The 55,886-nt window shown below is 61.4% G+C and carries 56 protein-coding genes and 2 pseudogenes (1 of these 58 running past the window's edge); 39 read left to right on the top strand and 19 right to left on the bottom strand.

Annotated elements, in window-relative coordinates; genetic code table 11:
- From AVS7_RS21230 to radC, 5 genes are all read left to right on the top strand, one after another.
- Positions 1-601, top strand: the 3' end of a protein-coding gene (locus AVS7_RS21230; RefSeq protein WP_020230058.1) for a TIGR03752 family integrating conjugative element protein. The gene continues 830 nt to the left of window position 1, outside the view; 601 of the gene's 1,431 nt are visible here — the last part of the coding sequence; its start codon lies beyond the left edge, outside the window; it ends in the stop codon at positions 599-601.
- Entirely contained in the window at positions 582-1,043 is a 462-nt protein-coding gene (locus tag AVS7_RS21225) for a TIGR03751 family conjugal transfer lipoprotein (protein ID WP_020230057.1), read from the top strand. Before AVS7_RS21230 ends, AVS7_RS21225 begins: the two co-directional genes overlap by 20 nt.
- Positions 1,043-3,952, top strand: coding sequence for a conjugative transfer ATPase (locus AVS7_RS21220; protein ID WP_024002032.1), 2,910 nt, complete (start codon positions 1,043-1,045; stop codon positions 3,950-3,952). The genes AVS7_RS21225 and AVS7_RS21220 overlap by 1 nt, the downstream gene beginning before the upstream one ends.
- A 12-nt stretch (positions 3,953-3,964) precedes the next feature.
- The gene (locus tag AVS7_RS21215; protein WP_024002031.1) at positions 3,965-4,750 is read left to right on the top strand and encodes a thioredoxin domain-containing protein; all 786 of its coding nucleotides are present in this window, start codon (positions 3,965-3,967) and stop codon (positions 4,748-4,750) included.
- 181 nt (positions 4,751-4,931) lie between these two features.
- Positions 4,932-5,426: a DNA repair protein RadC gene (gene radC, locus AVS7_RS21210; RefSeq protein ID WP_020230054.1), complete on the top strand. Its 495-nt coding sequence runs from the start codon at positions 4,932-4,934 to the stop codon at positions 5,424-5,426.
- Positions 5,427-5,606: 180 nt separating this feature from the next.
- Here the strand turns inward: radC and AVS7_RS21205 are convergent, their stop codons facing one another.
- From AVS7_RS21205 to AVS7_RS21175, 7 genes are all read right to left on the bottom strand, one after another.
- Complete coding sequence (locus AVS7_RS21205; protein WP_024002030.1) at positions 5,607-6,416, bottom strand: substrate-binding domain-containing protein; 810 nt, start codon at positions 6,414-6,416, stop codon at positions 5,607-5,609.
- Between the two features lie 43 nt (positions 6,417-6,459).
- On the bottom strand, positions 6,460-7,287 hold the full coding sequence (locus AVS7_RS21200; RefSeq protein ID WP_020230052.1) for an anti-sigma factor: 828 nt from the start codon (positions 7,285-7,287) through the stop codon (positions 6,460-6,462).
- 9 nt (positions 7,288-7,296) lie between these two features.
- Positions 7,297-7,803 carry an RNA polymerase sigma factor gene (locus AVS7_RS21195; RefSeq protein ID WP_020230051.1) on the bottom strand — a complete coding sequence of 169 codons (507 nt, stop codon included), beginning with the start codon at positions 7,801-7,803 and terminating at the stop codon, positions 7,297-7,299.
- 11 nt (positions 7,804-7,814) lie between these two features.
- Positions 7,815-8,252 (bottom strand): nuclear transport factor 2 family protein, encoded by a 438-nt coding sequence (locus AVS7_RS21190; RefSeq protein ID WP_020230050.1) that lies wholly within the window; start codon positions 8,250-8,252, stop codon positions 7,815-7,817.
- Positions 8,253-8,459: 207 nt separating this feature from the next.
- The gene (gene dsbG / locus AVS7_RS21185) at positions 8,460-8,990 is read right to left on the bottom strand and encodes a thiol:disulfide interchange protein DsbG (protein ID WP_020230049.1); all 531 of its coding nucleotides are present in this window, start codon (positions 8,988-8,990) and stop codon (positions 8,460-8,462) included.
- A 210-nt stretch (positions 8,991-9,200) separates the two neighbouring features.
- The gene (locus AVS7_RS21180; RefSeq protein ID WP_024002029.1) at positions 9,201-9,677 is read right to left on the bottom strand and encodes a DNA-binding transcriptional regulator; all 477 of its coding nucleotides are present in this window, start codon (positions 9,675-9,677) and stop codon (positions 9,201-9,203) included.
- Positions 9,678-9,771: 94 nt separating this feature from the next.
- The gene (locus AVS7_RS21175) at positions 9,772-10,083 is read right to left on the bottom strand and encodes an HU family DNA-binding protein (protein WP_020230047.1); all 312 of its coding nucleotides are present in this window, start codon (positions 10,081-10,083) and stop codon (positions 9,772-9,774) included.
- Between the two features lie 203 nt (positions 10,084-10,286).
- Here AVS7_RS21175 and AVS7_RS21170 point away from each other — a divergent pair, with 203 nt between their 5' ends.
- The 5 genes from AVS7_RS21170 to AVS7_RS21150 are packed head-to-tail and all read left to right on the top strand — an operon-like array spanning position 10,287 to position 14,982.
- Entirely contained in the window at positions 10,287-10,724 is a 438-nt protein-coding gene (locus AVS7_RS21170) for a TIGR03757 family integrating conjugative element protein (protein WP_034691377.1), read from the top strand.
- Positions 10,721-11,659 carry a TIGR03756 family integrating conjugative element protein gene (locus AVS7_RS21165; protein WP_020230045.1) on the top strand — a complete coding sequence of 313 codons (939 nt, stop codon included), beginning with the start codon at positions 10,721-10,723 and terminating at the stop codon, positions 11,657-11,659. Before AVS7_RS21170 ends, AVS7_RS21165 begins: the two co-directional genes overlap by 4 nt.
- A gap of 9 nt (positions 11,660-11,668) precedes the next feature.
- Complete coding sequence (locus AVS7_RS21160) at positions 11,669-13,063, top strand: integrating conjugative element protein (RefSeq protein ID WP_020230044.1); 1,395 nt, start codon at positions 11,669-11,671, stop codon at positions 13,061-13,063.
- Positions 13,060-13,419, top strand: a complete 360-nt coding sequence (locus AVS7_RS21155; protein WP_020230043.1) for a hypothetical protein — start codon at positions 13,060-13,062, stop codon at positions 13,417-13,419. The genes AVS7_RS21160 and AVS7_RS21155 overlap by 4 nt, the downstream gene beginning before the upstream one ends.
- 15 nt (positions 13,420-13,434) lie before the next feature.
- Positions 13,435-14,982 (top strand): conjugal transfer protein TraG N-terminal domain-containing protein, encoded by a 1,548-nt coding sequence (locus AVS7_RS21150; protein WP_020230042.1) that lies wholly within the window; start codon positions 13,435-13,437, stop codon positions 14,980-14,982.
- A 15-nt stretch (positions 14,983-14,997) separates the two neighbouring features.
- Here AVS7_RS21150 and AVS7_RS24085 read toward each other — a convergent pair whose 3' ends face one another.
- Entirely contained in the window at positions 14,998-15,867 is an 870-nt protein-coding gene (locus tag AVS7_RS24085; protein ID WP_024002027.1) for an IclR family transcriptional regulator, read from the bottom strand.
- A 168-nt stretch (positions 15,868-16,035) separates the two neighbouring features.
- Here AVS7_RS24085 and AVS7_RS21145 point away from each other — a divergent pair, with 168 nt between their 5' ends.
- The 5 genes from AVS7_RS21145 (at position 16,036) to AVS7_RS21125 (ending at position 20,878) form a co-directional block, all read left to right on the top strand.
- On the top strand, positions 16,036-17,244 hold the full coding sequence (locus tag AVS7_RS21145; protein ID WP_020230041.1) for a CaiB/BaiF CoA-transferase family protein: 1,209 nt from the start codon (positions 16,036-16,038) through the stop codon (positions 17,242-17,244).
- Between the two features lie 16 nt (positions 17,245-17,260).
- A complete protein-coding gene (locus AVS7_RS21140) occupies positions 17,261-18,382 on the top strand; it encodes a CaiB/BaiF CoA-transferase family protein (protein ID WP_024002026.1) in 1,122 nt (373 codons plus the stop codon).
- A 29-nt stretch (positions 18,383-18,411) separates the two neighbouring features.
- Positions 18,412-19,386, top strand: coding sequence for a tripartite tricarboxylate transporter substrate binding protein (locus AVS7_RS21135; protein ID WP_024002025.1), 975 nt, complete (start codon positions 18,412-18,414; stop codon positions 19,384-19,386).
- A gap of 17 nt (positions 19,387-19,403) precedes the next feature.
- Positions 19,404-20,096, top strand: coding sequence for a nitroreductase family protein (locus AVS7_RS21130; protein ID WP_082176606.1), 693 nt, complete (start codon positions 19,404-19,406; stop codon positions 20,094-20,096).
- A 128-nt stretch (positions 20,097-20,224) separates the two neighbouring features.
- Positions 20,225-20,878: a DUF599 domain-containing protein gene (locus AVS7_RS21125; protein ID WP_024002024.1), complete on the top strand. Its 654-nt coding sequence runs from the start codon at positions 20,225-20,227 to the stop codon at positions 20,876-20,878.
- Here AVS7_RS21125 and AVS7_RS24080 read toward each other — a convergent pair.
- Genes AVS7_RS24080 through AVS7_RS21115 form a run of 3 tightly spaced genes read right to left on the bottom strand, consistent with a single transcriptional unit; the run spans position 20,875 to position 22,037 of the window.
- Positions 20,875-21,234: a DUF3742 family protein gene (locus AVS7_RS24080; protein ID WP_082176617.1), complete on the bottom strand. Its 360-nt coding sequence runs from the start codon at positions 21,232-21,234 to the stop codon at positions 20,875-20,877. The genes AVS7_RS21125 and AVS7_RS24080 overlap by 4 nt on opposite strands.
- Before the next feature lie 27 nt (positions 21,235-21,261).
- On the bottom strand, positions 21,262-21,720 hold the full coding sequence (locus tag AVS7_RS21120) for a type II toxin-antitoxin system YhaV family toxin (RefSeq protein WP_020230035.1): 459 nt from the start codon (positions 21,718-21,720) through the stop codon (positions 21,262-21,264).
- Complete coding sequence (locus tag AVS7_RS21115; protein ID WP_020230034.1) at positions 21,720-22,037, bottom strand: type II toxin-antitoxin system PrlF family antitoxin; 318 nt, start codon at positions 22,035-22,037, stop codon at positions 21,720-21,722. The genes AVS7_RS21120 and AVS7_RS21115 overlap by 1 nt, the downstream gene beginning before the upstream one ends.
- A 301-nt stretch (positions 22,038-22,338) precedes the next feature.
- On the opposite strand from AVS7_RS21115, the gene mobH reads away from it, so the two are divergent.
- Positions 22,339-24,180, top strand: coding sequence for a MobH family relaxase (gene mobH, locus AVS7_RS21110; RefSeq protein ID WP_034691333.1), 1,842 nt, complete (start codon positions 22,339-22,341; stop codon positions 24,178-24,180).
- Positions 24,181-24,216: 36 nt separating this feature from the next.
- Here the strand turns inward: mobH and AVS7_RS21105 are convergent, their stop codons facing one another.
- Positions 24,217-24,951, bottom strand: coding sequence for an IclR family transcriptional regulator (locus tag AVS7_RS21105; RefSeq protein ID WP_020230032.1), 735 nt, complete (start codon positions 24,949-24,951; stop codon positions 24,217-24,219).
- A gap of 253 nt (positions 24,952-25,204) precedes the next feature.
- Here AVS7_RS21105 and AVS7_RS21100 point away from each other — a divergent pair, with 253 nt between their 5' ends.
- The 13 genes from AVS7_RS21100 (at position 25,205) to AVS7_RS24075 (ending at position 37,023) form a co-directional block, all read left to right on the top strand.
- A complete protein-coding gene (locus tag AVS7_RS21100) occupies positions 25,205-25,945 on the top strand; it encodes an enoyl-CoA hydratase/isomerase family protein (protein WP_024002022.1) in 741 nt (246 codons plus the stop codon).
- Between the two features lie 17 nt (positions 25,946-25,962).
- Entirely contained in the window at positions 25,963-26,946 is a 984-nt protein-coding gene (locus AVS7_RS21095) for a tripartite tricarboxylate transporter substrate binding protein (RefSeq protein ID WP_024002021.1), read from the top strand.
- Positions 26,947-26,968: 22 nt separating this feature from the next.
- Positions 26,969-28,192 carry a CaiB/BaiF CoA-transferase family protein gene (locus AVS7_RS21090; protein ID WP_234450046.1) on the top strand — a complete coding sequence of 408 codons (1,224 nt, stop codon included), beginning with the start codon at positions 26,969-26,971 and terminating at the stop codon, positions 28,190-28,192.
- Positions 28,189-29,289 (top strand): CaiB/BaiF CoA-transferase family protein, encoded by a 1,101-nt coding sequence (locus tag AVS7_RS21085; RefSeq protein ID WP_020230028.1) that lies wholly within the window; start codon positions 28,189-28,191, stop codon positions 29,287-29,289. The genes AVS7_RS21090 and AVS7_RS21085 overlap by 4 nt, the downstream gene beginning before the upstream one ends.
- 19 nt (positions 29,290-29,308) lie before the next feature.
- The gene (locus AVS7_RS21080) at positions 29,309-30,478 is read left to right on the top strand and encodes a CaiB/BaiF CoA-transferase family protein (RefSeq protein ID WP_020230027.1); all 1,170 of its coding nucleotides are present in this window, start codon (positions 29,309-29,311) and stop codon (positions 30,476-30,478) included.
- 67 nt (positions 30,479-30,545) lie between these two features.
- Positions 30,546-31,118: a hypothetical protein gene (locus AVS7_RS21075; protein ID WP_024002020.1), complete on the top strand. Its 573-nt coding sequence runs from the start codon at positions 30,546-30,548 to the stop codon at positions 31,116-31,118.
- Entirely contained in the window at positions 31,111-31,893 is a 783-nt protein-coding gene (locus AVS7_RS21070) for an enoyl-CoA hydratase/isomerase family protein (RefSeq protein WP_020230025.1), read from the top strand. Before AVS7_RS21075 ends, AVS7_RS21070 begins: the two co-directional genes overlap by 8 nt.
- A gap of 52 nt (positions 31,894-31,945) precedes the next feature.
- Complete coding sequence (locus tag AVS7_RS21065; protein ID WP_034691365.1) at positions 31,946-32,290, top strand: carboxymuconolactone decarboxylase family protein; 345 nt, start codon at positions 31,946-31,948, stop codon at positions 32,288-32,290.
- A gap of 23 nt (positions 32,291-32,313) precedes the next feature.
- Positions 32,314-33,297 (top strand): NADPH:quinone oxidoreductase family protein, encoded by a 984-nt coding sequence (locus tag AVS7_RS21060; protein ID WP_034691364.1) that lies wholly within the window; start codon positions 32,314-32,316, stop codon positions 33,295-33,297.
- 200 nt (positions 33,298-33,497) lie between these two features.
- Positions 33,498-34,469: a tripartite tricarboxylate transporter substrate binding protein gene (locus AVS7_RS21055; protein ID WP_020230022.1), complete on the top strand. Its 972-nt coding sequence runs from the start codon at positions 33,498-33,500 to the stop codon at positions 34,467-34,469.
- A gap of 19 nt (positions 34,470-34,488) precedes the next feature.
- Complete coding sequence (locus AVS7_RS21050) at positions 34,489-35,052, top strand: cysteine dioxygenase family protein (RefSeq protein WP_020230021.1); 564 nt, start codon at positions 34,489-34,491, stop codon at positions 35,050-35,052.
- 6 nt (positions 35,053-35,058) lie between these two features.
- On the top strand, positions 35,059-36,105 hold the full coding sequence (locus AVS7_RS21045; RefSeq protein WP_020230020.1) for a YeiH family protein: 1,047 nt from the start codon (positions 35,059-35,061) through the stop codon (positions 36,103-36,105).
- 222 nt (positions 36,106-36,327) lie between these two features.
- A complete protein-coding gene (locus AVS7_RS24075) occupies positions 36,328-37,023 on the top strand; it encodes a Crp/Fnr family transcriptional regulator (RefSeq protein WP_159402795.1) in 696 nt (231 codons plus the stop codon).
- 112 nt (positions 37,024-37,135) lie between these two features.
- Here the strand turns inward: AVS7_RS24075 and AVS7_RS24070 are convergent, their stop codons facing one another.
- From AVS7_RS24070 to AVS7_RS21030, 4 genes are read right to left on the bottom strand one after another with little or no spacing between them, the layout of a single operon-like run.
- A complete protein-coding gene (locus tag AVS7_RS24070) occupies positions 37,136-37,918 on the bottom strand; it encodes an enoyl-CoA hydratase (protein WP_024002017.1) in 783 nt (260 codons plus the stop codon).
- A 21-nt stretch (positions 37,919-37,939) separates the two neighbouring features.
- Positions 37,940-38,827, bottom strand: coding sequence for a 3-hydroxyisobutyrate dehydrogenase (gene mmsB, locus AVS7_RS21040; RefSeq protein WP_020230019.1), 888 nt, complete (start codon positions 38,825-38,827; stop codon positions 37,940-37,942).
- A gap of 42 nt (positions 38,828-38,869) precedes the next feature.
- A complete protein-coding gene (locus AVS7_RS21035) occupies positions 38,870-39,985 on the bottom strand; it encodes an enoyl-CoA hydratase/isomerase family protein (protein WP_020230018.1) in 1,116 nt (371 codons plus the stop codon).
- 12 nt (positions 39,986-39,997) lie between these two features.
- Entirely contained in the window at positions 39,998-41,509 is a 1,512-nt protein-coding gene (locus AVS7_RS21030; RefSeq protein WP_024002016.1) for a CoA-acylating methylmalonate-semialdehyde dehydrogenase, read from the bottom strand.
- A gap of 106 nt (positions 41,510-41,615) precedes the next feature.
- Between AVS7_RS21030 and AVS7_RS21025 the strand changes: the two genes are divergently transcribed.
- Positions 41,616-42,536, top strand: coding sequence for a LysR family transcriptional regulator (locus AVS7_RS21025; RefSeq protein ID WP_020230016.1), 921 nt, complete (start codon positions 41,616-41,618; stop codon positions 42,534-42,536).
- 197 nt (positions 42,537-42,733) lie between these two features.
- Here AVS7_RS21025 and AVS7_RS21020 read toward each other — a convergent pair whose 3' ends face one another.
- Positions 42,734-43,348 carry a carboxymuconolactone decarboxylase family protein gene (locus tag AVS7_RS21020; RefSeq protein ID WP_159402794.1) on the bottom strand — a complete coding sequence of 205 codons (615 nt, stop codon included), beginning with the start codon at positions 43,346-43,348 and terminating at the stop codon, positions 42,734-42,736.
- 25 nt (positions 43,349-43,373) lie between these two features.
- Entirely contained in the window at positions 43,374-44,348 is a 975-nt protein-coding gene (locus AVS7_RS24065) for a tripartite tricarboxylate transporter substrate binding protein (RefSeq protein ID WP_024002014.1), read from the bottom strand.
- A 559-nt stretch (positions 44,349-44,907) separates the two neighbouring features.
- Here AVS7_RS24065 and AVS7_RS21010 point away from each other — a divergent pair.
- The 3 genes and pseudogenes from AVS7_RS21010 to AVS7_RS21000 all read left to right on the top strand — a co-directional run.
- Positions 44,908-45,413: pseudogene (locus AVS7_RS21010) on the top strand (IS5 family transposase); the annotation flags it as partial.
- A 685-nt stretch (positions 45,414-46,098) separates the two neighbouring features.
- Complete coding sequence (gene ltrA, locus AVS7_RS21005) at positions 46,099-47,187, top strand: group II intron reverse transcriptase/maturase (protein ID WP_020230011.1); 1,089 nt, start codon at positions 46,099-46,101, stop codon at positions 47,185-47,187.
- Between the two features lie 76 nt (positions 47,188-47,263).
- A pseudogene (locus tag AVS7_RS21000) lies at positions 47,264-47,713 on the top strand (IS5 family transposase); the annotation flags it as partial.
- A gap of 490 nt (positions 47,714-48,203) precedes the next feature.
- On the opposite strand, the gene AVS7_RS20995 reads toward AVS7_RS21000, so the two are convergent.
- Positions 48,204-49,214 carry a LysR family transcriptional regulator gene (locus AVS7_RS20995; protein ID WP_369799126.1) on the bottom strand — a complete coding sequence of 337 codons (1,011 nt, stop codon included), beginning with the start codon at positions 49,212-49,214 and terminating at the stop codon, positions 48,204-48,206.
- Between the two features lie 170 nt (positions 49,215-49,384).
- Between AVS7_RS20995 and AVS7_RS20990 the strand changes: the two genes are divergently transcribed.
- From AVS7_RS20990 to AVS7_RS20965, 6 genes are all read left to right on the top strand, one after another.
- Positions 49,385-50,032 (top strand): PaaI family thioesterase, encoded by a 648-nt coding sequence (locus AVS7_RS20990; RefSeq protein ID WP_234450045.1) that lies wholly within the window; start codon positions 49,385-49,387, stop codon positions 50,030-50,032.
- A 209-nt stretch (positions 50,033-50,241) separates the two neighbouring features.
- Positions 50,242-51,255 (top strand): YeiH family protein, encoded by a 1,014-nt coding sequence (locus AVS7_RS20985; protein ID WP_020230007.1) that lies wholly within the window; start codon positions 50,242-50,244, stop codon positions 51,253-51,255.
- Positions 51,256-51,849: 594 nt separating this feature from the next.
- On the top strand, positions 51,850-53,049 hold the full coding sequence (locus tag AVS7_RS20980) for a CaiB/BaiF CoA-transferase family protein (RefSeq protein WP_024002012.1): 1,200 nt from the start codon (positions 51,850-51,852) through the stop codon (positions 53,047-53,049).
- Positions 53,050-53,058: 9 nt separating this feature from the next.
- Positions 53,059-54,258: a 3-sulfinopropanoyl-CoA desulfinase gene (gene acdA, locus AVS7_RS20975; protein ID WP_020230005.1), complete on the top strand. Its 1,200-nt coding sequence runs from the start codon at positions 53,059-53,061 to the stop codon at positions 54,256-54,258.
- Between the two features lie 41 nt (positions 54,259-54,299).
- Positions 54,300-55,262, top strand: coding sequence for a tripartite tricarboxylate transporter substrate binding protein (locus AVS7_RS20970; protein ID WP_024002011.1), 963 nt, complete (start codon positions 54,300-54,302; stop codon positions 55,260-55,262).
- A gap of 47 nt (positions 55,263-55,309) precedes the next feature.
- The gene (locus tag AVS7_RS20965) at positions 55,310-55,681 is read left to right on the top strand and encodes a tripartite tricarboxylate transporter substrate-binding protein (RefSeq protein ID WP_020230003.1); all 372 of its coding nucleotides are present in this window, start codon (positions 55,310-55,312) and stop codon (positions 55,679-55,681) included.
- The last annotated feature ends 205 nt before the right edge of the window (positions 55,682-55,886 follow it).

The following is a 55,886-nucleotide window of genomic DNA, read 5'->3' as shown; positions in this document are numbered from 1 at the left end:
CCTGACGGCCAATGGCATCGACATCCCCGACGTGGCCGGTGCGGTCTTCTCCGGCTCAGCCTCCGGCGACTGGACGCTTTCCTGCGTGCGCGGCCAGGTGCGGTCGATCACCTTTGTGTTCCACGACGGCACGATCCGCACGATCCCCGAAGACCGCAACGGCAACCAGAACCAAAGCAACCAGCGCGATGGCCTCGGCTGGATCAGCGATCCCTATGGCATCCCGTGCGTGAGCGGGGAGCGGCGCAGCAATGCGCAGCAGTACCTCGGCTCGCAGGCCCTGATCACGGCGGCGGGCGCCGGTGTGGCATCGCTCATCAAGAGCGACAGCGGCCAGATGTCCTATGTGGGCGCCGATGGCTCGATCGGCAGCGTCGGTATCTCGGGCAACGAGGCCGTGGGCCGCATCCTGGCCGGTGGCGTGCGCGACATGGCCGAATGGGTCAACAAGCTCTACGGCCAGGCGTTCGCCGCCGTCTATGTACAGCCCGGAGCCAAGGTCGCCGTCCACCTTGACAAACCCCTCGCGATTGACTTCGACCCCGAAGGCCGGCGCGTCGACCACCGTGCAGGAGAAAGCCATGTCCTCGAACTCGACTAACCCGGCCCGGGGCCTCGCACTGGCCGCGGCCATCATCGGCGCGTCTGTGCTCGCGGGCTGCTCCACGAGCAAGGAGAAGCTGCTGCCCCATGGCGACAGCACGATGATGGACATCTGGCAGCAGAACGCCGGTGACGGCTCCGGCGGCGGCGCGGGCCAGGCGGCAGGCCGCCAATTGCTGGACTCCCGCCAAAGCCTGCGCCGGCCGTTGACCGAGGCCGACGTGCAGGCCGCGCCCGCCGAGCAGACGCGCTACACGCGCACGGCGCGCAACGAGGTCTATCGCCAGTTCCAGCGCCTGCCCAATCCCGATCTCATCATGTACGTGTACCCGCACTTGGCGGGCACGGACCCCGTGCCTGTGCCGGGCTACACGACGGTCTTCCCCCTGTACCAGCGCGTCCAGTACGCGATGCCGGGTGAAAGGACGGAGGACTACTGATGCATTGGAAGCTCCCCTGGCCAAAGCCGGCAACGCCGACGCGAGCCGCATTCGGCGCTGGCGGTGATGAACAACCGGACGGCTGGCAGCGCCACGTCGAGGCCTTGCGCCGGGCCGGCATCCCCGAACCCGGCGCGGCGGTTCAGGGCCGCCGGCCAGCGACCGTGGCCGACGAGCAGGCGCTGTATGACGTCGCACCGTCGTTCGTCGAACTCCTGCCGTGGGTCGAGTTCCTGCCGCAGTCGAAGTCCATGCTGCTGGAGGATGGGCAGTCGGTCGCGGCCTTCTACGAGCTGGTGCCGCTGGGCACCGAGGGTCGGGAACCCAGCTGGCTGGCCCATGCCCGCGATGCGCTCGAAAACGCCTTGCAGGACAGCTTCGATGAACTGGACGAGAACCCGTGGGTGCTCCAGCTCTACGCCCAGGACGAACCCAGCTTCGACCAGTACATGGAGAACCTGCGCGACTACGTGCAGCCGCGCGCCCACGGCACTGCGTTCACGGAGTTCTACCTTCGCTTCTTCAGCCACCACCTGCGCGCGGTGGCCAAGCCAGGCGGGCTGTTCGAGGACACGGTGGTGACGCGATTGCCATGGCGCGGTCAGACACGGCGCGTGCGGATGGTGGTCTATCGCCGCGTGACCGGACAAGGACAGGGTCAGACGCGCCGCCGCGGCCAGACGCCCGAGCAGATGCTGGGCATCGTCTGTGACCGCCTGTGCGGTGGGCTGGCGAACGCAGGCATTCAGGCGCGGCGCATGGGCGCCGCCGATGTCCACGATTGGCTCCTGCGGTGGTTCAACCCGCGTCCTGCGTTGCTCGGGCCTGGGGCCGAGGATCGGGAGCGCTTCTACGCGCTGGCGCGCTACCCCGACGAGACCGAGGATGGCGAAATCGAACTGGCGAGCGGGCGGGATTTCAGCCAACGGCTGTTCTTCGGACAGCCGCGCTCGGACGTGGCGCATGGCACCTGGACCTTCGACGGCATGCCGCACCGCGTGCTGATCACCGATCGGCTGCGCATGCCACCTGGAACGGGGCATCTGACGGGCGAGATCCGCAAGGGCGACGCGATCAACACGCTGATGGACCAGATGCCGGAGGACACGACCATGTGTCTGACCATGGTGGCGACACCCCAGGACATCCTCGAATCACACCTGAATCACCTGGCAAAGAAGGCCGTCGGCGAGACCTTGGCGTCCGAGCAGACCCTCAAGGACGTGCATGAGGCCCGCTCCCTGATCGGCAGCGCGCACAAGCTCTACCGGGGCACCTTGGCGTTCTACTTGCGCGGGCGCGACGAAGCCGAGCTTGACCGGCGCGGCCTGGACCTGGCGAACGTGATGCTCAACGCCGGCTTGCAGCCTGTGCGCGAGGACGACGAGGTGGCGCCGCTCAACAGCTACTTGCGGTGGCTGCCGTGTTGCTACCACCCCGGCGCGGATCGGCGCCAGTGGTACACCCAGTTGATGTTCGCGCAGCACATCGCGAACGTGTCGCCGGTGTGGGGACGCGCGCGGGGTACGGGGCACCCCGGCATCACCATGTTCAACCGCGGTGGCGGCCCGATTACGTTTGACCCCTTGAGCCGGTTGGACCGCCAGATGAACGCCCATCTGCTCCTGTTCGGCCCCACCGGCTCGGGCAAGTCCGCCACGCTCAACAACCTGCTGAACCAGGTCACGGCCATCTACCGGCCGCGGCTGTTCATTGTCGAAGCCGGGAACTCCTTCGGTCTGTTCTCAGACTTCGCCCGGCGCCTGGGTCTGACCGTGAACCGGGTCAAGCTGGCCCCTGGCTCGGGCATCAGCCTCGCGCCGTTCGCCGATGCACGCCGGCTGATCGAGACGCCGAGCGCCGTGCAGACGCTCGATGCCGATGCACTGGACGAAGACCAGGCACAGGATGCCTCGGCCATGGAGGCGGACGAGCAGCGCGACGTGCTGGGCGAACTGGAGATCACGGCTCGTCTCATGATCACCGGCGGCGAGGACAAGGAAGAAGCGCGGATGACGCGGGCCGATCGCTCGTTGATCCGGCAATGCATCCTCGACGCCGCCGAGCACTGCCACGGTGGGGGTGGTAGCGAGAAGCGCACGGTGCTCACGCGCGACGTGCGCAATGCGCTGCGCACCCGCGGCCAGGACCCGACGCTGCCCGAGATGCGGCGCGTGCGGCTGCTGGAGATGGCGGACGCGATGGACATGTTCTGCCAAGGCACGGACGGCGAGATGTTCGATCGCCCAGGCACGCCCTGGCCGGAAGCCGACATCACCCTTGTGGACCTCGCAACATATGCGCGCGAAGGCTACAACGCGCAGCTCTCCATCGCCTACATCAGCCTGATGAGCACGGTGAACAACATCGCCGAGCGCGATCAGTACCTCGGCCGGCCTATCGTCAACGTCACGGACGAAGGACACATCATCACCAAAAATCCATTGCTCGCACCCTACGTGGTCAAGATCACAAAAATGTGGCGCAAGCTCGGGGCCTGGTACTGGCTGGCTACCCAAAATATCGACGATCTGCCGCGTGCCGCCGAGCCCATGCTCAACATGATCGAGTGGTGGATCTGTCTCAGCATGCCGCCTGACGAAGTCGAGAAGATCGCGCGGTTCCGCGAACTCTCGCCCGCGCAGAAGGCGCTGATGCTTTCGGCGCGCAAGGAAGCGGGGAAATTCACCGAGGGCGTCATCCTCTCCAAGTCCATGGAAGTGCTTTTCCGGGCCGTACCGCCGAGCTTGTACCTCGCGCTTGCCCAGACAGAGCCCGAGGAGAAGGCCGAACGCTACCAGCTCATGCAGCAGTACGCCTGCACCGAGCTGGAAGCGGCCTTCCGGGTCGCCGAGAAGATCGACCAGGCGCGCGGCATCGAGTCGCCGGCCCTGGATCTGCCGCAATAGCCGGAGCACACCATGGAACCGAAACATCCTTCCATCCCCCTGCAGCTGGAGGCATTCCGGCGCCCGCGCCGGTGGCGGCGCTGGTCCTGGGGTCTGGGCGCCGCACTGGTCGCCGCAGTGCTGTCCTGGATGCTTGTGCAGCCGCCGCGCGAGGCGGGGCACCCGCCAGTACCGCCGACGGAAGCCACGCGCTCGGACGGCCCCCCTTGGCGGTTGGGCAATGCCGACGCACGCTTTACGGCCACGCTCTACGCAGACCTGGAGTGCCCGTACTGCAAGGAGTATTCGCCCAAGCTGCGCCAGTGGCTCGGCACCCAGCAAGACGTGAGCCTGCAATGGCATCACTTGCCGCTCGCCGCCCACGAGCCGGCCGCATCCGCCGAAGCGCGCCTGGCCGAATGCGCGGGCGAGACCGCAGGCCATGCCGGGTTCTGGAAGGCCGCCGATTGGGTGTATGCGCACACGCGCAGCGACGGCCAGGGTGTGCCCGATGGGCTGCGCTATCCCGAGCTGACGCCCGCCATCGAGCAATGCCTCACGAGCGATCGGCCCGACACGGCCATCCGCCAGCAATCCGCCGAAGCCGCGAAATCCGGCGTCACCGCCACTCCATCGCTGCGCCTGCACGATCGTGTAACGGGGAAGTCGATCCTGCTGCAAGGCCTCGTCGAAGGTGACGCATTGCTGTCAGCGATGGACATGCTGGCGGCTGGCGAACCGGCCAGCGACCCGGCGCCCACCCCGGCCAACCCCACATCCGAAATGCCTGCCGACGTTGTCGGCGACATGCCCAGGTAGCCCTCGGTCTTGGAGGCTACGGCGCGGCTTGCCGCGCTGACCGCGACCCGTTCGCTTCGCATCCTGGCTGCGAACAATCACCGCTGCGCGGTGGTGGATGCACCTTGTTCCGCTGTTTCCATCCCCGGAAGGGCTTGCCCTCCCAGGGTGGCGCCCTCCGTTCACTTCCTGGAGGTCCGCCATGTCTCTCGTCGTCGATGACTCCTGCGTGGAGTCGCTCCCCGCCATCTCATCCCAGCACAACGACTGGATCATCCAACGAGCCATCGCGCTGCTGGAGCAGCGAATTTTCAAGGCTGGTCCGTTTCTCTCCCAGCCGCAGGCCGTGAAGGACTACCTACGCCTGAAACTCGTCGCCGAGCCGAACGAAGTGTTCGCCATCGTGTTCATGAACAGCCAGCACCGCGTGCTGGCCTATGAGCCGATGTTCAGGGGCACGCTCGATTCGAGCGCGGTCTATCCGCGTGTCGTCGTGCAGCGGGCATTGGAATTGAACGCCGGCGCGGTGATTTTTGCTCATCAGCACCCCTCGGGCTCCACTGAGCCATCCAGCGCGGACCGCCATCTGACCGAGAGGCTGAGAGCCGCACTGTCTCTCATCGACGTGCGGGTGCTGGACCACATCATCGTCGGCCAAGGCACGCCGTTTTCGTTCGCCGAAGCCGGCTTGATGTAGCGAAGTTTCGCATCGCGCTATCCGAGCGCAACCAATCATCCCCGCGCAGGATCGCTCCCGGTGCACACGCACCTGAGCGTGTCCTGCGCATTTCATACAGAGAGTCCTCCATTCATCAGCAACGGCGTGTTCTGCCACCAGCCAGCGTCTGCTGAAGCCGGAAGACACTGCACGATAGAACTACCGCGTGACTGGTTTCGTATCCCACCCCCACTTGGCGAAAACACGCCGACCATCGTCGGATTTCAGATAGGCGACGAAGCCGCGGGCCCCTTCAGCATTCTTTCCTTTGGCGGTAAGCACCACGCCGGTGTCCCGGTAGATCCGATACGGTTCCTCCACGGGCACGACCTGCGCCAAGTCGGGATTGGCGACCTGCCAGATGTTCCAGATCAACCAAGCGTCTATCTCAGGTTGCTGGGTCCACTGCTGCCGCGCCAATGCGCTGTTGGCCGCCTCCGGCAATACCAGGTTGCGCCGGAACGCCTTCACCACCTCGATGTCTCCCGTGCGCCCCGCGACGTCTTCCCACAGCCCCGTTTGACCAGCCCCCGCGACGGCCAGAACCTTGATGCCCGGTTTCAGCAGATCACGGAAGCCCTGGATGCCCTTCGGATTGCCCGGGCGCACCAGGATCGCCACCGGACGCAAGAAGAGCGGCTCCGCATCACGCAGTTCGAAGGCACCCGGTAGCGCCTTGGCGAAGTCGCTCATCATGTTCTCAGCGCCGCTGAACACGACATCGGCATCCGCCTTGGCCTTCTCCACCCACTGCGGAGTAGGTCCCGCCACCACGTTGACCTTGACCCCGCTGGCCGCACCGTACGCCTGGGCTGCTTCCTTCATGGCTGGCGCCGGGCCACCCGGGCCATAGACATTGATCGTCGCCGGCTCCTTCGCCGCCGAGGTCATCGCTGCCGAAACCAGCGCGATGGCCGCAGCCACGCGAAGGGCCTTGGAAAGGCTTGCGGAAATTCTGGAACTTTGCATGGATGTACTCTGTAAGAAGAAATAGAAAACAGGCTTCGGACCGCTACTTGCTGTGGCCGATCTGTCGATAGACCTCGGCAGAGACGCGCTCCAGTTCCGCCCGGCCTGAAAACGAGGAAAGCGCATAGCCAAATGGACCGTCGATCCAGTAGAAGACATTGACGTCGCCCTCTCGCGCGAACCGGAACGCGGTGCCGCTGTGCAGGCTCCCGCCTTCGGCCCGGCCAGCCGACGTGGCGGCGCGCACCTCATTGGAAACGTACAAGGTAAGCCGCGTTCCTGCCGAGTCGCGGTACATGAACTGCGCCACGGGGCCTGCGCCACCGGGCAGCAAGCGACCGCCTTCCAGGGTATAGCCGAGCGCTTGCAGGCGCGGCGGATTCATGGCGCTGCCCATGCGCTTGGACAACCAGGTGACGAGCTGGTCCTCATGGACCCCGTCGATTTCCACGGCCCTGCGTTGGTCCGGCACGAAGACCGCGTGGGCAACCGCGGCCCGCTGGACGAAGCCAGCCCCTTCCCCTGCGAAGCCAAGTCCTTGTCCAGGCGAGGCCGTGACTTCGCCGCGCAGCCCCCATCCGAGCATACCCCCGGCAAGTACCAAAGCCACACTGGCCGCCAAGCGCCACAGGGTCCAGCGCGCAACAGGACGCGCCTCCCGTAACAACCCGGCTGGGATCGGCTCGTCGGCCACGCCGTCAAACAACCCATGCAGTTCGCGGTTTTGCGCTCGCCAAGCCGCTACGCGGTGCGCGTCGTCCGGATGAGCGGCAAGGTAGGCCTCGACCTCGCGCGCACGGCTTTCGGTCAGTTGACCGTCTACCAACGCATGCAGGTCGGCTTCAGTGATGGGGGACTGGACGGTGTTCATGGCAGCGGTTCACTTCACGACTTTCATGCGCACGGGTGGCGTGCTCCCCTCCATCAGCGAGCGCAGACGCTCGCGTCCGCGCGCCAGGCGCGACATGACGGTACCCGTGGGAATGCCTAGCGTTTGCGCTACCTCTGCATAGGTCATGCCTTCCAGGCCGATCAGCAGCACGACTTCCCGCTGCTCGGCGCTCAGGTGGCGCAGCGCATCCTGCAGGTCGAAGAGTTCCAATCGGCTGGTGGAGGGGGTGGCAACGCTCGCGTCCTCCCCCTCTTGCCATTCGACGGTGGTGACGCCAGGCCGCCGCACCCGGTCGATGTACAGGTTGTGCATGATGCTGAAGAGCCAGGCCCGCATGTCGGTAATTTGGGACCAATGCGATGCCTTGGTCCAGGCACGCTCCAGCGTCTCCTGGACGAGGTCGTCCGCGTCTTCCCGTTGACTGGTCAGCGCGCGCGCATAGCGCCTTAGTCGTGGCAGCCAGGTCAGCAGGACTTGCTCGTCATGCACGCTCATGGCGGAGCGGCTCAGTGGGTCTGAGCCACGGACAGCTTGGGGTCGACCTGCCAGACCTCATTGACGATCCTGCCCTCGCGAAACGTCAGGACGTAGCGCACCGGGACGCGGGCCTTGCCCTCGAACAGCACGTTCGCCGATACCGTCGAGCCCTTGGGGTTCATCGACTCTTCGATCGCGCCGACCTGGAGCTTGAGGGGTCCCTGCGACCCCGCGAACTTTGCCCAGACGCCGCGGATGGCATCGCCGCCGGAATAGCTGCCGTCCAGCGGTCCACCGACCCATTGGAGCTGGGCGCCCTCGGCGTAAGCACGCATCACCGCGTCGACGTCGCCAGCGGCGATGGCCTGGAAATGGTCGCGGGCATCGTCGGCAGCTGCGGCGTGAACAGCGCCAGCCAGCAGGGAGAGGCCGCTGACCACGGAAGCAAGGAACAGGCGTTTTAGCATGGGGGCTCCAAGAAGAGATTGACCGGGAGTTCGACGGCCACCGTGGTCCGTCATCGCAGCAGACGTCCGTTGTCCCGGTTTTATTCCATGGGTCCGAAGGAAATTTCCTGCCATGTTGCGCGCGCCCACAGCAGAACTTCCTTGCGTCGATAAGGTCCGCTCACACAGGCTTGGCGTTCGCCCCGTTCTGAGGCTCGGTCAACCGCTTCAGGGTGCCGGCGAACCCATCACGGCATCGAGCCGATTGCTGCGCGGAAAACCCGCCACCCGCTCCACGCTGCCCGTGCCGTTACGGGAGATCAGCGCGGGGGTCCCACGAAAACCCAGTTCGCGCATCAGCAGCAAGTTGGCCTCCAAAACCTGCTCCACCGCTGTGGAGACAGCGAATGCGGGAGGAATGCCGCCGTGGGAGAAGGCGATCTCGTTTTGCTCGATGGCGGCTGCAGGATCCTTGGCACCGAGAATGGCCGCAGCCTTCCTGGCGCTATCGGATCGCACGATGCCGACCAGCAGATGACGCACCTGAACCTGCCCTGCCTTGACCCAAGGGCGGGATGCCTCCCAGAAGCGGTGGCACCACTGGCAGTTCGGATCCGTGATGACATAGACCACCCGCGGCGCTTTCGGGTTGCCATCCCGCACCCATTTCGCAGCCTCCAGCTTTCCCCACAACGCCTCGTCGTCGGCTGCGGTCGCCGCAAACGCTCCGAGCACGTTGGTGAAAGCGGTCACGAGCATCAAACTGCGGGCCGTGCCGAGTAGACGTCGCCGGGATGTCTCGGTTGCAAGTTCTCTCATATATCTCGTCGCCGACAAAGCCACTGTGATGGCCGATCCTCTCACCGCATGGGCGCTGCACTGGCCCCCAAGCTTTCCAACCGCCACGCCCACCTGCACTGCGCACAGGCCAGTCGTACGCAACCGTCGCCTAGTTCCGCTAGAAGCCGCTCACTCCGCAATCAGCCTGCGGGCTTCACGCACGCCCATCTTGAGCACTTTGCGCACGCTCACGAGTTGGGCCTCACGGGGCGTGACCGTGCCCTTCTCCCATTTGTAGACGCTCAGCGACGAGACACCGAGCAGGCGCGCCATCTCCTTCTGCGTCATCTGGAACGCTTGCCGCTTGGCCACCAGCGCCTCATGGCTGAAGACAAAAGCACGGCCTCTGCGCGTCGCCGGCCCCTGCTCGGAGGCGGCCTCAGTCTGCTGCGCTGGTCGCCGCTGCTCGGCCCCCACGATGGCTCTCTCCAACGCCTTGGTCAGGCTGCGCACCTGGCTCGCAAGTTCCTTGACGTCACGCTTGAGCGCTGCGATGTCTCCGCGCTGGCTCGTTACCGCTTTGCGCAAGGATGCGACCTCTCCCTTGTTTTCCTTGCGAGCAATGCGGGCGACTTCCGATCGGAACGATTCAGAAAATGCAGTCATGGTCGATGGCACCGTATCCGGTGAAGTGGATTGAGGTCACGCGATGATCCTGTGCCGCTCGGCTGCACCACCAGCGGCATGACTCAGGCCAGGCCTACTTGCCAGCCTTCTCGGCTTTGCGCTTAGCGGCCTTGGGGTCGACCACGGCCTTGAACTTCGCGCCGGCAACGAACTTAGGCACTGTCGATGCGGGAATCTTCAGGGCCGCGCCCGTGGCAGGGTTCTTGCCAGTACGCGCCGCACGCTTTGCGGACTTGAAGGTGCCGAAGCCGACCAGTTGAACGGCATCCCCCTTTTTGACGGCCGACTGGATGGTGTCGATCAACGTTTCGAGTACCGCATTGGCTGCTGCCTTGGACAGATCGTTTTTGGAAGCCAGGATTTCGACGAGTTCGACGCGATTCATGTTGCTGGTTGGAATTGAGGGTTGTGATCCCTGGTTTATATCGCATGGCTGTACACACCCGTTCAGCGGTGCTGGTGACCACTGCATGGGTAAACGCGCTATCCACAGTCACCAATAGGGGCAGGTCCCACTGCGCATTGTTTGTAGCGAGTGCCGGCGCATTGGTTTGAACTAGCGGGGCCCTACCTCTCTTGGCCCTCACCATGTCACTTCCAGCTCCGCGACACCTGCGTCAGTGCAAGTATGCATTGGCCGCCATAGCCGCCCTCGCTATGTCTTGTCCTGCCGTCGCGCAGGAAGTCTGGTTCATCTCCGACTCCACTCGGCCGCCGCTGGGCTCCTACGTGCCTGCTCGCGTGATTAACCTTGATGCCGCTCAGCGCATCGAGGCGGAACTGGCGGCACTGCTTCCCGGCGACCCATCCGAGGCCGAGCGCATCGCACGCCTGCGGCTCCGAGAGGGCGGCATGGCCCTGCAGCGCCGTCTGCAGGCCGCCTTCCAGGGCGTAACGGACGCCTGGAGCCTGGGCGTGGCAACAGTCCCTGCGGTAGTGGTCGACCAGAGGTATGTCGTCTACGGCGAGTCCCACGTGGACAAGGCGTTGGCCCGCATCGATCGGTACCGCAGGGAGCACCCATGAAATCCCTGTTCTTCCGCCTGCGCGCTGGTGCTGCCGCCGCCCTGCTGTGCGGGGCCGCTTCCAGCTTCGCGCTCAACACCTCCACCATCGTGTCGTCCGTCATGTCGCCGGACTGCCTGGAGTACCGCGTCGTCGGCATCTGCTACTGGCTGTACTGCACATGGACTGGCTGCACGGTGCGTACGTCTATCAAGGTGCGCCACTACGTTCCGGATGCGGTGGTGTCAAGCTACAGCAACACCGGCGAGAACCCCTGGGTCGAGGTGCGGTCCATGAGCCCGCCCAACGCATCCGCTGAGGATGGTGGGGATGGGACTACCAACGAGGACCACGAGAACAACCTCGCCAAGTTCAAGAACGCCGATGTCATCGGCCATCCCGGCGCCTTGGTCTTCAGCGAGTTCGCCTCGTCGTCAGGCTACATCTGCGAGGGTGCCGGAACCGCGTTCATGCCATATCTGCTCAGCACCCTGGACACACTGGCCTGGCGCTACAACGTCCCCGAGTCCGTTTATCCCGAGGCGCTGACACCCGGCCTGCGCGAGGTCGGCGCACGCACCTCGCTGAACCTCTGGGGCAACGTGTATCCACGCGGCGGCTTCCTGCACCAGACGGATGACCACAAGGCTGGCGCCGTTGTCGCACAGCGTGCAGGCGACATCGTCACACGACGGGGACAAGTCCACGTCTACCAGCCGCTGCTCGCGAGCGCTCGTCCCGGCTACTGGCCGGCAGGCGCCCTGAAGGAGGGCGACGCCTCGACGGGCAAGTGGCAGGAGCTCACGCCCACCCTGTCCAACAGCTGCGTGGTGTTTCCGCACAGCGGCACGCTGACCCAGGCCAAGCAGGGGGGCTATGCGTGGGCCCTGTGGCGGCCCTACGCATGCTGCGAGCGCCAGGGGCAGGTGTTCCTGGGCAGCGTTGATTTTCAGTGAGGTGACGCGATGAGGAATCCCGAATTCAAGCTCCTGTCCCCCTCGGCGGGCCGCGCCGCGGCTGCCTTGGTCCTGGCTGGCTCCATGGCTCTGATGGGCGGTGTGGCTTGGGGCCAGTTGGGCTACCAGTCCAGCGGCAGCGTCATCGGCGATGACGTTATGTACTCGATCGGCGGCGGGAGCGCCGTGTCGATGGGCCGCGCAGCCGGCATGCGCTCCCTGGGGGTTGGTGCGGGCTGGAACAGCAACCTGATCTGCGGCGACATGAGCATCACGACGACGCTCAAGAACCAGCTCAACGGCATCACGAATGGCTTCCAGCAGATCATGAGCAACGTGATCCAGAGTGCCACCAGCGCAGTGGCCTCCCTGCCGGCGCTGATCATCCAGCGCGCCGATCCTGGTCTTTACAACCTGTTGACGAACGGCGTGCTGCAGGCCAGGCTCGATTTCGACCGCTCCAAGCTGACCTGCCGCGCCATGGCTGAGAAGATGGCCGACATGGCGGGTGGGCAGCTCGGCTGGAGCCAGATGGCCGAGGGACTGGCGCTGCGCGACGCGGTGTCGAGCACGGACGCCGTCTCCGCCGTCGATCAGGCAGAGAAACGCCGTGGCAATGACGGCGTGCCTTGGGTGGGTGGAAGCAATGCTGGCGGCTCCGGCCAGCCCGCAATCAAGGTGGTGGGCGACGTCACCCGTGCAGGCTACAACTTGGTCAACGGGCGCGGTGTGACCGATACGTCCTCAATTGCCCCGCCAAGTTGCGCCAGCCTGTCGTGCCAGACCTGGACGTCGCCGCAGGCTGCCGTCGAGTGGGCCACGCGCGTCCTCGGCGAGAAGGAGCAGCGCACCTGCGACTCCTGCACCAAAACCGAGACGCTGCCCGGCGTCGGGCTGACGCCGCTGATCCAGGAAGAGTACGACACCAAGCTGCAGGCCCTCCAGGATCTCATCTCCAAGGCGAAGAACACGACGCCGGAGAACCTGCGCGAAGCCGGCAGCGCGTCGCTGCCGATCACGCGCGGCGTGATCGAGGCGCTGCGCGACGAGCCTGACCGGCACCTGCTGTCGCAGCGCTTGGCGTCCGAGGTCGCGCTGTCCTCCGTACTGGAGAAAGCGCTGCTGCTGCAGCGCACGCTGCTCACGGGCAAGAAGGAGCCCAACGTCGCGGCCAACGAGCTTGCCGTGGAGGCCGTGAACAAGGAGAGCGACACGCTCGACCGTGAGATTCGCAATCTCAAGACCGAACTGGAACTGCGCCGCGAGCTGGCCAACAACTCGCCAATGGCCATCATTCAGCGCCACGGCACCCGCGCGGCCGGCTCTCGCGGCGTCTATGAGGGCGACCCGGTGCCCGACCGGCTCGACCAGTTGCAGAAGGGCAGCCCCGGAGGTCGGCCGTGAGCCCGGGAGACGCAGCCCTCCCGCGTCCGCGCTGGCTGACCGGCCGGCGCGCGGCAAAGGCGCTGCTGTGGGCCGCGCTGATCGTCGCCGCTGCCGTGGTCGCCAACGTCGCCGGCATCTACCTTGTCGGCAGCGTTGCCCGCTGGGAGGAATGGCTGGCGGCCAAGGCAGGCTACTTCCTGGTGTGGCGGCTGTGCCTGTACGGCGGGACGGCCTACGGATGGATCTGGATGCGCCGTCGGCTGCTGACGCGCGAGCCTGATGCTTTGGAGGCCCGGCGCCGACTGGTGCGCGCGGAGATCGCTGGTGTCGTCGCCGTTCTGGCGCTCGAGGTCAGCCTCTGGATGCAGGGCTGAGGGGAGATCGAGGTCATGACGCTTATCACAACCGACTACCTGGAGTACTACCTGACGCTGGTCTCCTGGCTCATCCACAACGGCATCTGGGCGGTGCTCGTCGCCAGCGGGGTCTTTGCGCTGCCGTTCCTTGCCATCATCGTGCAGGAATGGCTCCGCGCCCGTGCGGAAGGCGCCGACGAGGGCAACAAGGGCACGCTCTCGGCGGCCCGCATCGAGAACCGGGTGTTCGTTGCCATCGTGGTGGTGATGTTCGCCGGCATCCCGTTCCTCGACGTCGACCTCAGCACCATCCAGCACGACAGTTCGCGCTCGACGCAGTGCCAGGTCAACGTCCCGTTGCCCGCCGACACCGGCTGGTCGCAGTCCTTCAGCACGCTCAACAACCAGTCCGCGAAGGTGCCGATCTGGTGGGGCTTCATGCACGCGCTCTCGCGCGCGGTCACAGGCGCATCCGTCGCGGCGATCCCGTGCGGAACCGATCTGCGGCAGATGCGCATGGAGATCGACGCCACACGCATTGACGATCCGGTGCTGGCCCAGGAGGTGGCGGATTTCACGCACGACTGCTACGGGCCGGCCCGCGCCAAACTGTTTATGCTGCGCCCGAGCCTCGACGAGGCGCAGATGCACGACGTGACGTGGATCGGATCGCGCTTCTTCACGGAGACGGGCGGCTACTACGACAGCTACCGCTCCAGCACGGCGCGCGACAACTGGCCCTACGACAGCACCCGCGACGCGGGTCTGGCGCAGGTCGCGAGCGGTGGCGGCTACCCAACTTGCAGGCAGTGGTGGGCCGAGGGCAGCAACGGCCTGCGGGCGCGACTGCTTGCCCAGGTCGACCCGAGCCTGCTGAATCGCCTCGCCGGCTGGGCCGGCTTCCTGAGCCGTGCCCAGGTGGACGACTCCGTGATCCGCGCTGTCGCTTCGCCACGGCAGCAGAAGCTGAATCAGGGTAGCGTGTACACGGACTACGGCGGGCAGATCGACAAGACGGACGCCAACATCATCACGCGCGCGGCTGGCGATGTCGGGCTCGCCATCGGAGCCGTCGGCGCGTTTCCCGCGATGGATGTGGTCCGGCAGGCACTGCCGATGGTGATGGCGCTGCTGAAGATGGCGCTGGTCATCTGCATTCCGCTGGTGCTGGTCGTGGGCACCTACGACCTGAAGACGGTCACGGTGCTGAGCATCGTCCAGTTCTCATTCTTCTTCGTCGATTTCTGGTTTCAGCTCGCGCGCTGGATCGACAGCACTATCCTAGATGCCCTGTACGGCTGGGGGTTCGGCTGGAACCGCCCGCACTGGGGCTTCGATCCAGTCATGGGACTGAACAACGCATTCGGAGATCTGCTACTCAACTTCGTGATGGGCACGATGTTCATCGTGCTCCCAACCTTTTGGATCACGGCCTTGGGGTGGGCAGGCATTCATGCGGGCAGTGCACTACAGGGCCTGATCAACGGCACTGGAGAAGCTAAGGCTGCTGGTGGAAAATTTGGAAACATGGCATTTGGAGGAGCAATGCGGATGGCTGCGAAACCCGATAAGAGCAAATAGTCTGCATATCAAGGGCTAGCTCGATTTTCGAGGCTTTGATCCCCTCCAATGTTCGGGGCGACATTGCTCGTCACGCAGAGCATGTTCAATCTCGTCACGTATGGCCTTCAGCTTTGGCAGCACGTTCTCTCGTAGATGTTCATTCTCATGGCTCGAAATTTTGAGAGAGCAGTTCAATGCATACGTCTCCCGGCTTGTCGGGTCTGCTACCGCCACGGCTATCGCATGGATGTCTGAGTGCCAGTCGCCTCGTGCATGACAGTACCCCTCTCGTCTAAAAAGCGCCACGTCGGCGCGGAGCGCTGTGGAATGCTTCTCGTAGGCGGCAGGATCAAAAGTCTTGAGGCGGTTGATGATGTGCTGTGTCTGACCTGCGGGGTTGGCCAGAACAAGGACGCGGCCTATGGCTCCAGCAAGCAGAGGCCGCGAGCTGCCTATGTCAGGCAACAGGGGGTTTTGCCGATCCGCTCGTGCGGCCTCGACATAGATCACCCGGTTGCGATCCCGCACCCCCAGGTTCACAGAGCAGCCTGTCTCCGAAGCGAGTCTTTGCATGAACGGGCGCGCGATGCCTCTAATGGCCATCGTGGCAAGAAGCGGGTGCGCCAATGAAAGGACGCCTGGTCCAAGCCGATACTTTTGATCGATTTGGTCTTGAGACAAGAAGCCCAGCATGACGAGGGTGTAAGTCAGCCTCGCCACGGTCGCCTTCGGAAGTCCAGTGATCTCACACAGGTCTTTGTTTCCAAGGGCAGGGGACGCAATGGAGAACGCCCTCAGGACCTCCAGCCCGCGCGCGAGATTCATTGAGAACTGCCGGTCGCCGCTGAGTTCGCTCGGATCAACGAGGCCAGCGAGTTTGATCTGAACTCGATTCGCAGGCATGTGTACCTCTCGATGTGTGTGCGTAGGAAGTCGCTTGCTTAGCTTAGATGGCGTATCGATCCAAGGGCAGCTCAGGGATCACGGTTCCGCCTAGCGAAACCACGACCACGGGCTCCGCTGGCATGCTTAAAGTGACCCACGGCTGACTTCCGACTATCGAAGGATCATATGAACAAGCATCAGACGCAGGGCGCGCTGGCAGGTGTGCGCATCCTAGACATGGCAACCGTTCTCGCAGCGCCATCGGGATCCACCTATTGTGCCGACCATGGTGCGGATGTGGTGAAACTGGAATTGCCCGACGGCAGTGATGCTCTACGGACACTGCAGCCTGTCAAAGACGGCAAGGCCCTCTGGTGGAAGGTTGCCAACCGCGGGAAACGCGGCATCACGCTCGATGTCAGAACCCCTCGAGGCAGGGAGATTTTCCTGCAGTTGCTGCCCAAGTTCGACGTGCTTGTGGAGAACTTCCGTGCAGGAACCATGGAGAAGTGGGGGCTGGGTTTTGATGTGTTGAAACAGGTCAACCCACGGCTCGTCATGGTGCGTCTTACTGGCTTTGGACAGACTGGCCCGTACCGCTCCCGTCCGGGCTTCGCACGTGTCTTCGAAGCAATGTCCGGTTTTACGAACCTGACTGGGGAGCAGCCAGGCTCGCCGCTGCACATGAACTTCCCGATCGGCGATTCTGTCGCGGGGATCTTTTGTGCCTTTTCGATCGCCGCGGAGATTGCACGGCTTCGTGGTGATCCGAGCTTGCCTGGCGTGGAAGTCGACCTATCAGCCACCGAAGCCCTGTTCCGGATTCTCGACCCGCTTCCCGTCGAGCACGAACTGCTGGGGTTCACGCGGCACGCCGCTGGAAACATGGCCACCTACACAGCACCGTCGAATATGTACAAGAGCAAAGATGGGGTGTCGTTCTCGATGGTGGCGTCCTCCCAGTCGACCTTCTTTCGGTTGGCCGATGCTCTGGGAAGACCTGATTGGAGAAGCGATTCGAGGTACAGCACCAGCCTCGCGCGCATCCAGCATATCCATGCATTGGACGAGGAATTGCGGCAATGGTTTGGCAACGAATTTTTCGATGCAATTCAGCCCGTCCTCGTCCAGGCAGAAATTCCTTTTAGCAAAGTAAACACCATAGAGGATGTGAAGAGAGACCCCCACTTCATCGAGCGCGATGCAATCGTGCGGATCAAGGATCCGGACTACGGAAGTATTCCCGCTCCCTGTGTCGTTCCCCGCGTGACGGGAAGGGATCTTCCCTCGATGACGACGGGGCCTGACATAGGGCAGCACAACGCTGAGATCTATGCAGAAATCGGGATTGACGACACAGAGATCGATGTCTTGACGGCTCAAGGCGTCATCTAGAACCGAGGGGCGATTCGTGAGCAATACCACGCAGGGCCGAGGCCCTCTTCGCGGCCTGAAGGTCCTAGAGTTGGAGACCGTCGGGCCGGTGCCTTGGGCAGGAATGGTTCTGGCCGACATGGGAGCCAATGTCCTTCGGATAGACCGACCCGCGGCCGTGACCATGGGCCTGAAGCGAGATGATCGGTATCAATTGACCGCAAGGGGCAAGCGTTCAGTAGGCATTGACCTGAAGGCGGCCGAGGGGCGATCCGATTTCTTGCGCCTCATTGAGCACGCAGACGTGCTGCTCGAAGGCCTACGGCCTGGGGTGCTGGAGCGATTGGGCCTGGGCCCTGACAGATGCCACGCGATCCAGCCGCGCCTAGTCTATGCACGAATGACCGGCTGGGGACAGGACGGTGATTTGGCACAAGAGGCAGGGCACGACATCAACTATCTCGCCATTTCGGGTGCACTGCACGCCATTGGGCCGGCGGAACATCCCGTCGTGCCACTGAATATCGTGGGCGACTTCGGGGGAGGCGGCATGCTGCTCGTTGCAGGTGTTTTGGCAGCTCTGCTGGAGAGGAATGTCAGCGGTAAAGGCCAAGTCGTGGATGCTGCCATGCTGGACGGCACCCTCGCGTTGATGGCCCCAATCTACGGGCGTTGGCAAGGCGGAGAGTGGCGCGATGGTCGCGAGCAAAACCCCACTGACGGGGGAGCACCCTTCTACACGGTGTACGCCACCTCGGACGGCAAGCACATGGCTGTTGGTGCGATTGAACCTCAGTTCTACAAATCCCTGCTCCAGGGCCTGGGCCTTGACGAATCCATGCTGCCATCACAACACGACCAGGGCAGATGGGCGGAGATGCGGCAGAAGTTCGGGGGCATCTTCGCAACGCGCACGCGCGACGATTGGAGCGCTGTTTTCGCGAACACGGATGCCTGCGTGACTCCCGTTTTATCGATGTCCGAAATTGAACACCATAGTCACGTTCGCAGTCGCGGCAATCTGCAGCAAGTGGACGGGGTACTGCACCCTGCGCCGGCTCCGCGCTTTTCCCGTACACCAGGGTGCATCCGCTCTGGTCCCGTGGTTCGAGGCTCGGCGTCGCCGACCACAGTGGCTGAGTGGTGCCAGGAAGACTGATTAGAGATTCACAAAGGAGACAGACGAGCATGAACATCCCGCAATCTATCCGCGCACTTGCTGCTGCCGCAGCTTTTCTGATTTCCGGCGCCTGTGCTGCAGACACGTGGCCCAGCCGACCAGTCAAAGTCTTGGTTGGATTCCCAGCAGGGCAGGCCACCGACGCGCTCGCCCGCATGATCTCGCAGGATCTGTCCCAGGCTTTGGGACAGCCCTTCGTGGTGGAGAACAGGCCTGGTCAGAGCGGCAGCATTGCGCTTGCCGCACTGGCAGCCGCTCCGGCCGATGGCTACACGATGGGCGTCGTGGCTCCCGCGGCGCTTGTCATGAATCCGCATCTATATAAAAGGGTCTCTTACGATCCTCTCAAGGACTTTATTCCTGTCGCTTCGGTAGTCGAGTTTCCGCTGGCTCTCGTCGCCAATGCCAAAGCTCCCTACAACACGGTGGAGGAACTCGTCACCTATGCCAAGGCACATCCGAATGTGGTCAATTTCGCTTCGGTGGGAAATGCAACCATGTCCCATTTGACGATGGAGCGATTCATGCACCACTATGGGATCAAGATGACCCACGTTCCTTATCAGGGGAGTAGTAAATCCATTCCCGACCTCATGGCCGGGGTCGTCAGTGTGTCGTTCGACACCGTGACCGTGGTGCGTCCGCATCTTGGCAAGGACCTGAAGGCACTTGCAGTTGCCAGCCGCGAGGAAACAGAACTGTTGCCGGGAGTCAGCACGCTGGCAACTGAGGCAAGGGGGAACATCGTTGCGAGCCCCTGGGTTGGTGTGATTTTTCCGAAAGGCGTCGCCCCGAGTATCGCCACTAAAGTGGAGAAGCTATTGGAAGCATCCTTCAAAAATCAGGATGCCCGGACCGCAGCGACACAGTCGTTGGGCGCATTGATACGCTTTAACAATGGTCAGGAGTTTTCCAACATGATTCAGGCTGATTCTATGATGTGGAAGGGCACCATCAGCAGAGTGGGCGCGAAGCTCGATTGAACTCCTGTTTAGCTGATATGAACAACCCTTTTGATCGAAGCGTTCGGGAGCGGCGCGCTATCAGGGCATTCCGCACGGATATAGTCATATCGAATGAGGAACTGCTCGATATATTGGAGCTGGCACGCCACGCGCCGAGCGGGTCGAATGCTCAACCTTGGCGAGGTTACGTATTCAGAGGGGGAGCTAGAGATAGATTGGTCGACGCCGTCACGCAGGCTTACGACCTGCGGTCGCAGGACGTTCCACCCGAAGGCGGCATCGCTACCGCGTACTATCCAGAACAGTGGTTCGAGCCATATCTGGAGCGCCGCCGACAGAATGGGCGCGTGCTCTATGAAGCCCTTGGGATAGCGCGTGGCGAGCAGGAGGCAATGCGGCGTCAGCATCGCCGGAACTTCGAGTTCTTCGGAGCACCTGTTGGCATGTTGTTCACCATGGATCGGCGGCTGGGCGGTGGTTCTTTTCTCGACTACGGGATCTATCTGCAGACTTTGATGCTGGCGGCCAAGTCGCGCGGTTGGGATACTTGCCCGCAGGCGGCATGGAACTTGTTCGATGACGCCATTCGCCCTGTCCTCAGGACGGCACAGAATGAATCCGTTCTGTGTGGTTTGGCCATCGGTCGCGCGGATACCACCGCGCCGGAAAACTGCATTCGCATCACGCGCCGGCCCGTAAAGGACATCGTGCACGTGCTCGACTCATAGATCTGCATCAATGATGCTCACTCACCCTTCTGTGGTAATCCAACATAACGTTGGAATCACTTTTGCCCAGGTATTATTGAGCAGCTTATTCAATGGATGTTTGTTCGCTGCTCGACAGCCGATAAGTCATGAATGAAGAATTGAGGTGGTTAGCGGTGTTCTGTACCGCCGCGCTCCTCATCAGCTATGAGGTCTCTCTCGCATTGGCTCGGCGCCGATGCTCTGTCTTCATAACGCGAAGTGCATATGCCAAACTGAGAGAAGACTGGCTTGTTGCAGTCTCGAATCAGAAAGGCTCGGAGATCCTGGCAGTCCAGACCTTGCGCAATGCGGTCATGTCTGCGACTGTGACTGCGTCAACTGCTGCGCTGGGCCTCATGGGGGGGCTGACGCTATCGATTCCAACGCTGCGCACCGAGTTTGGCGGCGGCGCGGGGCCCCAGCTCACCCCCCAGCTAGCGATGGAACTCACGCTGCTGGCACTGCTGTTTTTCTCACTAGTCCTGTCGGTAATGGCCGTGCGCTATTTTGGTCACGCCGGCTTCATCGTTGGCATGCCGGTGGGCTCTGACGCAAGGGTGCAGTGGATGGCGATGGGAACTGCGTATGTGCGGAAAGCGGGCGACCTCTACAGCGTGGGTCTTCGTCAGCTTGTTTTGGTCGCGCCAGTGACAGCATTCATGCTGCATCCCATGGCGGGTCCAGTCGCGTCCGTACTTGTATGCACGGTGCTATTCGGCTTCGACCGCGTCCATGATGAGGGCCCATCGCAAGGAAGCTAGGGCTCATCGTGAGGGTCATGCGGGTCGATTCGATAGCCATCGTAGGTGTATAGCCCAAATCCGACCGGGCCCTGCTTCCACTCTGGCTCTGGCGGTTCCCAGTCTGCATCCTGTACGCCCCATGCCGCAGCTACCAGAACTAGGAACAGAAGCGCCAGCCAGAAGGCCGCATAGAGCATCACCGCGAGGAGGGCTGCCTTCGCTAGCCAGGGCGCCGCCTTTGCCACAGACGCCGGCACGTTCCACGTTACCAAGCGATTTACAAGCCTCCGCTCTCCATGCACGTAGACGCGCCATCCACGGCCGAGAGAGCGGCCAAGGCGTTGTGCGGTGCTTGTGCGGGTACTCGTTTCCACGTTCATCTCCTGCTACATGTTGAGTGCCTACTCAAGTTTGCTCCAATCCCGCTTGCTTCCCTGTACCAATGCGTTCCAGTCGTCTGGCGGGCTCCCGCGCCCGAGCATCTTCTCGAACACCGCATACGGGTCTGACTTGCTGCCCGCCGAGCGCAGGGTCTGCTCATCGTTGACCCAGGCGTACACGATGACCTTTACCTTCGAGTCGTAGCGGAAGAACAGCCGGAACCGCCTTCCGATCTTGGCCCGCCGCCAGTGGCGGTGGGCCTCCCCCAGGGTGTTGCCCTGGCGGTATTCATCGCGCGCCGGATCGCCTGGCACCGCATCCAGCATCAACTGGCTCAGCGCCCGGAACAGCTTGACGTTGGCGTTGGACTCGAAGCCCTCCGGGTCGTTCTCCTGCGCCCGCAATACCGCCGCATGGAGCTTGCGCAACTGCTCGATCACGCAGTCGTGGAAGAGCAGCGTCCAGCCATGCCGTTGCATCAGAGTGCCACGTCGCCGTCGATCTCATCGCCCAGGTCTGCGCCGCGGCCAGCGTGCTCCAGCATGGCGCGCGCCAGATCCTCGGGCAGGCCCCGGACGTTCCGGCCTGCTTCAATGTCTCTGGTCAGCAGGCTCAGGAACGCGCCGATGGCAGGGTCTTCGTGCTCGGCGTCCACCCGGGTCACGACGACTTCGCTGCCCCGCAGGTCGAACGCGAGCTTGCCACCCGCATCGACGCCGAGCGCTTGGCGGATGGGCTTGGGCAGCGTGATCTGGCCTTTGGAGGTCAGCGTGGCGACTTCATGGATGGCAGGCATGGCAATGCTCCTGATTGCGATACCTGCATGGTAAGGAAAATTCCTTACCATGTCAATTTGGGCTTTCATAGTGTCCTCTGGAGTTCAGGAATGGATCGTAGGGAGGGAACAGCCAGCCTTCCCGCATCAATCCGGCCCCGCTGCTCCCCGCATTGACGGTGGACGGCCACCATCCGTCGCGCTACACCCAAACGGTTAAGGGCCAAAGGGCCGAAAGGGCAAGGGAATGGGGTGCAAGGGGAAAGGCCCTACCTGAAAAGGCCAAAAGGCCTCCCGGTCGGCCCGCCACTCGGACACCCGCATGCTTTCCCTGTTCCAACGAAAACGGCCTCCGGTCGCTGCCGCTCCATCGCCGCCGCCCGCCGTCGACCTCCCGAAAGGGTTGATGCGGCCGGAGTCGGCCGCATCGCTGCTGGCCACCCCGCGCCGGCAGAAGCTGCTGGAACACATCTGGCAGCGCACCTCGCTCTCGCGCAGGCAGTTCGCCACCCTCTACCGCGCACCCCTGGAGCGCTACGCCGAGCTGGTCCAGGCCTTCCCGGCCTCCGAAGCGCATCACCATGCCTACCCCGGCGGCATGCTCGACCACGGCCTCGAAATCGTCGCCTACGCGCTCAAGCTGCGGCAGTCTCATCTGCTGCCCATCGGCGCCAGCCCCGAGGATCAGGCGGCGCAGGCCGAAGCCTGGACTGCGGCCATCGCCTATGCCGCGCTGCTCCATGACATCGGCAAGGTGGCGGTCGATCTGCACGTCGAGCTGGCCGACGGCAGCACCTGGCACCCGTGGCACGGCCCCCTGCGTCAGCCGTACCGCTTCCGCTACCGCGACGACCGCGAGTACCGGCTCCACAGCGCCGCGACAGGCTTGCTCTACCGGCAACTGCTCGACCGCGATCTGCTGGACTGGCTCAGTGGCTATCCGTCCCTTTGGGCGCCGCTGCTCTATGTCCTGGCCGGGCAGTACGAGCACGCCGGGGTGCTGGGCGAACTGGTCGTGCAGGCCGATCGCGCCTCCGTCGCCCAGGAGTTGGGCGGCGATCCCGCGCGGGCCATGTCAGCACCCAGGCACGCGCTCCAACGCAAGCTGCTCGACGGGCTGCGCTACCTGCTCAAGGAAGAACTGAAACTGAACCAGCCCGAAGCCTCCGATGGCTGGCTCACGGACGATGCGCTATGGCTGGTGAGCAAGACCGTTTCCGACAAACTCCGCGCGCACCTGCTGTCCCAGGGCGTCGATGGCATCCCTGCGAACAACACCACGGTGTTCAATGTGCTCCAAGATCACGGTATGTTGCAGCCGACGTCCGACGGCAAGGCGATCTGGCGCGCGACCGTCACCACTTCTTCCGGCTGGTCTCATTCGTTTACCCTGTTGCGACTGGCTCCCGGGCTGATTTGGGGTGCTGACGAAAGGCCATCGCCATTCGCAGGCTCGGTCGAGATCCATGCGAGTACCCCGGAGGACGCAGACGGTGCCCCAGCCACCATGCCTACGGCGGTGGTGGAGCCTCCGCAGCAAGGCCAGCAGGCAACGCCTTGTAGGAGCAGTTGCGGTGGGACTGTCCCGCGGCATTCGGCTCAGGCCGTGCCCGACGTCATGGAGGACATGTTGGCGATGGTGGATTCCGATGCGTCTTCCCTCGACGGTCAGGGTGAAAAACGGATCTCGGGTCAGATCCCCGATGCTCCTTTGCAGGCGACAACCGTAGCACCTCGCATGACGCCTGACCCCACGCCTGTGCCTAGCTCATTGGCAGCGAGCCCATCTGGGGAGCACTTCCTGGAGTGGCTGAAGCTGGGGATAGCGTCGCGACGGCTCATCATCAACGACGCGAAAGCGCTCGTTCACACCGTGGGCGAAACAGCTTACCTCGTTAGCCCGGGAGTGTTCCAACGCTATGCGCAAGAGCATCCCCAGGTGGACGCATTGGCCAAACAGGAGAAGCAGCCGAACTGGCAATGGGTGCAAAAGCGCTTCGAAAAACTGGGCCAACACCGGAAGCAGAGCAGTGGACTAAATATCTGGATGTGCAAAGTCGCCGGGCCGCGCAAGGCTCGGTGTCTTCATGGTTATCTGCTGGAAAATCCGCTGACGGTCTTCTCTGAGGTGCCGCCTAACAACCCTTACCTGTCCATAGAGTGAACATAAAGCCGAGGGCCAATGCGAGTCGTTTGGAAATCAAAGGCGAGAGGAAATGCTCCGCGCAGCACTGAGGACTTCGTCGGCGAACTCGCGTAATGGCTTGGCTTTAATGCGGGAGGCCGGTCCTGAAATTCCGATAGCGGCCAACGGAACTCCGTCACTTCGACGGATGGGTGCTGCAACGCCCCATACCGCGTCCCGCCACTCTCCGTGATTGACCGCAAATCCGCTGCTGCGCACATGCTCCATCTCCTGGAGGAATGCCGCAGGTTCTGTGATGGTGGATGGAGTATGCCGCTTTAGCCGCTTCGAAAGCGGCGCGAGCGTTTCCTTGGGAAGCCAGGCTAAGAGAGCCTTGCCCGTTGCGACGCAGTGAGCAGGTGCGCGACCACCTACCTCCGAATAGGCGCGAACTGGTTCCGGGCTGTCGAGTTTCGCTAGGTACACGACCTCATTGCCCTGGAGTACTGACAAGTGAACGGTCTCGCGCGTGCGGCCGAGTAGTCGGGCCATGGCATCCGCCGATGCTGCCTTTATCGCCGTCACGGCGTCCATGGATTGGCCCAACTCCCAGATCCTGAGGGTGGCTCGGTAAGAGCCCTTCTCTACGTCCTTCTCCAGGTAGCCAGACTCCACGAGGCCTTGCAAAAGTCTATGCACGGAGCTCTTGCCCACGCCAATAGACATCGCCAACTCGCTGAGTGCGCGAGGCCGATCGCTGCGCACGATCAGCTCTAGAAGCTGGAGCCCCTTAATCAGTGTGTTGTTCATAGCGATGTTCCATTTTACGGAATGAAGTTCCCGAATTTCAGCATGGATCGCATCCGCTGCGCCGCGCAGTGGTGCCCGCAGATCTGCAATGCCGGTCGCAACTTTGCAGGTTGACGCAGAAAGCTCGCAAGTCTATTGTTCCTTTATCAAGACCGATCGTTCGCAAATGCGGAACGATGGATTGATGGCGTAGCAAACGCGATTGGTGCCGCGCGAAGCGCGGGAAGACTGCTTAGCAATAGGAGACAAGTAGATGGAACGAATCACAGTTCGGGACTACGACGACGGTGTCACGCTGTTCACCATTAACCGCCCAGAGCGCCGAAATGCAATCTGCTCTAGAACCGCGATTGAATTGCAGAACGCCTTCGCGGCATTCGACAAATCCTCGCAAAAGGTGGCGGTCATCACCGGCGCCGGCAATGAGGCGTTTAGCGCCGGTGCAGACGTCAACGACGTCCCTGAACTGTGGCGTTGCATCCCGACCGCGGGAGTTGGTACCGAGAAGCCGATAGTCGCGGCAGTCGCCGGCTGGTGTGTTGGGGGCGGAATTCTCTTGCCGATGATGAGTGACCTCGTGGTAGCTGCAGAGAACACGAAGTTCTCCTACCCCGAGGCGAAGCTAGGTCTCACTCAAGGAATGATCGCTGCAATGGCCGCCCGTATTCCGCACAAGGTGGCCATGGAGGTAATGATCCTTGCCCGAATTCTTGATGCGAAACGTGCCAAAGAGGTGGGTTTTATCAACGATGTTGTACCGGTGGGGGAGCAGGTCGACGCAGCCCTTGCGATGGCCCGCGAACTTGCTGGCATGGCGCCGCTTGTCATTAAGACGATCAAACGCTTCGTCACCAATTCCATCCTTCCAATCGGACCCAGTGAACACATGGCTCGCGCTCGTCGCGATCTCGAAATAGTCAGCACGAGCCACGACTATCAGGAGGGATTTGCGTCGTACAAGGAAAAGCGCACCCCGGTATTTCAGGGTCGATGAGCAACAGGGAGAGAAACATGAACTTCATCCGCAATCTCGCGTCGAAAATCCTCGTCATTGCCGCTGCTGCCTTCGCCGCCTCAACCTGTCTTGCCAGCAGCGATGACTATCCTAACAAGCCCATCAAAATCGTCGTCCCGTATCCGCCTGGCGGAACGAGTGACAGTGTCGCACGCATCGTGGCGAATGGGCTCACGCAAAAGTTCGGCAAGCCCGTGATCGTTGACAACCGAGGAGGTGCCGGAACGGTGCTGGGTACTCAGGTCGTAACGTCCAGCGAACCAGACGGGTACACCCTCCTGTTGACGTCTACGCCCCTGGCGATCAATGAAACGCTCTATGCGACTCTTCCGTATAGAGTCTTCAAAGACATCGTCCCGGTCAGTGTGGTGGCATCGGTTCCACTCGTGATGATCGTCAACCCGTCATCCAAGGCAAAGACCGTTGCGGATCTAGTGCAGATGGCGAAGGATCGACCAGGTCAGCTCACCTATGGATCATCCGGAAATGGTGGATCGCCGCATCTCTCGATGGAGATGTTTCAGGCCGCCACGGGCACAAAGTTTGTGCATGTTCCCTATAAAGGCAGTGCTCCTGCTGTGATGGATCTGGTGGCGGGGCAGACGGACGTGGTGGTCGATACAACGCTGACCACTCAGCCGCAAGTCGCCGCAGGAAAGGCACGTGCGCTCGCCCAACTGGGCGCACAGCGTTCGAAGCTAATGCCCGACATTCCGACGCTTCAGGAATCGGGGCTTGCGGGTTACGACGTTTCCTCATGGTTTGTCCTGGCAGCTCCGGGGAAGACGCCAACAGCGCTGATCAACAAGCTCAATGCCGCGGTATCCGAACTGATCGCTTCGGATGCTGTTCGAGAGACGTTTGCCAAGCAAGGGCTGGAGGCGGTTGGGGGCGATGTCGCAGCAACCAATCACTTCGTGAAACAGCAGATTGAGCGCTTCGGGACAGCGGTGAAGAACGCTGGCGTCAAAGTCGACTAATCAATGGACGTCGAGGATTCGAATGCCAGTTCAACAATCATCAAACGAGGGATCGATGGGACCGCTCGCGTCGCTGCGCGTTCTGGACCTCGGCACTATGGTGGCGGGTCCGGTCGCGTGCACCTACCTGTCCGACTTTGGCGCTGACGTGATCAAGGTCGAACAGCCGGTGGGAGGCGACACTCTGCGTGGTCTCGGTCCGTTCAAAGACGGTGAAAGCCTATGGTGGAACGTTGAGGGTCGTAACAAGCGGTCGGTCACCATCGATCTGCGGAAAGAACAAGGTCAGGCGCTGCTGAAGCGCCTTGTCCGGGAAGTCGACGTGGTCGTAGAGAACTTTCGTCCTGGCACCCTAGAAGCCTGGAACATCGGCTATGCGCAGCTCGCACAAGAGAATCCGAGGCTGGTAATGCTTAGCGTGTCGGGATTCGGACAGACAGGGCCGTATGCCAAGCGCGCGGGCTACGACCGTATGGGCCTGGCGTTCAGTGGAGTCATGGGGATCACAGGAAACCCGGACGCTCCTCCGGTACGGGTCGGCATCTCGGTGGCGGACTACTCGACGGCGACGCTTGGGGCATTCGCGGTCATGATGGCTCTATATCACCGAGACGTTAACGGAGGCCGGGGGCAGCAGATTGACCTGTCGTTGTACGAAACAATGTTCCGTTTCACAGACAACATGGTCAGCGCGTACGACCAGTTGGGAGCAGTGCGAAAGCGAACTGGGAACGTGCACCAGGCTGCGGCGCCAGGGAACAACTTCGCCACCAAGGACGGGCGATTCATCGTCATGACGATTTCCGGCGATACGCTGTTCCAGAAGCTTTGCAAAGCACTCGACCGGCCAGACTTGGCGACAGATCCGCGCTTTGAGAATCACGCCTCTCGGTGGCAGCATGTCCACGAACTCAATGACGCGGTAGCGGTATGGATGGCCGAGAGAGATGCCAGCGATGTGGCCTCTGATCTTGATGAGCATGGCGTTCCATACTCAATTCTCTACACGATAGAGGACATCCTACGGGATCCGCACTACCGGGCCCGAGAGAACATCATCGAGGTCGAGCATCCGCGGCTGGGGCCAGTGAAGATGCAAGGGATTGTTCCCAAACTGTCGGAGACTCCCGGCGCGCCGCCGCGTGCCGCTCCGGCGCTCGGCGCGGATAACGAAGCCGTTTTCACTGAGCTGCTCGGCATGGCACCGGCCGAGATTGAAGAACTGCGCAACACGGGCATCGTATGAAGGACTCTACAGGGGTGCTCGCAGGCGTCAAGGTACTGGAGTTTGACGCCATCGGACCGGTGCCTTGGTGCGCGAGGCTGCTCACGGGCATGGGGGCGGACGTCGTGCATGTTGTGCGGCCAGGCAGCAGCGCGCCGGAGGACGAGTCGGACTACATCAGGGGCGGTAGGACTGTTGTGACGCTCGATCTCAAAGAGCCCCAAGACGTCCATCGCGCTCTTCGGCTGATTGCCAACGCTGACGTACTGCTCGAAGGGATGCGCCCCGGAGTGATGGAAAGGCTCGGTCTTGGGCCCGACGACTGCTTCAGAGTGAATAGGGCGCTGGTCTATGGACGAATGACGGGCTGGGGACAGGAAGGCCCACTGGCGAAACGCGCAGGGCACGACATCAACTACATCGCGCTCACCGGCGCGCTTCACGCAATCGGCCCGAGAGAGAGGCCAGCGGTGCCGCTGAACGTCGTCGGGGACTATGGCGGCGGGGCCACCTTTCTAGCAATTGGTCTTCTAGCGGGGTTGCTGCGTGCTCGTGCCACAGGGAAAGGCGAAGTCGTCGACGCTGCAATGATCGATGGGGCCGCTGCGCTCATGGGTCCGTGCTATTCGAAGCTGGCCGCGGGTCGGTGGAACGATGCGCGAGGGGCCAACATTCTCGATGGCGGGGCACCCTGGTACGACGTCTATGAGACCAGGGACGGGGGGCACATGGCCGTAGGGGCGATCGAGCCGCGTTTCTACTCGGAACTGCTGGCAGGCTTGGGGATTGACGAAGACACGCTTCCGGTCCGCACCGAGCAAAAAAACTGGCCGGAGATAAGAGCGCGCATGGCAAAGGCGTTTCGTAGTCGCACTCGAGACGAATGGGCGGCAATTCTAGAGCCGCGTGACGCATGTGCATCTCCGGTGCTTTCACTCACCGAGGCGCCAAGCCATCCGCACAACGTGGCTCGACAGACTTTCTCGATGTGGGAGGGAAATTGGATTCCCGCCCCATCCCCTCGGGTCGGAGCTATGCAGCCGCACGAGAGAAGGTCTCGACCCGATAGCCCAGAGGCCGTGCTTCGCCGATGGAATAACGCATCGCTCATTTTCTGATTGAGCTTAAGGGAAAAAAATGACCGAGTTAAGCAAGGATGATCTTCCTCTGGCCGGCGTTCGCGTCGTGGAATTCTGTGCGGTCGCGGCCGGTCCCTTCTGCGGCATGCTGCTCGCAGACATGGGCGCCGACGTCATCAAGGTCGAGCCTCCTTCCGGAGATGCACTGCGTACTTGGCCGCCCATCAACAATGGCTTCAGCGAAAACTTCGCATCGGTGAACCGGAACAAGCGCTCCTTCGTGCTCGACCTTAAGCAGCATGAGGATGTCTTGATTGCGCAGCGGCTGTGCGCGCAAGCCGATATCGTCATAGAGAACAATCGGCCGGGAGTGATGGATCGGCTGGGGCTAGGCTATGAATCTCTTTCGAAGGGGAACGCTTCCTTGGTCTACTGCTCGATCTCTGCGTACGGCCAAATCGGTCCTCGCTCAAAGGAGGGTGGTTTTGACCTGACGATTCAGGCTGCTGCAGGGGTTATGAGCGTTACCGGAGAGTCGGAAGCCCCAGTAAAGTGCGGGGTGCCTGTCGCCGACTTCGCATCTGGGCTGTACGGAGCATTCGCCGTAGTCAGCGCACTTGCAAAGGCAAAGCAAAGCGGCGTCGGCATGCACATCGATGTTCCAATGTTCGGATGCTCGCTGGCCATCGGAGCGCTTCAAACCAGCGAATACTTCGGGACAGGAAGAAGTCCTGGAAAGCTTGGATCGGCCCATCCGAGGAATGCCCCATATCAGGCGTACCGGGCTGCAGACGGGCACTTTGCGATCGCAGCTGGAAACGACGGGCTTTGGAGAGCCGTCGCTAGTGCCGTGGGCGAACTGCAACTCACCCAGGACGCGCGCTTCCTCACACCTACTCTGCGAGCTCAAAACCAAGTGGCGCTCAAAGAGATCCTTGAGAGTCACTTCGTCGAGAAGCCGGTCGATTTCTGGATCGAAACCTTCAAGGTCGCAGGAGTGCCTCACTCGCGCATCAACACCTATGAAGAAGCGCTTGCCGATCCGCAGGTCGAGGCAATGGGTTGGGTACGCGATATCGCGCTCCCCGGGGGGAGGTTGACACGCACATTTGCGTCTCCGATTCGTATCAATGGGAGAAGTCTCCCTGTCTATGGAGCACCTCCAGCGCTGGGCGCAGATTCGGAGGCGTTGCGCGGCATCTACGCGGTGAGTAGCGGGAGCACTTGAGAGGCTCGCGTGTCACATCCGAAACCATGAACAAGACATCATTGAATAACCAGACGCGAGTCCTCCCATGACAGTGCAATCAACAAGTCCGAGTGCAGCCAGCAATGCGCTGAGCCGCTTTATCGCCACAGTCGATGAGGCCGTCAAAGCCAACTCCGAAGCTGATGTTCTCTCGCTAGTTGTAGAGGGAATGCGGACACTAGTTTCGAAAGACAGCTGGCTCGCACCTGAGTTCTGCAAGCCCCATCCTTTGTACTACCAGCAGTATCTTCTTTACGCCGATCCTAATGGTCGCTTCAGCATAGTGAGCTTTGTCTGGGGCCCTGGGCAGCGTACACCTGTGCATGACCATGGAACATGGGGCGTCATCGGTATGCTGCGAGGAGCTGAGGTTGGGCAAAGCTACAGGCGTGATGGCGAGCGTCTCGTCGCCCTTGATGAAGAGATGCTTCGGCCGGGAGACGTGACTGCTGTATCCCCGACTCTCGGCGATATCCATTTGGTTCGTAACGCGTACGACGATAGGGTCTCGATCAGCATACACGCCTACGGCGTCGACATCGGGAAGCAACGCAGACACGTCTTCGACATCAGCACGGGCGCAGCCAAGGAATTCGTATCGGGATACGCTAATGTCTGAGTCCGCTTCCCTTGTATGCAAGCCGCTGGTTCGCGTGACATCAGAGGGAAGCGTCTGGCGCGTGACGCTCGACCGGCCCAGCACCGGGAACGCTGTGTCTCGCGATATGGTGGATGCCCTCAATGCTGCGCTCGATAAATGTGAGGAGGGTGACGCCAGAGTGGTGATGCTGGCGGGGGAGGGCAAGCATTTCTGCACGGGATTCGATCTATCCAATCTAGCAGAAGAGACTGACGACTCTCTACTCGCCCGATTCGCGCGGATAGAGATGCTGCTCCAACGCGTGCATCGCGCCAAGTTCATCACGATTGCAGTCGCCCATGGTCGGACAGTTGGGGCTGGCGCAGATCTGTTCGCAGCATGCCAACACCGACTGGCGGCTCCGGACACCACTTTCTCCTTCCCCGGCGCCCGCGGATTTGGCTTGGTCCTAGGGACCCGACGCCTCGTCTCGTTGGTCGGGCGGGTGCAAGCGCGGCATTGGATTGAAGGAGCTACAACGATATCGGTCACGGAGGCGCTGCTGCACGGCTTGGCAACCGGCGAGCTTCGTCAAGCGCTAACGACCAGCGAGTGCCAGAGGCTCATCAATGAAGAGCATGCTTCTGATGATCTTCTACTGCGCTCAGCCATCGAAGGAAATTCCCAGGCAGACGATGCGCACGACCTCGCTGCCCTGGTTTCATCCGCCGCCCGCAAGGGGCTGAAACAGCGGATTGAAACATACGTTGAGCAGTCGCTGAAGAAGCGACATGCGGGCAGCCACCCCGCATAGCTCTCCTGCATTTAGTGGCAGCACATCAAATCTGGAGAATTTCCCTATGTCTTTGTTCATGAATTGGCGCGAATTGTTGACTTCGCTGAAGCGATCTCACTCGCTGCTCGGGGGCACCAATCCAAAGATGCTTGAAGCGTATCGAAATCTGGCGGCTGCACAGGGGAGCAACGGTGCGCTGGAGCCAAAGATGCGCGAGTTGATCGCGCTTGCTGTTGCGGTCACGACGCGTTGCGACGGTTGTATCTCATCGCATGCGGCGGCCGCAGTGCAGGCAGGTGCGACTGAGGCTGAGGTCAGTGATGCGCTGGGCACTGCGATGGCGCTCAATGCGGGCGCGGCGTATGTCTACTCTCTGCGAGCGCTGGAAGCATTCAATGAGATGAAGGCAGCCTAGCTGCTGTGATCGGGCCTGTTGCTATGAAAGCTATCGTCTGTCGGAAATTCACTGGAATCGATGATTTGAGCTTTGAGGATGTTGGCGTGCGCCCGCTTGGCCAACGCGAAGTCAGGGTTCGTTCAATGGCTGCAGGAGTGAACTTTCCCGACATTCTGAAAGTGTGTGGAAGGTATCAGGTCCGGCCAACCTTGCCGTGGATTCCTGGCGGAGAGGCCGCTGGGATAGTCACTGAAGTTGGTGCCGAAGTAGAAAGTATCGCAGTCGATGATCGTGTTGTGATTGTGAGCGACATAGCTGGCGGGGCATTTGCCGAGGAGATTGTGGTGACCGAGGAGCGCGTTCTGAGGCTGCCTGAAAGCATCTCCTTCGTTGAGGCTGCGGCGACCCCCGTTGTCTACGGGACAGTTTTATATGCATTGCGGCAGCGTGCGCAACTAGAAGCAGGAGAGAGCTTGCTGGTGCTCGGTGCATCCGGGGGAGTGGGTTTGGCCGCAGTGCAGGTCGGAAAAGCCATGGGCGCACGCGTTATCGCCGCGGCGAGTACACGAGCAAAGTGTGATCTGGCAGCGGCGCATGGCGCAGAAAGTACTGTGATCTATGCGGATCAAGGCTGGCGGGAGGTCGTGAAGGACGCCACCGAAGGCCGGGGTGTCGATGTCACTTTCGACCCAGTAGGAGGTGATGCGTTCGATGAGGCTATCCGATGTATGGCTTGGATGGGGCGATACATGGCCATCGGTTTTGCCAGTGGCCGCATTCCTACTCTGCAAATAAACCATCCACTTCTCAAGAGCTATGACCTCCGCGGCGTGCGTTATGACGTCTGGAGAGACCGCTTCTGGCCTCAGGCGAGGGTGAACCTCGAGACGCTGCTGCAGTGGCAAGTCGACGGGCGGATTCGACCTCATGTATCGGCGACGTACTCGCTGTCTGACGCCAAGGAGGCGATGCGGCGAATCGCTGGCCGCCAGGTGGTGGGAAAGGTGGTACTCGTACCGGGTTGAAGTGGGCAAGTTGCTGTCAGCTGGCATCTGCACGCCATTCGGTTCTCGTTTTTGCAGAGACCCCAGCGTTTACGCTCCAAGGCGGTGGTTGTTCAGGGCTGGTGAATGCCGCTTTCAGAAATCTCGAATTCCTGAACCAAGGATCGCCTTGTAGAGTTTCGTGGTAGTTCGCACGAAAGCACCAATACAAAGGAGACACCATGGACAAGACTCGCCGCTCACTTCTCGCTGCGCTCGGCGCTGCGCCTTTTGCGTCGATGGCTCAGGCTCAAAGCACCGAAAGCTGGCCGAACCGGGCGACCACGATTGTCGTCGGATTTCCTGCAGGGCAGACGACGGACGTCGTGGCGAGGGCATTCGCGGACGAATTGTCCCGCAACCTTGGACAGCCATTCATCATAGACAACAAGCCGGGGGCAGGCAGCATGCTCGCCGTCAATACGGTGACGAGGGCAAAGGCCGACGGCTACACGCTGCTGTGGGGCGGCAGTGGAAATCTCGGAATCGCACCGTACCTCTACAAGAATGCAGGCTACGACCCTACCAAGGACCTCGATGCAATCACGATGGGAGGGGTCGCTCCCATGCTGCTGACGGTTCGGGCGGATTCCAAGTTCACCACGTTGCAAGATCTTCTGGCTGCCACGAAGACCGAGAACATCGACTATGGCTCGGGTGGCGCGGGAGTGACCAATCATCTTGGCATGGAACTGCTGAAGTTGATGACGGGTGCCAAGCTCATGCATATCCCCTACAAGGGTTCCGTTCCCGCGATGAATGACCTGATGGGGGGGCAGATTCAGTGCATGTTCGACAGCATCCCGTCATCAAGTGCCCAGATTCGCAGTGGAAGGCTGCGGGCTCTGGCCGTATCGTCGCTAAAGAGGTTGCCGAACTTCCCCGACATCCCGGCGGTGTCTGAAGTGGTGCCTGACTACGAGTGCGTGGCATGGACAGCGTTGGTGGGGCCGGCCGGCACACCCGCAAATGCCAAGCAAATCTTGTCAAAGCAGCTGCTCGCGGCTATGCAGCGCGATTCCCTCCGGTCTCGGCTCGAAGCGCTTGGCAACTATGTCGACCCGACGATGACGATCGGACGGACCGCTGAATGGATCTCTTCCGAAGGCGCAAAGTTCAAGAAGATCATTCAAGCCGCCAACATCACTCTTTAAGCTCAGGGAGTAGTAAACAATGGTCTCCTACACCATCGCAGAATTAGTCGAGGACTTGCGCCGGATTCAAGCAACCGTAAGCGACGAGCTGGAAATCCTGCACCAGGTGCGGCCGCTGGCGTTGAAGGCGGTGCAAGCGAAGGATTGCTGGCTGACAGAAAAGTTGTACGGTGCCAGCGAAGAGCAAGGCTTTGGCGTGCATATGCTTCACGAAGAGCCCGACCACTCGCTTGCCGTCATGGCCATCGCCTGGCTGCCTGGTCGCGGAGCCGCACCGCACGACCATGGCACATGGGCGGTAGTTGCAGGGGTGGACGGACCCGAGCGCAACGATTTCTACAAGCGGGTGGATGATGGAACTCAAACCGGCTACGCGGAACTGAGAAAGGTCGGACAGAACGTCTACTCTGAGGGTGACGTTGTTGCAATGCCGAGTGGAATGATCCATGGCGTCTGGAATGACGGAGACAGCGTAAGTGTTTCGCTGCACATCTACGGCAAGCACATCAATCACACTGCGCGATCGAAGTACGACCTCGAAAGCAATACGGCGTCGCCGTTCATCGTTTCGCTGGAATCGTGACCTGCAATGTTTCGGCATATCACCGACGCCCAAGCCTTGCATAAGCGAACATGGTTCGCTCGCCATCTTCGCCTCTTTCCAGGCATCGGGCTGTCGGCAGTTGTCGCAGCCGCAGCTGCACTCGCGACGTCACAGTATGGCGGTCCCGTCTTCCTGTACGCCCTGCTGATCGGCGTTGCTCTGCACCACGTGAGTGAGGAGCCCCGTAGTGCGCCAGGCATCGAGTTCTGTGCCCGTACACTGCTTCGGCTAGGCGTTGGCCTGCTCGGTGCACGGATCACAGCTCAGCAAATTATTCAGCTCGGCTGGAGTACTGCATTGATCGTCGTTGTGGGAGTGGCCACTACGATCGGCTTAGCTGTTTTTGTCGGTAGGCGCCTGCGCTTCTCGCCGGCCCAAAGCGTACTTGCCGGTGGCGCAGTTGCCATCTGCGGCGCGTCGGCGGCTTTGGCAATATCTGCCGTGCTGCCGAAGGAGAAAGATGGCGACCGTCATACCTTGATGGTGGTTGTCTCTGTGACGGTGATGTCGACTATCGCCATGGTCCTTTATCCTTTGCTATCCAGTGGATTGGGCCTACAGGCACAGATCGCAGGGGTTTTCATTGGAGGCACCATTCACGACGTTGCGCAGGTAGTTGGGGCAGGCTATACGCTCGGACAGGAAACCGGTGACGTCGCGACGGTTGTTAAGCTCTTCCGTGTCGCACTCCTTACCGTGGTCGTTTTTCTCACGGCCTTGGCATTCAAACGCTCGAAAGGCCAAGAAGCATCTCCAGATGCAAAGAAATCTCCGCCTTTGGTTCCCTGGTTTCTGCTGCTATTCATAGTTATGGTCGGTATCAATTCCTTCCATTTTCTGCCGCAGGTAGCAGTGCGCGGGTTGAGCGAGATGTCTCAGTTGCTGCTTATTTTGGCAGTCGCGGCTCTCGGGCTGAAAACCTCGTTTCGTGAGCTGACCAATGCGGGGTGGCGGCCTATCGCGCTCATTGTTATTGAAACGCTCTGGCTTGCGGCGATCGTTCTGGGGCTGCTCTATCTGAGACAACGTTGAGAGCCGACTTGTTGGACTGCCATTCCCGATGTACGCACACAGCGCGCGAGGAGCTCATTGCGCCGGGCGAGAAGGGAACTCATCGTCGGCCCGAAGATTCTTGCCATCGCGTCCATGTGCAGCGAGTAGGCTACCACATGGGGGCGCGATTTCAATCGCGTCTCCATGTTCATTCGGATATCGCTAGACACCTTGAGTACCAGAGCATCGAACGAGTGCAGCGTGGCTTCTGGTGAAGAGCATGCGATGTTAAGCCGTGTACTTGATTCGAGTCGCTGGTTTGCTCGCTTGAAAATCTGCGAGCGGGAACAAGTTCTCTCTTCTGCCTCAATACGTCGAATCTTTAGAGGTGAGTGCTTGTTCTCGCGCGGCGCATTTCCGGAATACTGGTGGGGTGTCGCAGCAGGCCTACTGCAAATGAGCAGTACGACTACGAATGGGCAGCGGATTGCTTTTCTCGGTTTGCCCGAAGGGGATTGGTTTGGAGAGGGTTCAATCTTGCGCGGCGAGCCTTTGCGATACGATGTGATGGCACTTAGAGATAGCTGTTTGGTTCGAATCCCCGCTGCTGATTTCAACTGGCTTCACGAGAGAAGCATCAGCTTTACGCACTATTTGATTCAGCAGCTCAACAATCGACTAAGTCAATTTATTGCAAGTCAAGCCGTGCAACGAGGCTCTTCTATTGAAAGACGCGTTGCCCAAGCCATCGCTGCATTGCTGCACGAGAAAGAATATGGAACCGGCCTGAGCTTGCTTGACGTGTCTCAGGAGGAGATAGCCTTGCTTGCTGGTGTATCTCGTCAGCGGTGCAGCCAGGCTCTTCGGCACCTTCGCGAGATAAAATTAATCGAGACGGAATATCAGCGAATAACTGTCCTGGATCTCCACGCCTTGCGTCGGTATCCAGAGACGTAAAGCGGGAAGTCCAGTTATTCTTCGCTGTACTCGCCTTCTCGCAGAAGTCAGAGGACGGCAGCGGCGCTGCGCAATTACTGCGGAGATCGCCGGCTAACTGCATCTGCGAGATTTAAGCGTTTTTCCAGTGCGGGGTCTGCTTGTTTAGGAACGCGCTCACGCCTGCGCGCTGGTCCTGCGTATCGAAGAGATCAACGAATGCCTCGCGCTCTGCAACCAGCGCTGCGAAAGGTGAGTGTGAGCGTGCCGCTTGAATGAGCTTTTTACACGCAGCCACACTGGTGGGGCTCTGACGCTCAACGGATTGTGCGATTGCCAACGCCCGATCCAGTGATTCACCTTTTGGCACCACCTCCTGAACGAGACCGATACGCAGCGCCGTGCTCGAGTCAACGCGCTCTCCGCATAGGATCATTCGCTTTGCCCAGGCTTCGCCGACGTTCCATGAAAGCCACTGGGAGCCGCCTGCGCAGGGCAGCAGTCCAACTGTGGCTTCAGGCAGAGCCATGAGAGCGTGATCCTCCGCGATTCGAAGATCACAAGCCAGCGCACATTCCAACCCACCTCCCATGGCAAAGCCATTGATGGCGGCGACACTGAGACCCCGAAAGCCGGCCAGAGTCTCGAAGGCTTCGCCAAATCGCCTTGCCATCGCGCGCGCCACGGCTTTGTCCCCGTCCGCGAAAAGCTTCAGATCTGCGCCTGCGGAAAAGAACTTTTCTCCCGCACCGGTTACAACCAAGCTGTAGATCTCGCGATCCTCGTTGAGGTCCCTGACAAGCCGTGCTAGTGCTGCCAGACTATCCTCTGTCCAAGTGTGAGCGGGAGGATTGTTTAGCCTGATGATTGCGGTATGCCCCTGTCGCTGTACGTCGAGCCCTTGATAGTCGGTCACTTTGCTTTCTCCGATAGTTGGTTATGCGAGTTTGCGGAGCATCTTGATGATGCTGGCGAAATCCTCGCCGCCATGGCCCGCAATGCTGTGCGCGGCGTAGATCGCGCGCGCCATGCCGCCCAGCGGGGTGCTGGCCTTCACGGTCATCGCGTTCTCCTGCGCCAAGCCCAGGTCCTTGAGCATCAGGTCGGTCCCGAAGCCGCCGGTGTAGCCGCGCGTGGCGGCGCTGGCCTCCTGCACGCCGGGGTAGGGGTTGTAGACCTCCAGCGCCCAGTTGCCGCCGGAGCTGCGGCGCATGATTTCCGAGAGCACCTTGGGGTCGAGCCCGTTGGCCACGCCCAGGGCGATGGCCTCGCTGGTGCCGATCATTAGGATGCCCAGCAGCATGTTGTTGCAGATCTTGGCGGTCTGGCCCGCGCCCACGCCGCCGGCGTGGAAGATGTTCTTGCCCATCTTTTCCAGCAGGGGTCGGGCGCGCTCCAGGGCCGCGTCGCTGCCGCCGACCATGAAGGTGAGCGTGCCGGCGATGGCGCCGCCGGTGCCGCCAGAGACCGGCGCGTCGATGAAGTCGATGCCCGCCGCCTCGGCCGCCTTGGCGACCTTCTGGCTGGTTGCCGCGGCGATCGTGGAGCTGTCGATCACCAGCGTGCCCTTGGCGATGCTGGCCAGCAGGTTGCCGCTGCCGAGGAACAGGCCCTCCACGTGCTGGCTCGCGGGCAGCATGGTGACGACTGCCTCGGCGCCCTGAACGGCCTCCTGCGCGCTGGCCGCCACCTGGCCGCCGTCGGCCTGGACCTTGGCCAGGGAGTCCTGGCTCAGATCGAAGGCCTTGACGCTGTGGCCGGCCTTGATGAGGTTGATGGCCATGGGGCCACCCATGTTACCGAGGCCGATGAATGCGATCTTCATGTGTCTGTATCCTTGTTTGTTCACGGTGTTTGATGCGAAGCGCTAGTACAGCCGCGCCAGTTCCGGGGCAATCTCGCCGCGCGGCCGGAAGTGGTCCTCGACGAAGGCGGGCGTGATCTCCTCGAGCGTCGCGGGTTGCCACTTCGGGTTGCGGTCCTTGTCCACCAGCACGGCGCGGATGCCTTCGGCGAAATCCTTGTGCGCGCAGAAGCCCAGCGAGGCCCAGTACTCGAGCCGGAACACCTCCGCCAGCGACATGCGCGGCACGCGCTGCCACAGCTCCCAGGTCAGCGCGATGGAGCTGGGCGCGCCCTTGGCGAAGGCCTTGGCCGCGCCCTGCAGCCACGGGTCGTCGGACGTCACGGCACGCAGGCGCTTCGCGATGTCCAGCAGGCTCTCGCCGGCCATCAGCGCCTCGATGCTGTCGTAGTGCTCGCGCAGCTTCGAGGCCGGCGGTTGCGCGCCCTCGGCCGCCGCGGCGAGGATGCGCGAAAGCAGCGCGCAGTCCGCGCGCTGCTCGCCGCGCCAGGCGGTGGCGCCGATCGCCTCCAGCACCTGCGCCTTGCACGCCTGCGGCACCAGCACGTCGGCCAGGCCGGCGAAGACGGCGTCGCTGCCGTTGACCTGCGCCGCCGTGAAGGCCAGGAACAGGCCCGTGCGCCCCGGCGCCCGGCGCAGGAACCAGCTGCCGCCCACGTCGGGGTACAGGCCGATGTTGATCTCCGGCATGGCGATGCGGCTGCCCTCGGTGACGACGCGGTGCGAGGCGCCCACCAGCAGTCCTACGCCGCCGCCCATCACGATGCCGTGGCCCCAGCACAGGAAGGGCTTGGGGAAGGTGTGGATCAGGTGATCCAGCTCGTACTCTTCGCCGAAGAAGCGCTCGGCGTATTCGTTGCGGGCCTCGCCGCAGTCCAGCAGCGTCTGGTAGAGCTGGCGCAGGTCGCCGCCGGCGCAGAAGGCCTTGTCGCCCGCGGCCTGCAGCAGCACGCCGACGATGGACTTGTCCTGCGCCCACTCGCGCAGCTTCGGCGTGAGCAGCCGCACCATGTCGACCGAGAGCGCGTTGAGGGCTGCGGGCGCGTTGAGTGTGGCGACCCCAAAGCGCGTGCCGTTGGTTGCAGTGAGAGAGTCAAATATGACGACCGGCTTCTTCATTGATACCGCTCTTTACTTCAAGCTGATGGTTGTATTAACGCCGTGGCTGGTGGTGCTGTCGTCGAACCAGCGCGCGGTGATGGTCTTGGTCTGTGTGTAGAACATCACCACCTGCTTGCCGTAAGGGCCCAGGTCGCCGAGCTTGGAGGCGCGGCTTCCGGTGAACGAGAACATTGGCACGGGCACGGGGATCGGCACGTTGATGCCCACTTGGCCCACGTCGATGTCTTCCTGGAACTTGCGCGCCGCCGCGCCCGACTGCGTGAAGATGGCGGTGCCGTTGCCGTTGGGGTTGGCGTTGATGAACTCGATGGCTGCGTCGATGTCGTCGGCGGCTACCAGGCACAGCACCGGGCCGAAGATTTCCTGCTCGTAGATGCTCATGCCGGCCTTCACGCCAGAGAACACCGTGGGGCCGACGAAGTTGCCTTTCTCGTAGCTCGCCACCTGAGGCTTGCGGCCGTCCAGCTCCAGCGTGGCGCCATCGGCGATGCCGCGCTCAATGAGACCTTCCACTCGGTCCTTTGCTGCACACGACACCAGCGGGCCCACGTCGGTGCCGGCCTCGGTGCCGCCGCTCACCTTGAGCGTCTTGGCCTTCTCGACCAGCTCGGGAATCCACTTCTGCGCCTCGCCCACCATCACCGCCACCGACAGCGCCATGCAGCGCTGGCCCGCCGCGCCGAAGGCCGCGCCGGCCAGGGCGTTGAGGGTCTGCTCCTTGTTCGCGTCGGGCATCACGATGGCATGGTTCTTCGCGCCCATCATGCATTGCACGCGCTTGCCGGCGAGGCTGGCGCGGTTGTACACATGGGTGCCGACCTTTGTGGATCCCACGAAGCTGATGGCCCTGATGTCCGGGTGATCGCAGATGGCGTTCACTGCGTCCTCGCCGCCGTGGATCACGTTGAGCACTCCGGGGGGGATGCCCGCCTCCAGCGCCAGCTCGGCGAGGCGCATCGTCACCATAGGGTCCTGCTCGGAGGGCTTAAGAATGAAGGTGTTGCCGGTGGCGATGGCCATGGGGAACATCCACAACGGGATCATGGCCGGGAAGTTGAATGGCGTGATGCCCGCGCATACGCCCAGCGGTTGTAGCAAGCTGTAGGTGTCCACGCCGTTGGCGACGTTGTTCGCCAGCTCGCCGAGCTGCAAGTTGCCGATGGCGCTGGCATGTTCCACCACCTCCAGTCCGCGGAACACGTCGCCTTCGGCGTCGGGCAGGGTCTTGCCCTGTTCGGCCGTCAGCAGCGCGGCCAGCTCCTTCATGTTCTCGCGGATGAGCTGCTGCAGCTTCAGGAAGATGCGGGCGCGCGCGCCGATGGGCGTCTTCTTCCAGGTCTTGAAGGCTTCCTTGGCCGAGGCGACGGCGGCGTCGATCTCGTCGGGCGTGGCGAACGGCACGCGCGCCAGCACCTCTTGCGTGGCGGGGTTGACCACGTTGCGCCATTGAGCCGACATCGACTCGATGAACTCTCCGTTGATGAGCAGTTTGACGGCGGGAATCTTAGAACTAGAGGACACGAAAACTCCTGACAAGAGAATTGGTTACGATGAAGACTGATTTTCTTGTTGCACCAATGCTTGTTCAATAGACAAAACTGACTAGGTCATTGCAAAATTGCAAGATATGGATTGGGACAACTTGCGTTACTTCCTTGAACTGGCTCGCACCGGTAAGCTCGTTACCGCCGCTCGCAGATTGCGTGTTGATCAGGCGACGGTTTCTCGTCGGGTTCAGGCTCTGGAAAAGGAGGTCAGCGCGACGCTGTTTGTCCGGACCCCGGCTGGCATGGAAATGACCGATGCGGGGCAACTGCTGCTCGCAGATGTGCAGGCGATGGAGGTGGCAGCATTGCGGATAGAAGGTGTCACTGGGGGCGCGGAGGACCAGTTTGCCGGTACCGTCAGAGTAGGCACAACCGAAGGGTTCGGGTCTGCGATCCTCGCTCCTCATCTAGGCACGTTTGCTGGACAGCACGCTAGTCTTTCGATCGAACTTGTGGCTGTGTCGGCTGTCGTCAACATCTCCCGCCGCGAAGCCGACATCGTGATCTCTTTGGAGCGCCCAAACCGCGGGCCATTCGTCGTGACTAAGCTGTGCGACTACGTCTTGCGGCTGTACGGCTCGGAAGCTTATCTATCAAAGCATTCGCCAATCGAAACTGCTGCCGATCTGAAGCAACATGCGCTAATCGGATACTTAGACGACCTGCTGTATAGCAAGCAGTTACAGTTCGTGAGCGAGATCGACCCGCCCGAGCGCTTCACACTCAGAAGCACCAGCGTCGTCGCCCAACTTAACGCCGCAGCGGCAGGTGCAGGACTGTGTGTTCTTCCAGCCTTCCTGGCAGACCGAGACCCGCGTTTGAAGGCACTGATTCCCGATAAGCTTGTCTTCCAACGGACCTTTTGGATGTCGATGCCGGAGGAAGTGAGACAGCTTCCCAGGATGCGTGCGACATGGGCATTCTTGCGCGAGGTGGTGGCACAGGAGCGCGGCTGTTTGATGCCGCCGCCAAAGGAGATCCTGGCTGGCCCTGAGCGATGAGGGCTATCCGCAGGCCCTGATGCACGCTGGTGGAATGGCTGGACGCCGAAGTCCAATGGCAAACATCGCACAAGGGTAGGGGCGGCCTCCGGCTCAGCTTTGAATCGCTGCTGGGTGGTCCGGCATATCACGCAAATTTTTGAGGCTGATTCATTTCTTGTCCACGCTCTCTAAGTGCACCGAACCAGGAAGGCGACTCAGGGCAGTTCCGCTAAGGACGCTTCGAAGCGCATGCTGATGGCCATATGAACTGCCCCCGCCATTTCAATATTGGTGGCGCCAGCTTTGACGGCATCGGTAGTGTGCTTTTCGAGGCAATAAGCACATTGCGTCACTGTCGCGCAGGCTATAGCGATCAGTTCGTATTCTTTGGGTGAAAGAGCCATGTTCTTCTCATGCAGACTCGCCATGAAGCTCGCCATTCGGTCGAAAGCCAACGGATCGGCATTTCTCATCTGCGTCATGTATTGGCGATCTTTCCTCAACTGATTTAGGGCCGAATCTCCTTCATTGGCCACGTCACCTGCGAGAAATTTGAAGACCAGGCGCCCGTACGCGACAGCGGCTCCGGCGCGCAGTGCCGCCGAAGCCAGTGACGCCTCCCGCAATTCTTCGGCGCTCGCTACCGATAGCGCTTGTTGCTTCAGCTCTGGAATCATGTCTGGGCAGGGAATCGCCTGCGCGATCGCGAATCGCAAAATCGCTGTCATTCGCTCGCCAAGATGCGATCGTGCGTTCTCAGCAACGACCTCTCTATACTTGCTATGCGAGTGCTCAATTTTTTCGATGGAAGTGGAGGTGGCTGCTTTCATGGGGAAGCTCATACGTCAACGCTGATCAATCAATGCGAATGTTGGAATCGCGAATAACGGATTCCCATTTAGGTCTGTCTCGCGAAATGAGCTCCGCTAGACCGCTTGCAGATGCGTTCTGTGGGGTGAAGCCAAGCGTCTGCAATGCGTTGCGCAATCCTTCGTCTTGGTACAAATCTTGAATTTTGCTCGATAGGTCTGCCACAACTTCCGGGGCTACCTTGGCTGGAGCAAACAGAGCGATGAAGCCCGCCGGCTCGAAACCTGCATATCCGGCCTCCTTCATTGTCTGAACCTCGGGAAGTTGCGATGATCGGCTTTCGCCCGTGGTGGCCAACACCTTGATTGCGGGATTTTTTACATGACCGAGCATGGTGGCACGTTCATTGAAGCCTGCGTCCAACTGGCCCCCAATCAATGCTTGTAGAAGTGGCGATGAACCCTGAAAGGGAATGTGTGTGACCTTCCCCTGGAGTGTCTTCTTGAGCAGTTCAACATTGATATGTGAAGTGCTGCCCGTACCAAATGAGCCGACCGAAGCTCCGTCCGGCTTTCCTTTCGCCCAGTCCAAGAATTCTGCGAGATTACGAACGCCAAGTTTGGACGGGCAGATCAACAGGTTGGAGCTTGTGCATACCATCGACACCGGCTGGAACTCGCGCGTGACGTCAACGAGCAAATTGCGCTGCATCGCGGGCAGCAAGATCGCAGCGGTGTGAGTAATCAGCAGCGTGTTGCCGTCAGCAGGCGCCCGCATCGCACCTTGCGCTGCGATCATCCCGAAGGCACCAGGCCGATTCTCGATAATGACTGTGCGGCCTTGCTGTTTGGTTATGGCTTGTCCCAGGGCTCTCGCAGCCATATCCGTCCCTCCGCCGGGAGGAGCAGGCACATAGATGTACAAAGGCTTTGCTGAGGGCGCCGCAAACGACTTACTCGCGAGAGGAAGCGCAGGCAAGCCCAACGAACTGACGAAGATGCGTCGATTGATGCTGCTCATATGTCTCCTTTGGTCTAGTCGACCTTATTAAGGTGCCCACGCCACAGAGTTGGGATTTTTCGTCCAGTCATCTTCGGTGAGCGCAGTGCCTGAGATGAACTACGGGTGATTTTGGCGATATCCCTGGGGGAATGGGAATTCGCTTTTTCGGAATGCATTGTTAAGAACTTCTGAAGGGGCGTGGTCTGCCTTCGGCTGCACGCGTGCGCTCTTCGAGCTCTGGCGCCGAGCCATGGCGATCGCTCGTTCGGCTGAAACGAGGCCGGCAGCCCGGCGTCCATGGCAAAGCCCAGCAGCTTCAGCCTGGCACCGTAGACTTCCAGTTCGATGGGGCCGGGGATAGCGCCGGCCGCAGGCGACAAGGACACCGCCGGCATCGAGGTCGATGCAGTGCGCCCAGACTCGATGGTGACCGGCGGCAAGGCCACCGCATCGTTGCATGGGCTGATCTGCGAGTCCACCGTCATCCTGCGGCGCAGTTGGTTGGCGTTAAGGACAGTCTGCGTAAATCTCGCCGCGATGTGCTGATGGGCACATGCGTGCAAAGACAATCGACGCCATAAAGCAAGCGGACCTGGGCCTGAACCTGACGACCAAGCGCACGCGCAAGCGCGAGTCCTGGCAGAGATGGAGCGCGTGGTGCCATGGGCAGCCCTGGTCGGTCTGATCACGCCGTACGCGCCCGAAGGCAAACGCGGTCGCCCGCCGTTTGCCGTGGAGACGATGCTGCGCATCCAATTCATGCAGCAGTGGTTCACGCTGAGCGATCCGGCTATGGAAGAGTCGCTGCACTACGTGCCGCTGTTCCGCGAATTTGCGGGCCTGAACTGGGACACGCCGCTGCCCGACGAGACCACGATCCTGCGCTTTCGCCGGCTGTTGGAAGAGCACAAGCTGGCCCCGCAGATCCTGGCACTGGTCAACGAATTGCTGGGCGCCAAGGGCTTGATGCTGCGTGCCGGCACTGCTGTGGATGCCACGTTGATCGCCGCGCCCAGCTCGACCAAGAATGCCTCGGGCGAACGCGACCCGCAGATGAAGCAGAGCAAGAAAGGCAACCAGTGGTGTGTGTCACGAACACAGGCGGCAGACCTGTGGTGCTGTACTGAAGATGGGAGCAGGCCTCCCGAAGCCGGCTTGCAGCAGTTGGCTTCAAACCACCCGGTGCTGCTGCGTTCAAAAGGCGTGGTGGTGAGCGACCGGGCGAAAGTCGCCCCTTGAGGGATGGCAGGTGAGTATTGAGAAGATGAGCGAAAGCAAACCGTCCGACGACGCATCGTTATGCCTAAAGCGCTGTCAAAACTGAGGTGGACCATTGGCTTCAGGACGAATCGGGGCGTTACCTGCTTACGGACCCGATGGCAGCCGGTGTATAGGCGGCATGAGCTCAATACAGGCTTTGGTACGGAACGTGAGAACCTTGTTCCAGATGCAAAGGGAAATGACAAGTGGCCAACACCATGAGGAAAAATACCGATGCTGGGACAAGGGGCGGAGCCTCTCGTAGTAGCGATGAAGCCCCTGTAATGCGGGTGGAGCGAAGGGGCGGCGTTATCCTGCCGACGAGTGCTGCCAACCTCCGGGGATGAGCAGCGTGACCTCGGCGAAACCTTATGGCATAGCGAAGCGCACGGTATAGGAGGCATACCAGCAGGTCAAGGCCAACCGCGGTGCTGCCGGCATCGACGATGAAACCATCGTCGACTTCGAGCAGAACCTGTCGAAGAATTTGTACAAGCTGTGAAACCTTATGTCGTCGGGGTCGTACTTCCCGCCGCCGGTCAAGCAGGTGGAGATTCCCAAGGCATCGGGCGGCACGCGCAAGCTGGGAGTGCCCACGGTCTCTGACCGTGTTGCGCAAACCGTTGTCAAGCTTCTCATCGAGCCAGAGCTGGACTCGATCTTCCATCCGGACTCCTATGGGTATCGGCTGGGAAGGTCGGCGAAGCAAGCCGTGGCGATCACTCGTGAACGCTGCTGGCGATACGACTGGGTCGTGGAGTTTGATATCAAGGCGGCCTTCGATCAGATCGATCACGGGCTGCTGATGAAGGCGGTGCGCGCCCACATCAAGGAAGACTGGATTCTTCTGTACATCGAACGGTGGCTGGTTGCACCGTTCGAAACGGAGGACGGCGTTCGCGTTCCACGCGAACGCGGAACTCCGCAGGGCGGAGTGGTCAGTCCCATCCTGATGAACCTGTTTATGCACTACGCCTTCGACACATGGATGCAGCGCACCAGCCCGAACTGTCCGTTCGCCAGGTACGCCGACGACGCGGTGGTTCACTGCCGCAGTCAGAAGCAGGCGGAGTACGTGATGCGATCCATCGCGTCACGGCTGGCAGACTGCGGGCTGACGATGCATCCTGAGAAATCGCAGGTCGTGTACTGCAAGGACAGCAACCGCACCGAACAGCATCCGCATGTGAGCTTCACCTTCCTGGGCCTTACGTTCAGGCCAAGGAAGGCTCTCAGCAAGCAAGACCAGCGCTTCACGAGCTTCCTGCCGGGAGCGAGTGAAGATGCCTTGCGGCGGATGCGGCAGGCGGTGCGCCGCTGGCGACTCAATCGCCAGACCCACGTGACGCTGGCCGACGTGGCTCGGCTATACAACCCGGTGATACAGGGGTGGTGGCAATACTATGGCGCGTTCTATAAGACGGCCATGCTCGGCATCTTCCAGCACATCGATCGTGCGCTTGAACGTTGGGCCCGACGAAAGTACAAGGCCCTTCACCGCGGCAAGCGGGCGAGCGCCGAATGGTTGGACAAGATGCAAGCAGTCGCACCAATGCTGTTCCATCACTGGCGCGTGTCCGGGCCACAGGTTGGATGACGGGAGCCGTATGACGCGAGAGTGTCACGTACGGTTCTGCGAGCGGCTGAGGGGGAAGATCCCTCGGCCGACTCACCATTTCGGCATGAAAGCCCACATCGGCGTGGATGCGGACTCGGGCCTGGTGCACACGGTGCGCGGCACGGCCGGTAGCGTCAACGACGTGATCGAGGCCAACACGCTGCTGCATGGCGAGGAGACCGAGGCTTGGGGCGACGCCGGCTATCAAGGAGCGGACAAGCGTCCCGATGCCAAAGCTGGGGTGCGCTGGAACATCGCCATGCACCCAGGCAAGCGCAAGCTGCTGGACAGGGCTCGCCTGGTCGACGAGCTGACCGACCAGCTCGAACGCCTCAAGGCCAGCATCCGGGCCAAGGTCGAGCACCCGTTCCGGGTGATCAAGCGCCAGTTCGGACACGTCAAGGTGCGCTACCGCGGGCTGGTGAAGAACACCGCGCAGTTGCACACGCTGTTTGCGCTGTCCAACCTGTGGATGGCGCGGAGCACTCTGATGGGAGCGCAGGCATGTGTGCGTCTGCAAACAGCCGAACGGCCAGGAAATGGGCCGAAAACGGCGTCGCCCCGCGTGCTGGCGAAGCTGAGAAGGCGAATTGGCTTGGCGGCTCCGCATCAGCACATCTCAAAGCGCATTGCGCAGACCTTCCTTAATGCCACAACGCAATGCCAGTCCCTCGACGGAGGCGGCAGGAACACGCGTTTGCTCGACGATCCAGCGCCGGAAGGCCAGCGCGAAGATCCGCTTGCCGTTGCTCAGTATCTGCGGCACGTTCTCGAGCGCATCACTGAGCACCCATCAACCGCATTGATGAGTCGCTGCCGTGGGACATGACTATGCAGTTGCCCACCCTGCCTGAGGAAGATCAACGCGTTAATGCGGTGCTCGGTCGACGCTTACGCTGCCGATGACGTCGAAGTCGTAGGATCCGCCGAAGTTTGTGGTGGAGAGCGATGATCTGGCGTAGCCTAGAGCTTGTCCGGCGGGCGAGCGCTCCATGCTATGCCCCCAATTTCTGGCTGGTCCGATGTCTCCGAGTGTCCTGCCAAAACGCCCTGGCGACTGGCGACAATCTGCTCTCATTCAGGCACACCAAGCCGATGCGTCTCGTGCTGCCAGGGGTGATTGGGCGAAACACCGTCCCGTTGTATTGATCCGGAAGTGCCAGCTTGGCAAGAATAGAGACGCCCTTGCCGCTGGCTACCAGTTCCAGAATCGACATGAGTTGAAGCAGTTCGTATTCCACCCGCGGGCGAAGCCCATTCCTGGCAAAGAGCTTGGTCACCAATGCCTGCGACCCCGCTCGGGTCATGACGAACGGATCAATCGTCAACTCCTTGAGGGGAACTGTGTCCAGCTTTGCCAGAGGATGGTTGAACGGTAGAACGGCAACCAGTTCGTCGATGGCCAGGGTCTGGGAGTCGAAATCAGGTTTTGGCAACGTAACCGCCGCGAGTTCCAGGCGACGTTCTATCAAATCCCGAGATGTTTGCTCGTCAGGCTTCTCGGTGACTGTTATATCAACCCCGGGATAGCGTGCCCTGAACCGCTCCAGCAAGGGCGGGAGAACACGTATCGTAGCGCTTGCGCCGAAAGAGCCGATGCGCAGCAACCCGGTCTTGAGTTCGGCCCCAGCCAATGCTGTCGCCCTGACCAACTGAAGAGATGCAAAGACGTCGCGAACGTGCGGAAGCACATGCTCTCCCGTATAGGTGAGGGCGACACCGGGCGAGTGACGATCAATCAGTTCGGTTCCCAACGCGCTTTCCAACGCGCGCAACGCGTGGCTGGTCGCCGACGCCGACATGCCGAGCTTTGCTCCTGCGCCGGCAATGCCGCTTGAGGATACAAGCGCCAAAAAAAGCTCAAGTTGCCGCAAGGTGGGTGCAGTTTTCTCGGATCGTCGCGGCATTGATTTTGAATTCAATTCACAGAGGGATTGATGAATTCTAAGGACATAGGCAGAGTGCGGCAAGTCGCCATACGCCAGATCATTTAGGGTGCGGCGCACTTCAGTACCGAAACAACTTCGGGGTCCATGTGCAGCGATCCTCTCGCTCGATAGAGGCGCCGCCGTTCTCGAAGTCGCGCTACTCGTATTGAGTAGAACGCGGTTGATTCAGCGTTTGCTGACCACCCTGAACTGACATCTCCCTAGACGCGCGCTTCTGATGCCACTCTATGGATCAGAGCGTTTCTTCGACTGCCAGGTTGAAATTCAGTTCAATTGCCAGTGAAGCATTTGAACTGAAAAATTACAACAAGCCCGACACGCGATGTTCGGCTCGGGCGATCTGGCGATTCCGTGAGAACCGCCCCATCAGTGCCCTGAAATTTCAAAAATGGGATGAACCTATGGCCTCATTGGCTATCCAGGACCTTTATCCGCCGGAGTTCGCGCATTGCTTCGGCTGTGGGCCGAGCAACGCGCACGGCCATCATCTGAAGAGCTATCTCGTCGGCCACGAAACCATCGCCCGGTTCATGCCCGACGCCAAGTACAGCGGAGGCGTTCCCGATCACGTCTATGGCGGAATGATCGCATCACTGCTCGACTGCCACGGCACCGCGTCGGCTGCCGCGTTTGCGTATCAGGCGGAAGGGCGACAAGCCGGCGACGGGCGCGAGGCGATCCGCTTTGTCACCGCGTCCCTGAAGGTCGATTTCAAGAAGCCCACGCCCCTCGGGGTCGAACTGGTCGTCAAGGGCGTGCTTCGTTCGCTCGAAGCGCGAAAGGCCTGGATCGACCTGACGCTGACTGCCGGGCAGCAAACATGCGCAGTGGGAGAGATGCTGGCGATTCGATTGCCGGATCAGCGAAGTGAATAACGTGAAGACGTCGGGCCGGTTGCCGCGATTTAGGTGATCGAGTCCACCAGTTCGACTGGATGATGTTGGCTTCGGGCTGCCTGTGCATTCCTGGGCATGCGTCCGATTGGGCAAAGAACAACGTCGCAGCGGATGGGAGCGGTAGCGGCCAGATCAGCTGCGACAACGGTGCCGCGAGAAGCGATCGCCCGCCCTAACAACACATTCCTATGAAAAGAATCGCGCTCCTGCGCACATCCGTTGCAGGCAAGTGGCCCGGAACCATCGTATGCGTCACGATCGCACTCGCCGCTACCTTCCTATCTCAGCACTACGGCGGGCCGCAACTGCTCTACGCGCTCCTGATCGGGCTGACATTTCACTTCCTTCACGGCAACCCGCAGATCTCCGCGGGAATCGACTTCTGCGCACGCACGCTGCTTCGAACCGGCGTCGCGTTGCTGGGAGCGCGGATTACCGCCGACCAAGTGGCCCACCTTGGGCTACGCACAGGGATCATCGTTGCTCTGGGCCTGTGCTTGACGATCCTTTGTGGCCTGGCCATGTCGCGGCTGCTGAGCCGTCGTATGGAGGAAGGATTGCTGTCCGGCGGCGCAGTAGCGATCTGTGGAGCGTCCGCCGCCATGGCGATCGCGGCAGTGCTGCCTCAGTCGAAGGAGAACGAGCGGCTGACTTTGTTCACAGTGGTTGGCGTCACGGTATTTTCGACGCTCGCGATGATCGTCTACCCATTCGCATTGCACTACTTGCCGTTGTCGCCGATCCAGAGTGGTGTTTTCTTGGGGGGGACGATTCACGACGTGGCGCAGGTCGTGGCAGCGGGGATGCTCCTTGGTCCGGAAGCCGCCGACGCTGCGACCCTGGTGAAGTTGTTCAGAGTGCTTCTCCTGGTGCCGGTCGTCATCGTGATCACCTTTGCCCTGCGCAAGCTGAGCGGTGAAGCCGGAAATGCGAAGGTGGGAAGCAGGGTCCCTTCCGTTCCTGGATTTCTCGTTGCATTCATGGCGTTGGTCGTCTTGTCCAGCCTGGGGGTCTGGCCCCCGGCTGTCACCGCGCTTGCCAGCGAATCATCGCGGTGGCTGCTGGTGATCGCCATCGCTGCCGCCGGCGTCAAGACGTCGTTTGAAGAGTTACTGAAACTAGGCTGGCAACCTGTCCTGATGCTCTTTGTCGAGACTCTCTTCATTGCGACATTCGTATTGATCGCTCTACTCGCGTTGTAGCTTCAAGGAAGCCGCCGCAGCAACGAGTCTGCATCCTACGCGGCCTCAGTTCCGGAGGTACGGAGCTTAGTCTCGCAGAACACCTCGTGGCCAAACTCTCGCCCCTATGAAACGAGGGCTGCCGACGGCTCGTCTACGAACGCCCAGCGCGCCGAAGCTTCGTGCTGGAGCCATCAAGATCGGGTTGGAGTTTCCGCGTCATCGATCTGCGAGCCGAGTATCAGCCCGGCCTCGCGGCGCTGATGCTCGTCCGCCGAGGTGCGGCCATCACGCCTGCCGAATCGTCGATGTTGGTCTGTGCCGACCAAACCAAAGCCGTGCTTGTTTGCCCGTAGCGGGCCAAATCGTCCTTCACGGTCGCACGCTACTGCGGCCTTCCATGCTGGCGGGGTGCCCACCGCGGCCGGCGCCCTCCGTGAACTCGCGCAATACAAAGTTGAATTGAAATTCAATTGAGAGTGAAGAACATGAAATCTAGACTTCTCTTCACACGACTACGAGAAGCGCGAGACACATGGAACTCTTCAGCTCCCCCCACAGGCTCGATTTGCGGGTGCCATTCGCTTGCTCCAGCTGCTTCAGCGGAGCTGCGGCATGAAGACAGAGCCGAAGGCCTCGCTCGCGGGCATCAAGGTCCTGGACCTTTCGCGCATCCTCGCAGCGCCGACCGCCGCGCAGATCCTGGGGGACCTGGGTGCCGACGTCGTCAAGGTAGAGAGGCCGGGCGAAGGGGACGACACGCGCAAATGGGGTCCTCCCTACGTGCTGGACGCCACGGGTCGCGAGACGGAGGAGAGCGCCTACTACCTCTCGGCCAACCGCAACAAGCGTTCTATCGCGATCGACATTAGCTTCGAGACCGGGCAGGAACTCGTTCATCAACTGCTCGCGCAAGCCGATGTGCTGCTCGAGAACTACAAGGTCGGTGGCCTTGCTAAGTACGGCTTGGCGTACGAGCAGATCAAGTCCCGCTATCCCCGCCTGGTCTATTGCTCGGTGACGGGGTTCGGGCAGACCGGCCCCTACGCGAGCCGGCCCGGATACGACTTCCTGATCCAGGGCATGGGCGGGATCATGAGCCTCACCGGTGAACCCAAGGGCGAACCCATGAAGGTCGGCGTCGGCATCGCCGACGTCATGACCGGGATGTACGCCACCGTCGGCATCCTTGCGGCGCTGCGGCACCGCGACGCTACCGGCGAGGGCCAACACATCGATATCTCGCTGCTCGACACACAGATCTCCTGGTTGGTCAACGCCGGCACCAACTTCTTGAGCGATAGGCAAGTTCCGGAACGGTTGGGCAACGGCCATCCAAACATCGTTCCCTACCAGGTGTTCTCCACGGCGGATGCGCCAATGATCCTTGCAGTGGGCAACGACGCCCAGTTCCGGCGCTTCTGCGAAGTGGCGGACATCCTGCCGCTGGCGACCGATGAGCGGTATGCGACCAACCCCATGCGCATCTGCAACCGGGTGGCGCTGTGCGAACTTGTCGACAACGCGCTCAAGAAGAAACCCCGCGCGCAGTGGCTGGAAGCACTCGATGCGGTCGGGGTTCCCTGCGGACCCGTGAACAACCTGGAAGAGGTGTTTGCCGATCCGCATGTGCAGGCGCGCGGTGCGGAACTGCGCATGCCCTGTGAGTGGGCCGAGGGTGGCGAGGTTCGGCTCCTGGCCAACCCTCTGCGGATGTCCGGCACGCCGCCGACCTACAGGCGTCCGCCGCCACGGCTGAATGAGCATGCCGCCGAAGTACTGGCCGATTGGCTCGGCCAACGTGCAACCAATTAGGAGAAATCAATGTACGACCTCACCCCCGAGCAACTGAAGTTGCAGGCGCAGGCACGCGATCTGGCTCAATCCGTGTTCGCGCCCACCGCTGCGGAGACGGACAAGACCGAGCAGTACCCCTGGGACAACATCGCGCAACTGCGTGAGGCGGGCTTCATGGGCATGACGCTGCCCAAGAGCCTCGGTGGCCGTGGCCTGTCCTACCTGGATACCGTCGTCGTCATCGAGGAGATGGCCAAGGCGTGCGCCACCATGGGCCGTATCACGGTCGAGGCGAACATGGGCGCGATTGGTGCCATCGTGAAGTACGGCTCGGAAGAGCAGGCGAAGCTGGCTGCGCGCCTGGTTCTCGCGGGCGACAAGCCAGCGATCTGCATCTCGGAACCCAATGCCGGAAGCGCCGCGAGCGAGATGACGACACGCGCCGACAGGAAGGGCGACCACTACATCCTGAACGGCGAGAAGTACTGGATCACCGGCGGCGGCGTGTCGAAGCTGCACTTGATCTTCGCGCGCGTGTTCGATGACGGCGTGGAGCAAGGCGTCGGTGCGTTCATCTGCGTGCGGGAGGACAACGAACCGACCGAACTCGTGATCGGCCGCCGGCTGTACGCAATGGGGGTGCGCGGCATCCCCGAGACGCACATCGAGTTCCGCGATCTCAAGATCCACAAGTCGATGATGGTCGCGCTGCCGGGTGGCCTCAAGCGCGGATTCGCTTCACTCATGACCGCATACAACGCGCAGCGCGTCGGCGCGGGCACGGTGGCGCTGGGCATTGCGCAGGGCGCCTTCGAGGAAGGTCTGGCCTACCTCAAGTCGCGGCATCAGTTCGGCCGGCCCATTGCCGAATTCCAGGGCCTGCAATGGATGGCCGCGGACATGTCCACCCAGTTGGAAGCCGCGCGTCTGCTGCTGCGCTCGGCAGCGGCGAGCGGCACCGAGTTCCCCGATATCGACAAGGCCGCGCGAGCCAAGATCTTCGCGGCGGAGACCGCGAACAAGGTCACCAACGACGCGCTGCAGTTCTATGGTTCGTCGGGCTACGGGCGCCACAACCCGATGGAGCGCCACGTGCGTGACGCGCGCATGTTCACGATCGCCGGCGGTACGGCGCAGATCCTGCGAACGCAGGTCGCTTCCAAGCTGCTCGACATGAAGCTGCCCCAGACCCGCGACGGCTATCTCAAAGCCGCAAAGGGCTCGTGAGGCTGCGCCACTGACCAACAAGAAAAGAACGGAGACAAAAAATGAAACGCAGAGAAGCGATGCTGGCACTGGCGGCAACCACGTTGACGCCTTTTTCGTGGGCCCAGGCCAAGTACCCGTCCCAGGTGGTGAAGTTGGTGGCGCCATTTCCGCCGGGTGGAACCGTGGACATTCTGTCGCGAGCGCTGGCCGAGGCCCTTGGGAGGGAACTGGGGCAGGCCGTGGTCGTCGACAACCGCGGCGGCGCGGGCGGGACGATCGGAGCGGACATCGTGTCCAAGGCGCCACCAGACGGGTACACGGTCCTGTTCGGCGCAGTGCACCACGCCATCGCGCAGTCGGTCTATCCCAAGCTCGGCTATGACATCCGGAAGATGGCCCCGGTCGCGCCGCTTGGCCGCGTGAATCATGCGGTCATCGTGACCAACTCGCTGCTGGCGAGAAACGTGCAGGAGCTGGTGGCTCTGCTCAAGGCCTCACCCGAGAAGTACAGCTACGCCACGCCGGGCGCCGGCACGATGCAGCACCTCATGACCGAACTGTTCAAGAGCGTGACCAAGACGAACATGACGCATATCCCGTATCGGGGGTCGGGCCCAGCCATGGTGGACCTGATCTCGGGCAACACGCAGGTCATGTTCGAGACGATGCCATCGGCTTTGCAGCACATCCGCGCAGGCAGCGTGCGGGTGATCGCCGTGACCGGCTCTCAGCGCGTCAGCTACCTGCCTGAGATTCCAACGATCGCCGAGAGCGGCGCACCCAACTACGACGCCACGAGTTGGTACGGCCTTTTCGCACCTGCCGGCACTCCAGCGCCCGTCGTCGATCGCCTGAACCAGGCCGTCAACGCTGCATTCGAGAGCAAGAGATTCCGCGACCAATGGATCAGCCTGGGCGCCGATCCGGGCGGCGGTACCGCAGCAGCGCTTGCCAAGCTGACGTCATCTGAAGTCGACCGCTGGGCCGCTGTGGCGAAGTCGGCAAACATCACGGTGCAGTAGGCAGGCACTCTTTCATCGGCTCTCAATCGCTTCCTGGAGACGCAGCAATGAAAGTCACGAAAGTCGAGGTGCTAGAGGATGGCTATACGTTTGCGTTCTTGCCGAACTCCAATCTCGCACTCTCGCCTCAGGTCAACAAGCTTTCCTACAAGAACCCCGACGATGTGCTGCCAGTGATGATCAACACCGTCAACTTCTCACCCGTGTTGCTGGTGCCCGTCGACTCGCCGTACATGAATCTGGGCGACCTTCTCCAGGCAGCGAAGAAATCGCCGGGACCCCTCAGTGTCGGGTTCTCAGGGGTTGCGGACAACGCACTCGACGTCAACTACCAAGACGGTCCCACGACCCGAGATGCGGCATGGGCCGACTATCGGAAATACACATCCATTCTCAAATTGACTGGTTTGGTGAAGTAGCAGTCTGCTTGGGCTTGGCGCAGCAGCTATTCACGCGCCCGTTGGTTCGCACGATCAACTGACGAGGTTTTTGATTGAACTCGAAAGCTATCACGGCTTCGGTTCTCCTGAAATGGATTTCACGAAGCTCTTAGGGAGGTTCTGCAAAACCCGCTGCGGCCGCACGACCGATCTGCCAAGCCGACGAGATGAGTCCATAGCGGAT

Source organism: Acidovorax sp. MR-S7, assembly GCF_000400995.2.
Taxonomy (GTDB): domain Bacteria; phylum Pseudomonadota; class Gammaproteobacteria; order Burkholderiales; family Burkholderiaceae_C; genus MR-S7.
The sequence above is the reverse complement of the archived record's forward strand: the minus strand, read 5'-3'. Positions and strand labels throughout refer to the sequence as shown.

Coding starts and splice junctions, on each gene's coding strand:
- AVS7_RS21225 (WP_020230057.1), top strand. CDS start 582: ATGTCCTCGAACTCGACTAACCCGGCCCGGGGCCTCGCACTGGCCGCG.
- AVS7_RS21220 (WP_024002032.1), top strand. CDS start 1,043: ATGCATTGGAAGCTCCCCTGGCCAAAGCCGGCAACGCCGACGCGAGCC.
- AVS7_RS21215 (WP_024002031.1), top strand. CDS start 3,965: ATGGAACCGAAACATCCTTCCATCCCCCTGCAGCTGGAGGCATTCCGG.
- radC (WP_020230054.1), top strand. CDS start 4,932: ATGTCTCTCGTCGTCGATGACTCCTGCGTGGAGTCGCTCCCCGCCATC.
- AVS7_RS21205 (WP_024002030.1), bottom strand. CDS start 6,416: ATGCAAAGTTCCAGAATTTCCGCAAGCCTTTCCAAGGCCCTTCGCGTG.
- AVS7_RS21200 (WP_020230052.1), bottom strand. CDS start 7,287: ATGAACACCGTCCAGTCCCCCATCACTGAAGCCGACCTGCATGCGTTG.
- AVS7_RS21195 (WP_020230051.1), bottom strand. CDS start 7,803: ATGAGCGTGCATGACGAGCAAGTCCTGCTGACCTGGCTGCCACGACTA.
- AVS7_RS21190 (WP_020230050.1), bottom strand. CDS start 8,252: ATGCTAAAACGCCTGTTCCTTGCTTCCGTGGTCAGCGGCCTCTCCCTG.
- dsbG (WP_020230049.1), bottom strand. CDS start 8,990: ATGCTCGTGACCGCTTTCACCAACGTGCTCGGAGCGTTTGCGGCGACC.
- AVS7_RS21180 (WP_024002029.1), bottom strand. CDS start 9,677: ATGACTGCATTTTCTGAATCGTTCCGATCGGAAGTCGCCCGCATTGCT.
- AVS7_RS21175 (WP_020230047.1), bottom strand. CDS start 10,083: ATGAATCGCGTCGAACTCGTCGAAATCCTGGCTTCCAAAAACGATCTG.
- AVS7_RS21170 (WP_034691377.1), top strand. CDS start 10,287: ATGTCACTTCCAGCTCCGCGACACCTGCGTCAGTGCAAGTATGCATTG.
- AVS7_RS21165 (WP_020230045.1), top strand. CDS start 10,721: ATGAAATCCCTGTTCTTCCGCCTGCGCGCTGGTGCTGCCGCCGCCCTG.
- AVS7_RS21160 (WP_020230044.1), top strand. CDS start 11,669: ATGAGGAATCCCGAATTCAAGCTCCTGTCCCCCTCGGCGGGCCGCGCC.
- AVS7_RS21150 (WP_020230042.1), top strand. CDS start 13,435: ATGACGCTTATCACAACCGACTACCTGGAGTACTACCTGACGCTGGTC.
- AVS7_RS24085 (WP_024002027.1), bottom strand. CDS start 15,867: ATGCCTGCGAATCGAGTTCAGATCAAACTCGCTGGCCTCGTTGATCCG.
- AVS7_RS21145 (WP_020230041.1), top strand. CDS start 16,036: ATGAACAAGCATCAGACGCAGGGCGCGCTGGCAGGTGTGCGCATCCTA.
- AVS7_RS21135 (WP_024002025.1), top strand. CDS start 18,412: ATGAACATCCCGCAATCTATCCGCGCACTTGCTGCTGCCGCAGCTTTT.
- AVS7_RS21130 (WP_082176606.1), top strand. CDS start 19,404: ATGAACAACCCTTTTGATCGAAGCGTTCGGGAGCGGCGCGCTATCAGG.
- AVS7_RS21125 (WP_024002024.1), top strand. CDS start 20,225: ATGAATGAAGAATTGAGGTGGTTAGCGGTGTTCTGTACCGCCGCGCTC.
- AVS7_RS21120 (WP_020230035.1), bottom strand. CDS start 21,720: ATGCAACGGCATGGCTGGACGCTGCTCTTCCACGACTGCGTGATCGAG.
- AVS7_RS21115 (WP_020230034.1), bottom strand. CDS start 22,037: ATGCCTGCCATCCATGAAGTCGCCACGCTGACCTCCAAAGGCCAGATC.
- mobH (WP_034691333.1), top strand. CDS start 22,339: ATGCTTTCCCTGTTCCAACGAAAACGGCCTCCGGTCGCTGCCGCTCCA.
- AVS7_RS21105 (WP_020230032.1), bottom strand. CDS start 24,951: ATGAACAACACACTGATTAAGGGGCTCCAGCTTCTAGAGCTGATCGTG.
- AVS7_RS21100 (WP_024002022.1), top strand. CDS start 25,205: ATGGAACGAATCACAGTTCGGGACTACGACGACGGTGTCACGCTGTTC.
- AVS7_RS21095 (WP_024002021.1), top strand. CDS start 25,963: ATGAACTTCATCCGCAATCTCGCGTCGAAAATCCTCGTCATTGCCGCT.
- AVS7_RS21090 (WP_234450046.1), top strand. CDS start 26,969: ATGCCAGTTCAACAATCATCAAACGAGGGATCGATGGGACCGCTCGCG.
- AVS7_RS21085 (WP_020230028.1), top strand. CDS start 28,189: ATGAAGGACTCTACAGGGGTGCTCGCAGGCGTCAAGGTACTGGAGTTT.
- AVS7_RS21080 (WP_020230027.1), top strand. CDS start 29,309: ATGACCGAGTTAAGCAAGGATGATCTTCCTCTGGCCGGCGTTCGCGTC.
- AVS7_RS21075 (WP_024002020.1), top strand. CDS start 30,546: ATGACAGTGCAATCAACAAGTCCGAGTGCAGCCAGCAATGCGCTGAGC.
- AVS7_RS21070 (WP_020230025.1), top strand. CDS start 31,111: ATGTCTGAGTCCGCTTCCCTTGTATGCAAGCCGCTGGTTCGCGTGACA.
- AVS7_RS21060 (WP_034691364.1), top strand. CDS start 32,314: ATGAAAGCTATCGTCTGTCGGAAATTCACTGGAATCGATGATTTGAGC.
- AVS7_RS21055 (WP_020230022.1), top strand. CDS start 33,498: ATGGACAAGACTCGCCGCTCACTTCTCGCTGCGCTCGGCGCTGCGCCT.
- AVS7_RS21050 (WP_020230021.1), top strand. CDS start 34,489: ATGGTCTCCTACACCATCGCAGAATTAGTCGAGGACTTGCGCCGGATT.
- AVS7_RS21045 (WP_020230020.1), top strand. CDS start 35,059: ATGTTTCGGCATATCACCGACGCCCAAGCCTTGCATAAGCGAACATGG.
- mmsB (WP_020230019.1), bottom strand. CDS start 38,827: ATGAAGATCGCATTCATCGGCCTCGGTAACATGGGTGGCCCCATGGCC.
- AVS7_RS21035 (WP_020230018.1), bottom strand. CDS start 39,985: ATGAAGAAGCCGGTCGTCATATTTGACTCTCTCACTGCAACCAACGGC.
- AVS7_RS21025 (WP_020230016.1), top strand. CDS start 41,616: ATGGATTGGGACAACTTGCGTTACTTCCTTGAACTGGCTCGCACCGGT.
- AVS7_RS21020 (WP_159402794.1), bottom strand. CDS start 43,348: ATGAAAGCAGCCACCTCCACTTCCATCGAAAAAATTGAGCACTCGCAT.
- AVS7_RS24065 (WP_024002014.1), bottom strand. CDS start 44,348: ATGAGCAGCATCAATCGACGCATCTTCGTCAGTTCGTTGGGCTTGCCT.
- ltrA (WP_020230011.1), top strand. CDS start 46,099: ATGTCGTCGGGGTCGTACTTCCCGCCGCCGGTCAAGCAGGTGGAGATT.
- AVS7_RS20990 (WP_234450045.1), top strand. CDS start 49,385: ATGGATCAGAGCGTTTCTTCGACTGCCAGGTTGAAATTCAGTTCAATT.
- AVS7_RS20985 (WP_020230007.1), top strand. CDS start 50,242: ATGAAAAGAATCGCGCTCCTGCGCACATCCGTTGCAGGCAAGTGGCCC.
- AVS7_RS20980 (WP_024002012.1), top strand. CDS start 51,850: ATGAAGACAGAGCCGAAGGCCTCGCTCGCGGGCATCAAGGTCCTGGAC.
- acdA (WP_020230005.1), top strand. CDS start 53,059: ATGTACGACCTCACCCCCGAGCAACTGAAGTTGCAGGCGCAGGCACGC.
- AVS7_RS20970 (WP_024002011.1), top strand. CDS start 54,300: ATGAAACGCAGAGAAGCGATGCTGGCACTGGCGGCAACCACGTTGACG.
- AVS7_RS20965 (WP_020230003.1), top strand. CDS start 55,310: ATGAAAGTCACGAAAGTCGAGGTGCTAGAGGATGGCTATACGTTTGCG.